Here is a 57671-nt window from a genome sequence, read left to right as displayed (position 1 = left end):
CCGATATAGAATGTGACTGCTTTCAGCCCAGAATCCGGGAGACCACGGCACATGACATTGAAGATCGTGCTCGCCGACGATCACCCGATCATCGTTGCCGCTGTCCGTCAGCTGCTCGAACGCTCGGGCCACGAGATCGTCGCGGTTGCCGGTTCCAGCGGTTCGCTGATGGAGATCCTCGCCCAGCATCCCTGCGACCTGGTGATTACCGATTTCAGCATGCCCAACGAGGACGAAGCCGACGGCTTGTCCCTGATCGGACTGCTGCAGCGCCGCCTGCCCGAGATGCCGCTGATCGTGCTGACCATGGTCACCAACCCGGCCGTCCTGCAATCGATCCTGGATATCGGCGTGCGTGGCCTGATCAACAAGACCGACGCGATGACCGAACTGGCCACGGCCGTGCAGACGGTCATGCGTGGGCAGATCTACGTCAGCAAGGCCAGCCAGCGCCTGCTGATCCAGGCCGGCAATGGCAAGTCCGCGCAAGCGGTTCCGCTTTCGCCGCGCGAGACCGAGGTCATCCGCCTGTTCGCATCGGGCAAGTCAGTGACCGAGATCGCCCGCCAGCTCAACCGGAGCGTCAAGACCATCAGCACGCAGAAGCAGGAGGCGATGGCCAAGCTGGGGTTGAAGAACGACTTCGACATCTACGCCTACGCGCGCGAGAAGGGCATGCTCTCCTGACGGACGACCGTGTCTCCGTACAAAAACGCTGTCTGAGAGATGAAGCACGCCCGCGGGCGTCGCGACATTAGGAATAATCCGATTCGAAGGCCAGGGCACCACTCCTAGGCTGACGCGCATCGCTTTTGCGCGTGCCTGTCATGTCCTTCCGTGTTTCCTCCCGCCTGCGTGCGTGCCTGTCCGGCATGCTGGCATTGGCGGGGTCCCTCTGCCTGTCACTGATCGTGGTCGCCCATGCGGCCGCGCATACGACGCTGGCGTTGGACGAGGAGGAAATCGCCTGGCGTCGCGCCCATCCGGTGTTGCGCGTGGGCGTATTCGCGGGCGATCACATGCCGCTGGAAGCCTGGATGGGAGGCCAGCCGGAAGGATTGGGCATCGACTACGTCCGCCTGCTTGCATCGCGCGCCGGCTTGCAGGTCGCTTTCCATCCATTCACCGACTGGGAGGCCGTCGCGTCGCGCTCCGCCAGGCGGGCACCGCCTTTCGATCTGCTGCTCGCGCTGCCCCATACCCGTGGCGACGAGGGCCACGTCCGCCTGCTGCGGACCTACCTGAGCGCCGCTCCCGTGCTGGTCACCCGTCGCAATGACACGCGCACGCGCGATCAACGGGATCTGGATCGGGCGCGGATTCTCATCGAGCGCCGCTTCCAGGACACCATCGTGCGCCTGCAGGGCGCCTATCCGCACGCGGTGCTGCAGTACTGCGATACCGGTCTGCAATGCCTGGACAGCCTGGCCCGTGGCGAAGCCGACGCCTATATCGGCGTCACCGCGGCCCGCACCCGGGCGCTGCTGGCCGGTCGCCGGGCCGATGATCTCAACCTGACCGGATCGGCGGGCCTGCCGGCCCTGGCGTTCTCGCCCGCGGTGCGGGTCGATGCGGCTCCCCTGGCCTCGTTGCTGGACAAGGCCGCCGCCAGCATCGACGAAGCGGAACTGGCCCGGCTGCGCGATCGCTGGGGCTTTGGCGATTCCGCCGAAGACGGCGCCGCGGCCAACGCCTCGCTGAGCGCCGGGGAACTGGAACGCCTGCGCGCGCTGCCGACGCTGCGGGTGGGATTCGAGGTGGATAGGTACCCGTACAGCTTCATGGACGGTGAAGGCCGCTTCGATGGATTGGCCGCTGACTATCTCGCCCATCTGGGCGAACAGCTGGGCCTGCGCCTGCAGCCGATTCCGGCACGCGACTGGGATCACCTGCAACAGATGATCAAGTCCGGCGAGATCGATCTGGTCGCGGCCGGCACGCCAGACGATTTCCATCATGACGATGTCGCATTCAGCCGGCCATACGAGTACTTCCCGGAAGTGATCGTGGCGTCCACGCATGGTCCGGCCATCGCCGGCGCACGCGACCTCGACGGGCGGGTGGTCGCGGTCCGCGACGAGGCCGGATTGATAGGCAGGCTGCAGAGCCAGTTGCAGCGAACCACGTTCCGTCCGGTTGCCAGCAACGAGGCGGGCCTGGCGATGGTGTCCGAGCGACAGGCCGATGCCTACATCGGCACCCTGCCGGCGATTGATTCGCTGATACGCGATCACTATGCCGCGGATCTGCGGGTGGTGGGACCGGCGGAACTCGACCAGGAGCTCGCATTCGGCGCACGCGGCGACCTGCAGGCGCTGCTGCCGCTGTTCGATCGCGTGCTGGCCAACATGGCACCCGCGCAGAAGCGCGCCATCCGCGCACGCTGGCTCAGCAGTTCCTATCACTACGGGGTGCCGTGGGGCTGGGTCGCGGGCGGCATCGCCATGGCCCTGGTCATTATCGGCGCGGTCATGCTGGCGTACGCCCGGCTGCACCGCCTGACCCGCGCCCGGGTGTGCGCGGAGCAAGCGTTGGAAGCACAACTGTCATTCCAGCGCGCATTGCTGGAAACCATTCCCTATCCCATCTTCGCCAGGGACGCGCATGGACGGTACCTGGCGGTCAACCAGGCCTACGAGGCGATGTTCCGATGCGGGCGGGATTCACTGCTGGGGCGCCGGCTCGACGACGCGCGGCCGGACCCGGGCGCGGATCTGGCCGGCATGCGGATCGCCGATCGCGCGCTGCCCGGACGCGAAGCCTCGGAACACGGCGAGCTGCGACTGCCGGAGACGGAGGCCGGCGCGGCGCCGCGCGACGTGATCCTGTGGTCGCACGCATTCCTCTACGACGCCGACGAACCCGCCGGGCGGCTGGCGACCCTCGTGGATGTCAGCGAGATCCGTGCCGCGCAGGCACGCGCGCGCTCTTCCGAGCAGCGCCTGTCCGACATCACCGATGCCATTCCGGCGACGGTCTTCCAGTTCCGGCTCTCGCCGCGGGGCGAGCGGCGTTTCATCTATGCGGCCGGCAATGTGCAGGACCTGCTGGGCCTCTCGGCGGAACAACTGGTCGCCGACGAACGCCAGCTCTACGACCGCCTGCATCCGGATGATCGCGAACACCTCAAGGCGGCCTTGCGGGAGACCGCGCGCACCCTGCGTGCCCTGCCCACGCTGGATCTCCGGCTGAGGTTCGGGGATCGCTGGCATTGGGTGCGGACCGAGGCGGGACAACCGCGCCGACTGCCCGACGGAACCCTGGAATGGAGCGGGTACTGGATTGACATCGACGCCGCGCATGCGCAGGAACAGGCGCTGCACGACGCCAAGGCGCGCGCCGAATCGGCCGCGGCGACCAAGGCGGCGTTCCTGGCCTCGATGAGCCATGAAATCCGCACGCCGATGGCAGGCGTGCTGGGCCTGATTGAACTGCTGGCACGCACGACGATGAACCGCGAGCAGGCGCACATGCTTCGCCTGGCCGACGACTCGGCCAAGGCGATGCTGCAGATCCTCGACGATATCCTCGACTATTCGCGGATCGAGGCCGGCCGGCTGGCGATCGCCCGCCAGCCTTTCGATCCGCGCGCGCTGGTCGACAGCGTCGCCGGCCTGTTCACCGCGCGCGCCAGGGAAAAGCACGTCCGCCTGCACGTGATCCAGGAAAACCGGGTGGCCGGCGCGCTGCTGGGCGATGCCACGCGGATCCGGCAGGTGCTCAGCAACCTGGTCAGCAACGCCATCAAGTTCACCGACGATGGCCATGTCGCGCTGAGGCTGTCGGTCGTCGGGGACACCGATGGATACCAGCGCATCCGCTTCACCATCACCGATACCGGCATCGGAATCGGGAAAGACGATCTCGCCCAGTTGTTCCATCCCTTCGTGCAGGCGGAAGGGTCGGAAGCACGCCGGTTCGGTGGCACCGGACTGGGCCTGGCGATCAGCCGCCGCATCGCCTCCCTGATGGACGGCGATTTGCGCCTGGCCAGCGAACCCGGCATCGGGACGGAAGCGGTGTTCGAACTGAGCCTGCCGGTCAGCGAGCCGCTCCGGCCGGTGGCGGCGTTCGCGGGCAAGCGCGCCTGGTTGCGCAGCCGCGACCCGTGGCGAAACGAAGGCCTGTTTCATTCGCTGTCGGCACTGGGTTTCGACGTGCTGAGCGGCGAAGGCGCCGACCTTCCGGCGTCCGTCGGTTTCGATCTGGCGGTCGTCGATGCCTGTGCCGTCGGTCCGGCCGGTTGCGCACCGGAAACGCCCTGCGTCCGCGTCGACCTGCAGGCGCCCCTCGCGGCAGGACCGGGTCGCGCCTGCATCGCGCTGCCGGGCGATCCGCTGCTGCATCACGCCGTGGCCGAGGCTTGCCGGGAAGCCCTCGGCGAACAGCCGGCCCGTGAACCGACGCCCGCGCTCCCGCCAGCACTTCCGGTGAACCGGCATGTCCTGGTCGCGGAGGATCATCCGGTCAACCGGGCGCTGATCGCGCGCCAGCTGGATCGCCTCGGCTACACGCATACCGTGGTGGAGGATGGCGAACGCGCGCTGGCGGTCCTCGCGGCAGGTGGCATCGATCTTCTGATCACCGATTGCCACATGCCGGGCCTGGACGGGCTGGCGCTGACGCGCAGGATCCGCGCCGCCGAGCCGTCCGGCCGCCACCTGCCCATCATCGCGCTTTCGGCCAGCGCACTGCCCGAGCAGGCCAGGCGTTGCCTGGAGGCCGGCGCGGACGATTTCCTCGCCAAGCCGGTGCGACTGGATCAATTGGCGGGCAAGCTGGCGCACCACCTACGCCCGTCGCCCGCCTCCCAGTCCGTGCTCGAACCACAGCCCGCACCGCAGGACTTGCTTCCGCACGGCGACGATGGCGATCTGATTCCCGACCTCGTCGCGGCGTGCCGCGAAGATCTTGCGCGGCTGGATCGCTTGCCGGCCTCGGCACTGGTCGCCAGGCGCGAGCTGCTGCACCGCATGGAAGGCGCGCTGGCGCTGGTGGCGCCACTTCCGGAGGGTGACGTCTTCGCGGCGGACGCCCGCGCGATCGGCCAACGCGAACAGGAGATACGCGAGCGGGTGGCGTTCCTCGAGGCATCGCTCCCGCAAGACCACCATCACGCCAGCGCCCTGCCCCATCCGCCCTGAAAAAACCCCGGTCCATCCAAAGATCGGAGCGCCAGACGTCGCATGCATCCGGTCCGGGCAATCGTTCCGGCCACGCACTTTTCACGGCTTCCTTCAGCGGCTGAGCCAAAGCACCCGTTCGCTTTGCATTTCTTGCGGTCCTGACGAGGGTCTCGGAGCTTTCCGATTCCAGCGCTCCGCCACGCCGGCCAATCTGCCGATCCGTCCGGAGTCCGCCGGACGCAATCACCGCGCCTTTCGGCGTGCCGGACCGGAGGCATGAACAAGATGGAAGCAACGATGCTGTGGGCCGATCGTGGCCGGACCCTGCGCTGCGGAGAAACCACCACTCCGCATGCACCGCCGCGCTGTCTCGCCGTTTCCCGCCAAGGCAATCTCGGCCTGCAGGCGCGCCGGTTCTCGTTGTGGGTACAGGTGCGGGGCGAAGCCTGGATAGAGTCCGCCGAAGGACGGTTCCGGCTGAGGCCGGGCCAGTGGATCGCCCTGGACCGGGAGTCGCGCCCCACCGTCCAGGCCAGTTCGACCGGGCTGTGCCTGGGCATGTCGTTCGAGGCGGGCGGATCGCCCTCGCGGCGGCCGGCGGATGATTCGCGGGTATATCCGGGTCGCGGACGGTTGAATCGCCGCGAACGCGTGGTCTTCCTGCGTTTGTGGCGGCGTGCCTGCCCACGTGCGCTGATGGGGACCGGCAGCCACGGCGATACCCGGCCACTGCTGGCGTTCATGGCCGAAGTACAGCGCGACCTCCAGCGCTTCGCGCAACGCTGCCCCGGCAGGACCCGCGGCCACCGCCACCAGGTGTTCGTGCGCTTGCAACGCGCCCGCCTGTACCTGAAGGGACATCACCACCGGCGCATCCCCATGCGCGAGCTCGCCCGCCTGGTCAATTTCTCGCACAGCTATTTTTCGCGCACCTACACCTTCGTCTACGAGGAGCAGCCGCAGGTAACGGCATCGCGGATCCGCCTCGCCCATGCCGCGGATCTTCTGATCAGCACGGGCGCGCCCATCGGCGAAATCGCCCAGGCGTCCGGATTCGAGAACAACTGCAGCTTCTCGCGCGCCTTCCGCGCGCACTTCGGCATCTCCGCCACCGACTATCGCCGTCATGGCGATCAGCAGGAAGGCAATTCGAGCAAAGCCACTGCGTAAAGCTAGCAACGTCTCCGCTCACATCCGCCGGTAACGTTAAGAAGGCGTTTTTTTAGCCTTATTTAGCGTTCCCAGGAGAGCATTCGAAATGAAGTACAAGAAGTCCACGTCGGCCCTGCGGCTCGGCGTTCTGCAGGCGTCCGTGCTGCTGGCCCTGTCCCCCGCCGCCTTCGCGCAATCGTCCGACCAGGTCTCGACACTCGACAAGGTCGAGGTGACCGGATCGCGTATCAAGCGGGCGGATATCGAGGGCGCCGCCCCGGTGACGGTGATCGATCGCGCAACGATTGACGCCAGCGGCCATGTCTCGGTCGCCGATTTGATGCGTGATTCCACATTCGGTTCGTTTGGCAACTTCCGGCCGCGATCGGGAAGTTCCGCACAGGCCGTGTCCACGATCGATCTGCGTGGTCTGGGCTCCGACCGCACCCTGGTTCTGATTGACGGCCGCCGCGCGCCAGCCGCCCCGTCGACCGGCGTGAGTGCCGATCTCAATACAATTCCACTGGCCGCGGTTGAGCGCATCGAAGTCCTGTCCGACGGAGCCTCCGCACTCTACGGATCCGATGCCATTGGCGGTGTTGTCAATGTCATCCTGCGCAAGGACTACGAAGGTGTCGAGGTCCGCTATGGAAAGGGCCTGACCAAGGTGAAGGGCGGTGACACCGAGGAGGCCTCCGTCCTGTTCGGAGTCAACTCCGATCGTGGCAACCTGCTGCTGGGCGCCTCGTACAACGAGCGCGGAATGGTCTATACCCGCGATCAGATCGGCGCCAGCGTCAAGGGTGCGTCCATCTACGGAAACAACTTCTTCTACGAGAACGGAAGCCTGGGCGGAGCACTTCCCGGCTACAACTGCGACGACCCGGGCTTCTACACACTGGGCAAGAACTGTGTTTACAACCACAAGGAAACCGCAGCCAACGAAGCTTCTGTCAAGAACAAGTCCCTGTTTGCGCGTGGGCAGTGGCAGATCGACGAAAACTGGTCGATCTATGCCAACGCCAGCTACAGCAACTCGGACAGTTTCGGACGCTATGCCCCCACTCCCGGCGCCGTCTATGTCACCGAGGGCTCCGCCAACGATCCGGTGCCTGGCGATGGTCAGGGCGCCTACGTCTATCACCGCTACGCGGGCGCCGGCAATCGCGATACCACCGTCGACAACTCGGTCACTGACCTGACCCTGGGTATGCAGTGGCAGGTTTCCGAGCGGCTGGCCATTGACTTCGGACTACGGCGTAGCAATGCCAAGTTCAAGGAAACCGGTCGCGGCTATATCGTTACCCCTCTGGCTGAATTGGCCATCGCCAACGGCCAATACGATCTGCGCAATCCCTACGCCAATCCGGATGTCGTCAAGGGCTTCACCGCCACCATCGGTCGGGACGGAAAGTACGAGATCGAGCAATTGTTCGCCGACGCCACCCTGGACCTTTTCGACATGAGTGGCGGAAGGTCGGTACTTGCCTTTGGTCTGGAGCATCGCAAGGAAAGCTACGCCGATCTCTACGACTCGCTGTCAGAGGCCGGTGTCATCGCGGGATCAGCGGGAAATTCCGCCGCAGGCGATCGCAACGTCTCTTCGGCCTATGCCGAATGGCTGTTCCCCATCACCGGCAGCTTCGACATCACCGCAGCGGCCCGCTACGACCGTTACAACGACTACGGAAATGACGTGTCCCCCAAGCTGTCGCTACGCTGGCAGCCGCTGGATCGCCTGACCTTCCGCGCATCGGCCGGCGAAGGCTTCCGGGCGCCGCCGCTGAACAATCTGTATGCCGCCCGCGCATTCTCAGCCGAGGCCGTCAAGGACTACCGTACCTGCCTGGGGATTGGCTTCACTTCGGCACAATGCGGTGGCGACGCCAACGGCGACAATCTTGCCGACGGTGCCGAGGACAAGGCAGTGGGTTCCTATCAGGTGGACAGCTACTCCAGTGGCAACACCAATCTCAAGTCGGAGAAATCCAAGCAGTACAGTGTTGGCATGGCATGGGACGCTACGGATTGGCTGAACCTGACGGTGGACTTCTACCGGATCAAGATCGACGATCGCATTCGCCTGATCTCCTATCAGGAACTTGTCGATTTCAACAACCGCGGCATTGCCCTTCCAGCCGGAACCTCGGTAACCCGGCGCCCCAACGGAGCTGTCAGCCAGATCAATACCGCATACGCCAACGAGGGTGACCTGGATACGCGCGGCGTCGATATCAGCTTGCGCACCCGCTTCGGTCTGGGCAACGCCGGCCAATTGAGCAACTGGCTGCAGGTCTCGCGCGTGATCGATTACACCGTCACCGACGGCCTGGTCAAGAAGGATCGCCTGGGCTGGGTTGGTCAACCGGATACCCGAGCCAGTCTGCGCAATACCTGGACCAACGGTGATTTCAGCGTCAACTGGAACATCAACTACATCGGCGATCAGCAAAACCCCGCCGTACGTCCGTCGTTTGGTTTCATCGGCGGCGATCCGAGCACGCGCGTTGGCGGCTACGCCACCAACGACTTGTCGTTCAGCGTGAACGTTCCCTGGAATGGAAGCGCGACCCTGGGAGTCAACAACATCGGCAATCGCTATCCGGAGCTGATCAGCGTCGATGGTCGTCCATGGAACTTCGATCTGTACGATGCCTACGGCCGTACAGTCTACTTCCGCTATTCGCAGAAGTTCTAAGGGCGGCAGGTCCGAGATGGAACGTTTATCGGACCAAGGAAAGACCCCCAGCAATGGGGGTCTTTTTGTTTTCCTGGAGGAGCAATTCACGATGACACTGACCACTAATCTTCCACATGGAAGAAAAGCCCGCCGGCAGGCCTGGGGAGACTATTGGAAAACCGGTGTCCTGCATTCCTGCCCCACAAGCTACTCAGGTAACTACGACGGCGTTGTCGGGGAATTCTGGTGCGCGACGGCACGACAACTTCCTGCCCACGGACACATTATCGACCTGGCCACAGGGAACGGCGCCATCCCTCGTCTCCTGCTCAGCCATGGCCGCACGGATCTGGACATCGACGCAATCGATGCCGCGGATATTCCCGGTCCTGAAACCTCCATTGGAGCCGGCGTCCGGCTTCATCCCCGAGTAAGAATGGAATCGCTGCCATTTGCTGCCGACTGCTTCGACGCCGCCTGCAGCCAGTTCGGGATCGAGTATGCGACCCATCCGGAAGCGCTGGGAGAAGTTCTGCGTGTGCTCAAGCCGGCGGGACAGATCCACTGGGTCTTGCACCATCGAGATTCAGTCTTTACCCGCGTCGCCGCACTCGAAAGTGAGCATCTGGCCTGGGCGACGAGTGAAGAAGGAATTCTGGACGCAGCCATCGGCATCGCACCCTGGATGCAACGCATCCGGGCCGGCTTGACCTTGGAGGATCCCCGCAAGGCCAATTCAGCCCGTGACACGTTTAATCAGGTCCAGATTGCGTTGGAGCAACGGATCCAGCTTGATGACACCGTGGGCGTGCTACAGGATGTCCGTGCCACCGTGCATGCCATCCTGATCCGGGACGCTGATCCAGCGTCCGCCCTCGTGCGCTACCGGCAGGATCTGGAACATGCCCGGGTCCGCTGCCAGGACTTGTGTGCCTGCGCCTGCGATCAGGCCAAGTTGCTGAGCCTGGTCGAATGGCTCGGCGGCAGGCGGCCCGCCATGCGGATGGAGATCACGACGTTGAGCCAGTCGGAGGGCCTGTTGGCCTGGGCATTGCGCGCCATGCCCTCCTGAAAGCGGCTGACGTATTGGAGATGCGTTTCGCTCAGGTTTCCGCACACGCCGCCGCACGCGCCAGCATCAGGTCGCGTTCGCGGGCGTTGCGGGTCAGGGCGGCGGCACGTTCGAAGGCTTCGCGTGCTTCGCCGCGGCGACCCAGTTGTTCGAGCAGGTCACCGCGGACCGCGGGCAGCTGCGGGTATTCGCGCAGCAGCGGTTCCTCGCCCAGTGCATCCACCAGCAGCAAGGCCGCGGCCGCGCCCTCGGCGCGGCTCAGGGCCACGGCGCGATTGAGTTCCACCACCGGCGACGGCATCACCGCCGCCAGCTGTGCGTAGAGGGCGGCAATGCGGGGCCAATCGGTCTGATCGGCGCGCACGGCGCGGGCGTGGCAGGCGGCGATCGAGGCCTGGAGGGTATAGGGCAGCTGCGCGCCACCCAGTTTCACCGAGCGCTCCAGCGCCTGCAGGCCGCGCTGGATCTGCAGGCGATCCCAGCGCGCGCGATCCTGTTCCAGCAATAGAATCGGCGTGCCGTCGGGCGCGGTGCGCGCGCGGGCCCGCGAGGCCTGCAGTTCCATCAGGGCGAGCAGGCCGTGCACTTCCGGTTCGTTCGGCACCAGTCCGGCCAGCACGCGACCCTGGCGCAGGGCCTCCTCGCACAGCGCCGGGCGCATCCAGTCATCGCCGGCGGTGGCGGAGTAGCCTTCGTTGAAGATCAGGTAGACGACTTCCAGCACCGAATCCAGGCGCTCGGCCAGTTCGCTCCGGCGCGGCACCTCGAACGGCACCTGCTTCTGCGCCAGGGTGCGCTTGGCGCGCACGATGCGCTGGGCGATGGTCGGCTCCGCCTGCAGGAATGCGCGCGCGATTTCATCGGTGGACAGGCCGCCCAGCAGGCGCAAGGTCAGTGCCGTCCGCGCCTCGGTGGAGAGCACCGGGTGACAGGCGATGAACACCAGGCGCAGCAGATCGTCGCCGATGTCGTCTTCCAGCCGGTCGCTGTCGTCAGGGCCCGGCATGTCCTGCCCATCCAGCTCGTAAGCCAGTTCGTCGTGCTTGCGCGCGTGCAGTTGGTGCTGGCGCAGGCGATCGATGGCGCGATGCTTGGCCGCGGTCATCAGCCAGGCGGCGGGATTGTCGGGCACGCCCGACGCCGGCCAGCGTTCCAGCGCGGACACCAACACGTCCTGTGCCATCTCCTCGGCCAGGCCGACGTCGCCCAGCATGCGGGTCAGGCGGGCGATCAGGCGCGGGGATTCCATTCGCCAGAGCGCGTCGAGGATGCGGTGCAGATCGTGGGGGGCCATGGCCGGCGATCTGACCACCGCCCGGCGCACCGTGCAAGCTGAATGGCGGACGCCTCATTGGCACACCCCTTTTTGTCCAGGTCCGCGGGCGGTTCGCCTTCCCTGGGCGCGGCCGTCCGGAAGCCGCCCTGTCGGCCGCGTCGGCCGTTTTTGCTAGCAGCCGTCCAGTTCGAAGTAATGCAGCGGCCGGATCTCGATGCCCCATCCCCAGGCCTCGCCCTCGTCCAGCCGCGTGGTGGGGTGCAGCATCGCGATGCGCACGGCATGGTCGATGTCGTCGGCCTCGATGAGGAACGCGCTGCCGACGCGTGCCTCGCCCGGCGCGAACGGTCCCTCGGCCACCCGCACCGCGTCCCCGACCCGGCGCAGGCTGTGGATTTCCCGACCCAGTCCGGCGTCCAGGATGACCTGCCCGCTGCCATACAGCTCCTCCAGATGCGGCTCGCATTGCCGCATCGCCTGTTCGACCTGTTCGCGCGGGCAGGCATCCATCCGTTCCGGATCGAAGTAGCCCAGGCACAGATACTTCATCGCGTCCGCCCTCCGCTCAGCGCACCGGACCGCGCGCGCCGTCCGGGCGTTCGAACTTCAGGTGCACGACCGTCGGCGTGGCCAGCGTGCGCACCAGCGCCAGGCCGTGCAGATCGTCGCCGATCCGTTCGAACAGGCGTTCGCCGCCGCCCAACAGCACCGGCACCAGATGCAGCTCCATTTCATCGACCAAGCCCGCCGACAGGTACTGGCGTGCCGCCTGCGCACCTCCGGCCAGGGCGACATCGCGGCCGTCGGCGGCGCGACGCGCCTGTTCAAGGGCGGCATGGATGCCCTCGGTGACGAAGTGGAAGCGCGTGTCGCCCAGCGCCAGCGGTGGCCGCGGATGGCGGGTCAGCACGAATACCGGATGGTGGAAGGGCGGGTCATCTCCCCACCAGCCATTCCAGGGCGTGCGCTCGTTCCATCCGCCCGGATGTCCGCCGAACATGTTGCGCCCCATGATCGTGGCGCCGATGCCGGCCATCGATTCCTCCATGACCGTGGTGCTGGCGTTGACGTCGCCACCTTCCATGCCGTGCGCCCGGCGCCATGACGCCAGCGCGGTTGCCCAGTGATGCAGGCGTTCGCCGCCGATGCCCAGCGGGTTCTGCACGCTCTGTCGCGGACCGGCGACATGGCCGTCCAGCGAGATCGAAATACGGAAACGCAGCCGCGACATGAGTTGCTCCTGGGATGTGCCGGTCCGGAATGTTCCTCGCTCAGTCCTCGCCGGCGGCAATCTTCCGCTGGCGCTCGAGCTCTTCCGCCGAGGGTTGCTCCAGGCCGAAGTAGCCATACTCCGGCCGGCCCTCCATGCGATAGCACTGGCGGATCACGCCGGTATCGAAGGCCTGGTGCGATTGCAGACGCAGCGATGCCGGCACCGCGCCGTCGGCGAACAGCCGCTTGCCCTCGCCCAGCACCACCGGGAACCACCACAGCTGCAGTTCGTCGATCAGATCCTCGCGCAGCAGCGTCTGCACCAGCCCACCGCTGCCATGCACCTGCAGTTCGGCGCCGCGCTGCCGCTTCAGCCGGCGGATATCCGCCGCCACGTCGGCTTCCAGCCGCTCGCTGCCCTGCCATGCCAACGTATCCAGCGTGCGCGTGGCGACGTATTTGGGGATGCGGTTGAAGCGCGCGGCCACCGGGTCCTCGTCGCCGACATGCGGCCAGTGGGCGGCGAATATCTCGTAAGTGCGCCGGCCCAGCAGCAGGGCATCGAGATTCGCCATGCCGCCGTTGATCAGGGTGAGCATCGCCTCGTCGAAATAGGGCGCGGCCCACCCACCATGCCGGAAGCCGCCGCTGCGGTCCTCGTCCGGACCGCCCGGCGCCTGCACCACGCCATCCAGGCTCAGGAAGGCGGTCACCACCAGTTTCATGACACCTGCTCCGTTTCCTGTTCCTGCTCCTGCATCGCGGCCATGTCCATGTAGACGACTTCCCACAGGTAGCCGTCCGGATCCTCGAAGCAGCGCTGGTACATGAAGCCATGATCCTGCGGCTCGCGCGGCTGGCGACCACCCGACGCGATGGCCGCGTCGGCCAGCTTGTCCACACCGGCGCGGTCGTCCGCGGACAGGCACAGGATGGCCTGGGCATGCGTGCCCGGATCGCTCAGGGCCTTGTCGGTGAAGCCCTGGAAGAATTCCCGGGTCAGCAGCATCACGTAGATGGTGTCGCTGATGACCAGGCAGGCGCCCTGCTCGTTGGTGAACTGCGGGTTGAAGTGGTAGCCGAGGCCCTCGTAGAACGCTTTCGAGCGGGCCATGTCGGATACGGCGATATTGACGAAGATTTGCGTGGGCATCGGAATTTTCCTGGTTGTATGGCGTATGGATTTCGGGAGGAAATTGCGGGGGCTCAGGTGCAGTTGATCATCCAGCGCACGCCATGCCGATCGGCGAGGCTGCCGTAGCGCCGCGCCCAGAACGTCTGCTGCAGCGGCATCTCGACCACCTGCGCGCCTTCGGACAGCGCGGCGTACAGCGATTCGGCCTTTTCCGGATCATCCAGATCGATCACGACGTAGGCACCGGTGACGCCCTGGTAGGGATGATCGGGCGTGGCGTCGGTACCCATCAGGCTGAAAGCGCCGACGTCGACGCGGCCATGCAGGATCCGCTCCTTGAGCGCGGCGGGAAGATCACCGCAACCGGGGGTTTCGCCGAAGCTCTGCATCGCGGCCACCTGGCCGCCCAGCAATCCGGCATACCAGGTCAGGGCCTGGCGGCAATCGCCATCGAAACTGAGATAGTGCTTGAGACGCATGGGAGGATTCCTTCTCTTGTCAGGGATGTTGCGGGAGGATGCGGATGGAGCGGATACGCGTTACTTCTCGCCGGCGATGCGCGCGGCCAGGCGTTCTTCCTGTTCGCGCAGTTCCGGCGTGAGCGCTTCGCCGAAGTCGTCGAGTTCGAAGATCGGACGGATTTCGACCTCGGCGCCGCCGTCGAAGGGCGCGCGCTTGAGCCACTCGATGGCTTCTTCCAGCGAACGCACCTGCCAGATCCAGAAGCCGGCAACCAATTCCTTGGTCTCGGCAAACGGACCGTCGATGACGGTGCGCTGCTTGCCATCGAAGCGCACGCGCGCGGCATGCGAGGTCGGGCGCAGTCCCTCGCCGGCCAGCATGACCCCGGCGTTGACGAGTTCCTCGTTGAAACGGCCCATTTCTTCCAGCTGTTGCTGGGTGGGCATCACGCCGGCTTCGGTATCGGCGTCGGCTTTCACGAACACAATCACTTTCATGTCGTACTCCTTCGGAGGGAATGGGAAGGGCGGCGTCCGGAGGCCGGAGCATCGCTGCTTACTGGGTACGACGGGCGTGAAGGGCGGGGATCGACAGCCCCCTGAAAAAAAGTTTTCCGCGGCGGGCGATTCCGGGCAGCGCCGGTCTCGGCCGCTGCGACGCCTGGGTCGGAGGATGCCCGCCCCGCCCGGATGCGGCATCATGCGCGCTCTGGCGGCGGCCCCGTCCCCTCACTGGAGCAAGACATGCAGTACCTGTTGCTGGTCTATACCGATGACGCCCTGCTGGAAACCCTGCCCCCGGGCGAATACGACCAACTGATGCGCGGCTGCCTGAGCCACGCCGACGAGCTGAAGCAGGCCGGCACGCTGATCGCCAGCCAGCAGCTGGAACCGGCACGGACCGCGCGCTCGCTGCGGGTCCGCAACGGCCAGCCGGCGATCACCGACGGTCCGTTCGCGGAGACCAAGGAAGTGCTGGCCGGCTTCAATCTGATCGAAGCCGACAACCTGGACGAGGCGGTGCGGATCGCCCATGAGTTTCCGTGGTCGCGCTTCGGCTGCATCGAAGTGCGGCCGGTGCACGACATGGGGCTGGAACGGCAGCGGGTCGGCCTGGGCTGAGTTCCGCCATCGCGCGGCTTACAGCTGCGCGCTGATCCGCGCCTTCACGCCGGGATGGTCGCGGTAATACGCCGCGTTGTCGGCCAGATCACGCCAGCGGCGATGGTCGGCCAGGGTCCGGCCGATCTGCTGGGCCACCCGCTGCAGCAGCGCCGGCTCGGGCGGGTGCTCGCCTTCCAGCGCGCCCTCCATCAGGTGGAGCATCAGCTGCGCCCGATCCAGGCAGGTTTCGGCCTCGCGGGAGGCATTGCCGTGCAGGGCCTCCAGCCGCGCCGGCGGGAAGCGGGTGATGCCGACGTCGGCCAGGACCGGTTCGTGCGCCCCCTGCAGCAGGTGCAGCAATTGCGACAGTGAGTTTTCGTTGGACGCGACGCTCTCCGCGGGTATCGCGTCCACGCTTTCCTGGTGAGCGGTTTCACTTCTTGAATACGGATGCACGGGCAACCTCCTTGTGCGTTCAGTCGATGTGATCCCGTGCCCGTCCAGCGGCTTTCCCGTTGACGAAAAACGAGATTCAAACACGGTAGATGAATGCTCTGTAGATTGTCAAACGGTAGCGGGTGAGTCTGAGACATGGCCAAGCCGTCGTCCCCGCCGCGCTCCGCGACTACCGCGCGCGAACGCATTTCCGTGAACCTGAAGAAACTGCGCAAGGCGCGCAATCTGAGCCAGGAAGAACTGGCTGAACTCGGCGAATTCCATCGCACCTACGTGTCACAGTTGGAGCGCTGCGTCACCAACATCTCCATCGACGGCCTGGAACGGCTGGCGAACGCGCTGTCGGTGGACATCCGGGAACTGCTCAAGCCGGTCGACTGATCCGCGCCGCCGGCCGCCCATCGGTTCGGCCAACGACGAGGCCCTACTCCGCCGCCATCCCGATCAGCCTGGCGACCGTGTTGAGGTTGCGCGCGGTACCGGCACGCGCGGCGGGAATGACCAGGCGGGAGTCGGCCATGCCGTCGCCGTAGTGCACGTAGATCTCGCGTTCACCCAATGCCACCTGTTCGTCGCGCCGATGCCGCAGCGTGGCCAGGGTATCCGCCGGCGGCGGTTCGTCCAGGAAAATCACCACCACCCGGTTGGGCGCCGCCGTGGTGAACGGCTGCGCCTCCAGCGCGCGCACGAGTTCCGCACGCTGGCGCAGCACCACGCCGACCGGCTTGCCGGCGTAGGCGGCCAGGCGTTCCTCCAGTGCGGCCTTCACCCCCGCGACCCGCTTGGCGCTGCGGAACACCACATTGCCGCTGGCGATGTAGGTGCGCACGTCGCGGAAACCGGCGTCCTCGCACATGGCGCGCAGTTCGGCCATCGGCAGTTTGCCGGTACCACCGACATTCACGGCGCGCAGCAGGGCGATATAGGTTTCCATCGCGCCAGCATACGCGCTCCCATCAAGCAGCGGCGCGGGCGGAGTTTCCCGCGTGCCTCACCGGGGAAGGCGTGGCCGGGGCTCGGCTCCGCTTCACATGGAGGACGGGGTGACGGTGGTCGCCATGACTTTTCCCACGGGTCGCGCCGGCGCGCATCCGCGAAGCTTGCGCCATCGTTCCACCCGGATACCGCCATGCGCCCGTTGCCGCTCATCCTGTCCGTCCTCGCGCTGCTGCCGCTGGCGGGCCACGCCGGGGAGCCGGTGCGGCCCAAGGTCGATTCCCGCCAATGCGGCATCAGCACGCCGTACAACGTGCTGGTCGATACCGGCGGCGTGTGGCTGTATCGCGACGAGGGTTCGCCGCGCGAGGTGTTCTTCCACGACGGCGAACTGAGCGTGGACCGCAAGGTGCGCACGATCAGCGATGCCGACGCGCAGCGCCTGCGCCAGCTGGAGTACCAGGCCTACCAGCTGATGCCGGAAGTGGCCGGGCTGGCCCGCGATTCGGTCGAGGTGACCTTCGATGCGCTGTCCGGCGTGGTCGAGGCGATGACCGGCAGTAAGCGCAAGGCGCGCAAGGTGGACGATTTCCGCAGCGAAGCGATCGCCCATGTCGATCGCACCCTGGGTCGCGGTCGCTGGGATCAGGAAGTCTTCGACGAGAAGTTCGAGGAGAACATCGAGAACGCGGCCGAATCGATGGCCTCGATGATCGGGCGCAGCGCATTGTGGAGCGTGTTCACCGGCCGCGCCGGGCAGTTGGAAGCGCGCGCGGACAAGATGGATCGGGAGCTGGAGCAGATGCTGGAAGTGCGCACGAAGGCCATCGAGGCGCGCGCGGACGGCCTGTGCGCGCAGGTCCGTGCCATCGATGCCGTGCAGGCGGGGCTTGAGTATCGCCACGACGGCCAGCCACTGCGCCTGCTGGAAATCTCGGGCGATGGCGGGGACAACCAGGCGACCGTGGCCGCGCGTCCCTGAGCGACGCGATGCGGCCAGCCGGCGCGCCCGCCGCCTGACGGACGGGAAAGGAATTCAGGCCGGTCCGGTTTCAGCCACCGGGTGCACCACGAAGCCGTGCTTGCTGAAGATGCGGGCGAACTTGTCCGCGTTGCGGCCGAAATAGAAGAACGCCTGCCCGCGTGTATTGCCGGAGATGTGCTTGCGGTCCGCGTTCCAGAAACTGATGCGGTGGTGGGTGAAGCAGATGCGGGTGCAGCGCGCGACCAGCACGTTGAACCAACGGGTGTCGGTGGCGTTGTTGACCAGCACCACGCCCTCGCCGAACTGGCCGGCTTCCAGCTGATCGACGAAACGATTGACCGCGCGCGCGCACAGGCCCGCCGAGTAGGGCGGGTTCATGAACACCCGTCCACGCCGGCCGACGTTCCAGTCCTCGTCGAACGCGGAACGCTCGGCGGTGAGAATCCGGCGCGCGCCGACGATCTCGTTGGCGGTTTCCGAGGTGAAGGGGTCCAGATCGATGCCACCCATCACCGCGCGCACCGAGTCCAGGTACTCCGGCGGGGTGAACCAGGAATCGGCGTCGCGGGCCTTGGCGGTCGGCACCCGGCCGATGTAGCCGAGCCGGTGGGCGCTGGCGGTGGACACCGGGAGCGCGACGATGTTGGTGCGGGGCGTCTTGGGCATGGTCGGGCATTCTATGCGCGCACGAGCCGGCTGTGCGCAGACATCGGTCTAGCGCAGCAGGATCCGCAGATCGCGGTTGGCGGCGGCGGCGTTGCCGCTGTAGTCCAACGCGGTGATCCGGATCAGGTACTCGCCGGCGGGCAGTTCCGTGGGTTGCCACGCTCCGGCTTCCACCACGCCATCGCGGATCCGGTTGGTCACCACGTACTGGAAGCGGGTGATGGCGCTGCCGTGCACGGTGATGCCGCTGTCCGGCGCGTAGGCGAGCATCACCGCGTCCGGATCCGGCGGCATGCGGTTGAACTCGATGTTCATTCGCGGCGCCTCGTGGCCGGGCAGGGGCCTGCCTTCGGCGTCCAGCAGCTGGTAGCCCAGCGCGTACAGCCCCAGCCGGCGGCGCGGCAGGTTGCGATCGACCTGATCCCAGGCTTCGGCCACGATCTGCACGCCGGACAGTTCGCGCGGCACGATCAGCCGGCCGCCTTCCTTCTCCTCCAGCGGCTGGCCCAGGGTATCGAGCAGGTGAATGCCGTCGATGCGCGGTGGCTGGTGATCGGCATAACCGGTGAAACCCAGTGCGATCGCGTTGCGCTCGTAACCGCTGGCGCCGACGCTCAGGTGCACGTGCGCCATCGGATTGATGGTGCCCAGCACGTCGCCGGCATGGAAGCGGGTGCCGCGCCGGACCCGGATGCGTTCGGGCTGGCCGGCTTCGTCCATCAGCAACTGGAAGCGCGGATCGGTCACCTCCCCGCGCGCGCTCCGGCCCACCCGCATGTGGATGTAGGCCAGCATGTCCAGCCCCATCCCCTCGCCCTGCCCGCCATATCCCCACGCGGCATAGGGGCTGCTGACCTTGCCGTCGGCGATCGCCAGCACCGGCTGGCCGATGTCGCCGCGGATGTCCAGCCCGCTGTGCAGGTGGTCGCGGTTTTCCTTGCGGAAATTGCCGCGCACTTCGCCCAGCGTGCCGACCACTTCGTGCCAGCCGTCCTGCGGATGCAGCGGCCAGCGTCCCTGCGTGTCCGGCAGCGGCGCGTGCGGAGCGGGACCGGCGACCGGGGGCGGCGGCGTGGCGGTACGCGGCGCGATGCGGTGCACACGGTAACCGGTGGCATCGGTGGCGTGCAGCACGCCGCGCCCATCCAGCGCCAGACCAGCCGGGCGCGAGAGACGCTCCTGCTGCGCCAGCCCGGTGATCACGCGGATATGGCCGTCGGTGGCGATCTGGAGGATGCGGCCGCCGCTCATTTCCGACACATACAACACGCCGTCGCGGGTGATCGCCAGCGCCAGCGGACGGCCGATGCCGGTGGATCCATCCGGCCACCAGGTCCTGGCGGTGCCGACCACGCCATCGGCGGTGACATGGCGGATTGCGTTGTTGCGCAGATCGGCCACCCACAACACCCCCTGCCGATCGATCGCCAGCGCGGTGGGCGTGTCGAAACGCGCCGCCGCTCCCACGCCGTCGACGAAGCCGGGATACCCGCCACCGGCCAGCGTGGTGACCTGGCCGTCAGGCGAGATCACCCGGATGCGGTCGTTGTAGGTGTCGGCGACGTACACCCGTCCCCGCGCATCCACCGCCACGCCGGTCGGTCCGTCGAACCTCGCCTGCGCGGCCGCGCCGTCGCGATGGCCGGCGGTGCCGTCGCCGGCCAGCGTGCTGACGATGCCCTGCGGCGTGATCCGGCGGATGGCGTGGTTGCCGGTGTCGGCGACATACAGATTGCCGGCGCGATCCAGCGCCAGTCCGGACGGCGTGTGGAACGCCGCCGCGGTGCCCGCGCCATCGCGGAATCCCTCCCCCGAACCGGCCAGGGTCGCCACCTGCCCGTCGCGGCCGATCCGGCGGATGCGGTTATTGTCGCCGCCATCGGCCACGTAGACGGTGCCGTCGCCCGCCATCGCGATTCCGTAGGGATCGGCGAAGCGCGCGGCGGCCGGCGGGCCGTCGCGATCCCCCCGGATGCCGTCACCGGCAATCAATTCGAGCTGCGCGGCCCAGCCCAGCGGCGTCGGTGCAGGTCCGACGCGCGGCTTCACCGCGGGTGCGAAGGGATCGAAGAAGAACGTGGCCGCCAGGGCCAGGGCAGTCAGGCCGATGACCAGACCCAACCAGGTTTTGCGCGTCATGCCGGTACGGGCTCCTGTCGAACAGCGCGGCAGCCATCGTGGCGCGGCGGTCGTGGCGATGGTCACATTCTTGCATGCGCCGACGCCCTCGTCCGCCGGGATCGCTAACATCACGGTCCATGTCTTCCGACCCCGTCCACGACGCCGCCCTCCCTGTCACCGCACCCACCTGGCCGCGCCGGCTCGCCACCGCGACACAGGTGGCGTGCCTCGTGTTCCTGGCGATGGCATCGCTGCTGCAATTCCTGCGTACGGATCTGGACTGGCAACGCACGCCGCTGAGTTTCTATCTGGTCGGTCCACACGGTCCGCTGCTGCAGGCCGCATACCTGTTGCTGGCATCGGGATTGATCGGACTGGGCGTGTCGGCGTATCGCAGCGGCGCGGCGCAGGCCCGCAGCGCGGCGCCGCTGCTGCTGTTCGTGGTGGCCGGCGTCGCGCTGGCGATCACGGCGTTGGCGCAAACGCCTTTTCCCGGACGTCCATTGACCTTGCAGGGCCTGGTGCACGGACTCGCGGCGCAGACCGCGTTCCTGTGCGTCACCGTGGCGATGCTGTTGCAGGCCTGGCGCTGGCGTGCCGATCCGGGCTTCCGGCACCGCTTCGCGCCCGCGTTCTGGCTGGCGGTGCTGTGTTTCCTCGCGCTGTGGACACATGTGCTGGTCCGCGATCTGCCGAGGGGCGCCAGCCAGAAGGCCGTCATCGCGCTGATCGGCCTGTGGCTGGTGCTGGCAGCCGGCTGGGTGGGCCGCGACCGGCGCGGATGACTCAGCGCGCGGTCTTGCCGCCCAGGTGGCGCGAGAGGAAGGCCAGCAGGCGCGTGTAGTACTCACGCCGGTGCTCTTCGGTATAGAAACCGTGGCCTTCGGTCTTGTAGTACAGGGTTTCCACCGGCACGCCGGCCTGCTTCAACGCTTTCTCCATGCGCTCGGAATGCGCGAGCGGCGCGCGCTCGTCGCGTCCGCCGGCGGCGAGGAACACCGGTGCCTTGATGCGCGCGGCCAGGGTGGTTGGCGAGCGCTCGGCCAGGCCTTCGGGCGGCCCCATCCACTCGCCCGCCCAGGTCTTGCCCGAACGGCTGCGGTTGGATTGGCGCCTGTGCATCAGGCGCAGGTCGTACACGCCGACGTAACCGGCCGCGCAGCGGTACAGGTCCGGTTCCCGGGCCGCGCCCATCAACGCCGCGTAGCCGCCATAGCTGCCGCCGTAGATGCAGATGCGCGCGGGATCGGCGATGCGCTGTTCGATGGCCCAACGGGTGGCGTCGGTGAGGTCGTCCTGCATCCGGCCACCCCACTCGCGCGCACCGGCCTGCACGTGCGCGCGTCCGTAGTTGCCGGAACCGCGATAGTTGACCCGAAGGACCGCGTAACCGGCCTCGGCGAGCATCTGTGCCTCGCTGTCGAATCCCCATTCGTCGAAGATGCCGAACGGGCCACCATGCGGAAGCAGCACCATCGGCGCCTGCGCCGCGGCGTTGCGCGGCAGGGTGAGGTAGCCATGCAACGGCAGGCCATCCCGCGCCTTCATCTGCACCAGGCGGGTGGGCAGGACGACCGCGGGATCAAACCATTCGCGGGTGGAGAACACCCGGTCCGCCTTCTTCTCGACGGTGTCGAACAGGAAGTAGTCGCCGTGGTTGCGGTCACTCCACACGAACAGCAGCGCCAGCCGGCCATCCGCGGTGATCGAGGTCATGTGGACGCCATGCCCCGGGAACGCGCGTTCCAGCGCGCGGTAGAACCGCGCCGTCTTGCCCTTTTCGTCGAAGAAGGCGTTGCGGACGCCCTCATGCACATAGGACACGCCAATCGGGGTTCGTCCATCGACGTCATAGAGCGTGCGGAAGGGGTCCACGACGCGGTCGCGCAACAGCTCGGTATATGTGCCGTCGGCCGGATTCCAGGCGACAACCGCGTCCGGGCCGTTCTTCTGCTCCACCTGCAGATAGGCGGTGCCGCCGTCGGCCGAGAATCCGAGCGGGAACTCGCGATGCCCGGTCTCGTTCTCGTCGTTGATCAGGCGCCATTCGGCCCGGTCCCCGTCGCGATAGTAGAGCCGGCTGGCGTTGTCCACGTCGGCGCCGTGCGCGAAGCGGACCACGCCCGCCCGGTCGGTGGTGAAATCCGCCCGCCGCACCGGCGCGGTCGCCACGGTGATTCGCCGTCGCGTGTAGATGTCGAGCCGGTCGATCGAGATGTAGGGATCGGTTGTCAGCGGCATCGCGGCAACCAGCACGTTGCGCTCGTCATCCGGCAGGGTGTCGGTGAGAAAGACCGCGCGCGGCGGGCCGGGCGTGTCCGTACGGCTGCCGATCTCGCCGGTACCGAACGGACTGGCCAGCAGGCGCGCGCCGCTGCCGTCGGCATTCACCGCATGCAGTTGGCCAAGCACCGACGGCTGGTCGCGCGAGCCCAGCCTTTCGGCCATCGATACGACCACGCGTTCGTTGTTGGCCCACCAGAAATCATCCACCACCGAATCGCGATCGCCACCAATCTTGGCGGTGACCGCGCGATCCGAGCGCCGGATGATCGCCAGCACGGTGCGATCCTCGAGCGGCACGGTGACCGCGTAGTAGTCCCCGCTGGGGGAGATCTTGATCCGTTCGAACTGATCCGGCCGCAGATACGGCGCCAGATCCACGTTGGTGCCCGCATCGCTCCCCTGCGCCCACGCCGCCATCGGCACCAGGCACAACAACAACCCACCCCAAGTCCGCTTGCGCATTCCGATTCCGAATCCCTGGCAGTCCCCCGCATGCCCCGTGCATGCGCCTCCCCGGGGCGCATCGTCGCAGTTGGCACGCTTTCCGTCCACGGTCGGGCCGGGTCAACAACTGACGTGACGCGGCGTCGGCGTCACCTCCGCTGCTGACCGCCGCTTGTCGCATGTCGTTGAAAAGGTGGAATTTCCTGCAATGGCACGAAGCCTGCGTATTTCCAGGCGTGGGGATGGAGAGGTGCGGGACGCAGGGAGGAGCAAGGGCTGGTGCGATCCCGTTGGGGAACGGGGCGTGATGTCCGGCGGAGGCTGGATGACAGGGGGCCAGCCTGATCGGAGCACGGCCGTACAGGGGCGGCCGTGGCTCCGCGCGAATTCCGGTCGAAGGCGTGCCTATTCGCCGTCCACGCCCGCCAGATCCATCACCCACTTGGGCACCTCGGGCTCGCCGGCGTAGAAGGTCTTCGGTTTCTTTTCGGCCATCGCCCAGCGGTGCAGCCAGCTCGGGCCGAAGCGTCCGTCATAGCCTTCCTCGCCGCGCCGGTAGGCGGGATCGCGCAGGGCTTGTTCCAGCGTCACGAAGGTGTAGCCGCGACGACGGGCGCCATCGATCAGTCCGGCGAACGCGACCGCGTTGAGTTCGTTGGCATGCATCAACCAGACCTGCGGCAATGCATAGCCCAGCAATGCCTGCGACTGCTGTTCGTAGTAGTCGAGCTTGTTGAGCATGTAGGGCACGTAGCCCTTGCGCAGACGGTCGAGCGTGGCGTCGCGATCGGTGCTGGCGGCTCGCGCCACCACGTTGGCGTAGGCAAAGGCCCAGACCCATTCGCCGTTATCGACCGTGACCGGGGCGATACGGTAGCCGTGCGTGGCCAGGAAATCCGTCAACGCGGCGCGATCGGCCGGCGTGCGGCCCGCGCGCAGGTAGGGATGGCGGAACCAGCGCGGCGCCTTGCCCTGTTCGGCCAGCAGCGGGCGCAGCACGCGTTCGCCCTTGAGGATGTTCTCCTCGAACGCGGGCAAACCGACTTCGTGCAGATCCACGTGATCGAAAGTGTGGTTGCCCAGTTCATGGCCGGCGTCGCGCCAGTCGCGCAGCATCCGCAGGCGTTCGGGCTGCACCACGCCGTCCACTTCCAGCTTGCCCTCGTTGACGAAGCCCACCACCGGCACGTCCGCCTTGCGCAGTTGCGCCATCAATCGCGCATGCCATTCCGGCAAATCCGCCACCGGCCTTTCGCCCAGGCGCTGCCAGGGCAGGTCATCGATGGTGACGGCGATGCGGCGATCCGGGGCGGTCGCCGTGGTGGACTCCCGCATGGCCGCCGGTTCGGCGGTGCGTGCCGTGCAGGACAACGCGCAGGACAACAGGACGAACATGGCACAGCACAGGTGGATCGCGCGCATCGGCACCGCCCGGAAAGAAGGATGGCGCCGAGCTTATCCCGTGCCGGGTCATCGCCGCCTGTGCCGGCGGCCGGTGTTCATGCCGTGGCCACCGCCGGCGCCAGCAGCCGTTCGATCTTCGAATGCAGATCGGGATGCGCGGGCACGCGCAGGCCGAACTCGCGATGCAGCACCTGGATCACCGCATCCGCATCGGCCAGTGCATGGCGCTCGCTGGCGGCGCCCATCCGGTGGATCGCGAAGCTGCCCCCCTTGAGGGTCTTGCGCCAGCCCGGGCCGGTGCGCGCCACCCGCAGTTGATCGCGGAACGTCGAATCCGGATGGGTGGACACGTACCAGTTGCCCACCACGAAATCGATGTCGGCCTGTCGCTGCAGGTCGAATGCGTACAGCGGCCGCCACTCCCCGGCCACCCGCGCGCGCAGGGTGTACTGGCCTTCGCCGGATTCCAGCCGATAGACCTCGTGCGGCGTGGACTGCGCCTCGGTGCTTTCCAGTTGCAGCGGCGCGGTGGGCACCATGCCGCCGAAGCCGACATCGGTGATCCACGACTCGCCATCGATTTCCACCAGCACCAGCATGTGGGTGCGCGCGGGAACGATGTCGGCCGCGCCGTCCATCAGCACCCGCCCGGTCAGTCCGCGCGCCTCGAAGCCGAGCCGTTGCAGCAGGGCCAGGAACAGGCGGTTGAGCTCGAAACAGTAGCCGCCGCGACCTTCGAACAGCAGTTTGCGTTCCAGTGCCGGCAGGTCCAGCGGCACCGGCAGGCGCAGCAGGGTCGAAAGCGTCTCGAAGGGAAACTCGGCGGTGTGCCGCTGCTGCAATTCGCGCAAGGTCTCCAGCGTGGGCGGCGGCGCGGCGGCATGACCGAGCCGTTGCAGGTAGGGATAGGCGTGCTGCAGGGTCGGGATCATGGGCATGGCGGGGATCGGGGGGAATGCCACTGTGCGCCCTCAAGCCCGCTTGAGGTCAAGGCCGCCCGGCGACCGCGCCATCCGCGGTCACCCGTCCGCCCGGTCGCCGCGCGAGCGGGCGTTTCAGGCTGCCGCACCCACGCTATCGCGCCTGTCGGAACCGCCAGCCGTAATTGTTGCCCGGCAGGACCGGCAGGGTGTTGCGATAGGCGCGCATGCGTTCCTCATTGGTCGGGGCCGTTGGAACCGCGTGGCGCGCGGGATGCTGCAGCGAAAGGAACGCCAGCGGCCCCAGGGTGGCCCGCATGGCGCGGATGAAGTCCGAATCGTTCATGGCGCACCTGCCTCTGTCGTGGCGATGGCGCACCTGGTGCGGACGGGGAAGGAACCGCCCGCAGGCCGGTGCTTCGATCGGAACAACGCGGCGGCCCGCGGGGAACGGCCAGCGGCGCCAGCGACCGGGCGATGCCGCACCGCAACTCGCATGTAAACGTTTACATCACTAGTATCCGGGCATCCGCGGGGTCCCGCGGCCTCCCCGCCACGCTCGAGGGCTCGCGATGTCCGGTTCCACCGTTGTCCGCCGCACCCGCCTCACCCTTCGCCACGGACTGGCCCTGACCGCCCTGCTCGGGCTTCCGCTGGCGCAGGCCCAGCAGCCCCTGCCGCCGCGCGCCGAATGGAAGGCCAGCAGCTCCTCCACGACCAATCCGGCCATGGCCCCGGCGATGGGCGTCGACGGCAATCCCAAGACCTACTGGGGCGGGCCGTTCTCGGCCGGCCACTGGTACCAGGTGGATCTGGGCCGCACCACGCCGGTGGGCGGCGTCCTCATCCGGTGGGAAGGCGGCTTCGCCACCCACTACCTGATCCGCTACTCCAACGATGGCCAGCAATGGCAGGACGCGGTGCGGGTGACCGGCGGCAAGGGCGGCATCGAGTACGTGATGTTCCCGGCGGTGCAGGCCCGCTACCTGCGGCTGGCCGCGCCGGATCGCACGGCCGACTGGGGCGTGTCGGTGGGCGAGTTCGAGCCGGTCGCGCACGCGCCACGCCTGCGGGGCGTCCTGGGCGATGGCGATACCGACGCGCTGTGGATCGGCGGCGCGGCGCGCGTGCTGGACAAGCGTCGGCCGCTGGAAATCGAACTGCCGCGCCCGCTGGCGCTGGCAGGCCTGGAAGTCACCTGGAAAACCCCGCCGGGCCGCGCGCGGCTGGAGGCGCGCGGCGCGGACGGGCGCTGGACGCGGTTGGCCGAGGATCCGAATGTCGAAGGCACTTCTTCCTTTCTCGCCGCACCGGAGGTCCACGAGGCCACCGCGCTGCGGCTGGTGACCGAAGGCGGCGACGGCGCGATCGTGGATCGCCTGCAGTTGCTCGGCCCCAAGCGGCTGATGACACCGATGCGGCGCTACGAGATCGCCGCCACGCGCCGTCATGGCGAGTTGTTCCCGTCGTCGCTGAAACAGCAGCAGGTGTACTGGACCACGGTCGGCATTCCGGCCGGCCTGCAGAAATCGGTGTTCGACGAGTACGGCAACCTGGAAGCGTTCAAGGGCGCGCCGCTGGTGCAGCCGGTCTGGCGCGATCGCAGCGGTCGCGCCGCGGCGGCGTTCAACGCGGATTTGCGCCACAGCCTGCGCGAGGGCTGGATGCCGATGCCGGCGGTGGAATGGTCGCCGCAGCCGGGGCTGTCGCTGCGCAGCGAGGCCATCGCGATCGAACAGGACGGCGCGCCGGTCACCCTGGTCCGGTATCGCCTGCGCAACACCGGTGATCAGCCGGTGGACGGGCAACTCTCGCTGCTGACGCGACCGATGCAGATCAGTCCGCCATGGCAGAACGGCGGCTTGTCTCCCTTGCATGCCATCGCGGTGGAAGACGATGCGGTGCGGGTGAACGGGCGACGGCTGTTCCAGTCGCTGACGCCGCCCTCGGGTGGGGGCGTATCCGCATTCGGCGCGCACGGTGAAGGCGAGATCACCCGCCACGCGGCGCAGGGCGATGTGCCCGCGCAGCGCAGCGTGGAGGACCCGGATGGCCTGGCCGCGGCGATCCTGCAATATCCGGTGAAGCTGCGGCCCGGCGAGCACCGCGACGTGGTCATCGCGTTCGCGCTGGGCAACACGCGCCTCGACACCCAGGCCCGGCAATGGCCCGACGCGCCCACGCTGGATCGGGCGGCGTTGACCGCCGGCGGCGATCCCGGCGTCGCCTTCGACACGCTGGCCGACACCCTCGCGCAGCAATGGCAATCGCGCCTGGGCCGGATCGGCCTGAGCCTGCCGGACGCCTCGCTGGTGGACATGCTGCGCGCGCAGGCCGCCTACATGCTGATCAACCAGAGCGGCCACGCGATGCAGCCGGGCCCGCGCAACTACAACCGTTCCTTCATCCGCGACGGCGCCGCCACCGCGGCGATCCTGCTGCGCATGGGCATGGGCAGGACCGCCCGCGACTACCTGCAGTGGTATGCGGGCCATGCGGTGCATCCGAACGGGCTGGTCTCGCCGATCCTCAACGACGACGGTTCGGTGAACACCGGCTTCGGCTCGGACCTGGAGCACGACAGCCAGGGCCAGTTCGTCTGGCTGGTCGCGGAAATCGCGCGGCTGGACGGCGGCGCGGCCAGCGTCCGCGACTACCAGGACGAAGTGAAGCGCGCGCTGCGCTTCCTGCAGGAACTGCGCGAACGCACGATGGTGCCCGGTTACCTGGCCGACCGCGAGGCGCCGGAACGTTTCCACGGCATCATCGCGCCCTCGATCAGCCACGAAGGCTACCCGGTGCCGACCCACAGCTACTGGGACGACTACTGGGCGCTGAAGGGCTGGCACGACGGGGCGTGGCTGGCCGAGCAATGGGGCGACCGGGAAACGGCGGTGTGGGCGCGCGAACAATACGCCGCGCTGCGCGATTCGATGTCGGCGTCGATGCGGGCGACGATGAAATGGAAAGGCATCGACTACATTCCGGCTTCCGCCGATCTGGGTGACAGCGATCCCACCAGCGTCTCGATCGGCCTGGATCCGACCGGCCAGCAGGACCTGATGCCGGCCGATGCGCTGGCGCGTACCTTCGCCCGCTACCTGGCCGACGTGCGCAAGCGCACGCCCGATGCGCTGTACGCCTACACGCCGTACGAAATGCGCAACGTGCTGACCTACGTCCACCTGGGACAACCGGCCGAAGCCAACGAACTGCTGCAGGATCTGGTGCGCCATCGCCGTCCCGCCGAGTGGCAGGTGATCGCGGAGGTCGTCTATTCGGATCTGCGCCACGCGATCTACCTGGGCGACATGCCGCATACCTGGATTGGTTCGGAATACGCGCGTTCGATTTTCGGCATGCTGATGTACGAGGCCGACGATCACCTGTCGCTGCTGCCGGGTACGCCTCCGGAGTGGGTCGCGGGCGAAGGCCTGTCGGTCGATGGCCTGCCCACGGCCCATGGCACGCTGAAGATGCGCGCGCGCCGCGAAGGCGGACAGTTGCGTGTTTCGCTGGGCGAGGGACTGCGCGCCGACATGCCCGTCATGGTCAACTGGCCCGGCCGCTCCGCGCCGAAGCAGGTCACCGTCGATGGTCGCCGCGTTCGCGATTTCGACGCCAACGGCGTGCGCCTCGCGCGTCCCTTCAAGGAATTGATCGCGCAATGGTAGAGCCGGGCTTGCCCGGCTGCTGTTGCGCGCCAGACCGGACGCCCCGGGTAGCGGAGCGAGCTCCGCTCTACGAGGTGCAGAGCCGGGCTTGCCCGGCTGCTGTTTCGTGCCGGACCGGAGGCTCCGGATAGCGGAGCGAGCTCCGCTCTACGGGGTGGCGAGGCGTTCCTCGATGGCCGAGAACGCCGAACGTCCACCGGCGCGCGCTTCGGGAACGCCGGTGACGAAGTAGGCCACGCCCGTGCCGGTCACCGGATCGACCCAGAGGCCGGACAGCAGGCCATAGGCCGAGCCGGAATGGCCGAAGCGTTCGATGCCATCGCCGAACGGGTCGTCGTGGCATCCCTCGCGCGGCGTCGCCAAGGTCTGCACCGCCAATCCGTAGCGACAGAAGAAGCCGCGTCCGCCCTGCCCGCTTTCATCCTCTTCCGACGTCAGGCCGGTACCGGGTGAATAACGCCACTGCGGTTCCACCAGGGTACGCACCGATTCCGGACGCAGCAGGCGGACCCCGTCCACCTCGCCTTCGGACAGCAGCAGGCGGCCGATTTTCGCCAGCCCGTTCGCCGAGATCCGCAGGCCTCCCTGCGGCGAGAACAAGGCGCCGTTGTCGCCGGCCCGCCATCGCGCCAGATCGCAGCTGCCATCAGCGGCAGGGACCACCGGGCATTCCGGCCGTTGCCCGCGATTGTCGTCACGTACCGGCTGGCGGCCCTCGTCATACAGCACCACGGCGCGTGCGGCGGTCGCGTCACTGCAACTGGCCCAGTTGAAGCATCCATCGATATCCAGCGGCCGCAGCACCAGGCGCTGCATCAGTCTGTCGAAACGCTCGCCCGTGGCCTTTTCCATCACCGACGCGACCAACGGAAAATCCAGGTTGGCGTAGCGGAAAAACGTGCCCGGCGCGTGTACCGGATCCCAGGCGCGCGGATCGGCCAATACATCCTGCAACAAGCCGCCCAACGGCACCTGGTAGTAGCCCGCCGCGTCGGTCAGGCCGGCGCGGTGCGAGAGCAGCAGGCGCAGGGTGATCGGTGTATCGGGGAAAGCCGGGTTGCGCAGCCGCCATCCCAGCCAGCGCGACACGTCGGCATCCAGATCCAGTTGCCCCGCCTCGACCAACCGCATCACTCCGATGGCGGTGACCAGCTTGGATATCGAGGCGATGCGCACCGGATCCGCTGCCGTCACCGCGCGGTTCGCGGCGATGTCGGCCAGCCCGCGCGCATCGGTGGCGGTGATGCCTTCGCGATCGAAGGCCACGCGGACGGTGGCGATGGGCTCGTTGGCATGCAACGGCATCGCGGCAAGCAACACCCCAAGCAGAAACCCGGTACGCACCATCATGTTCTCCTGTGAAATCGGGCGGCCCACGCGAGCGGGCCATGCAACGCCTGCCGTGCCATGGGTCGAAGCCTACTGCATCGCCTTCCGGCAGACGACCGCCACGGCGGTGAACCGGAACACCGCGCGGTGGATGGCGCGCCGTTGACGCGGCGCGTCATCGCCAGCGCTCGATGCCGTGCGGCGAGTCGCGAACGAAGGCGACGGGCGTCGTGTTCTAATCCACACCATGCCCCCCTCGCCCACCCTCGACGATCTGCGCCGCCATGCGGTGGCGCGCACGCTGTTCACGCCGACCACGCTGCTGACCGCCATCCGCCGCCTGGGCTTCGTGCAGGCCGATCCGATCCGCGCCCCCGCGCGGGCGCAGGACCTGACCCTGCGCCATCGGGTGAAGGACTACCGCGCGGGCGATCTCGAGCGCCGCTACACGCGACTGCCGGTCGAGGAGGATTGCCTGGTCAACTACGGATTCCTGCCGCGCGAGCATCTGGCGCTGATGCATCCCCGGGTGTCGTCACGTCCCTGGGACGCGCAGACGCGCCGCAAGGCGGCCGATGTGCTGGCGTTCGTGCGCGAACGCGGCGCCGTGCATCCACGCGAGGTCGAACAGGCGTTCGCGCATGGCCGGGTGACCAACTACTGGGGCGGCACCAGCAACGCCAGCACCCACCTGCTCGATGGCATGCATTACCGCGGCATGCTGCGCGTGCAGCGTCGCGACAGCGGCACCCGCATCTACACCGCCGCCGAGCATCCGGTCGCCGACGACAGCGAGGCGGCGCGCGTCCAGCGCGCCGCCGCCTTGCTCGATCTGGTCGTGCGCAAGTACGCGCCCTTGCCTTCGGCCAGCCTGACCTACCTGGCACGGCTGCTGGGCTATGGCGCTCCGCATCTGGCCGCGCAGATCCAGATCGCGCTGCGGCAGGCGCGCGCGCAACTGGCCAGCGGCACCATCGACGGCACCACCTGGTACTGGCCGGCCGATGAGAATCCGCGCTCGCGGCGTTTCCAGGCGGACGAGCGGGTGCGCCTGCTGGCCCCGTTCGATCCGGTTGCCTGGGATCGCCGCCGCTTCGAATTGTTGTGGGACTGGACCTACAAGTTCGAAGCCTATACGCCGGCGGCCAAGCGTCGTTTCGGTTACTACGCGCTGCCGCTGCTGTGGCGCGATCAGATGGTCGGTTGGGCCAACATCACCGCGAAGGATGGCCGCTTGCAGCCAAGCTTCGGCTATGCCGATCGTTCTCCGGCGAAAGACCCGGCTTTCCGTCGCGCCCTCGAGGATGAACTGGACGACATGACCCGGTTTCTTGCCGGGCATGCCTCCGCCTGATCGCCAGGGGATGTGCCAGCGCCGGGAACGGTGGCGCGGAGCGCCGATGCCAGCCTGACCGCGCAGGCGCCACGATTGCCCGCAACGCCGGGGCGCCGAACTACTTCAGGCACGCACCCAACTGGTTCTCCGCGTACCACAGCGCGCGCCGCGCCTGGTCGTAGGCCGCGTCGCCACGGCGCGGCAGCATCTGCCGGGCCATGATCGGGTCCGCACCATGGGCCAGTGCGTACTCGACCTGTTCCAGTTCGGTCAGGTGGGTACGGGCGGTAGCCAGCAGTTTCTGCACCTTCGCCGCCTCGCACGAAGCGGCGCGTTTCTGCAACGCTTCCAATGCGGTGCGGATGCGACGGCTGGCTTCGCCCGACAGGCCCGGCACCTTCTCGTGCGCGATGGGCGCCGCCTTGTAGGCATTGCCGGTTTCCGCGCGTCCCAGGTCCGAGGCCTGCTCGTAGGCCTGCGGTTTGAAACCCACCTCCGGCGGCGGCCGCGCCCGTACCGTCTGCCGCTCTTCGCCGAAGATCTTCTTGCCGATCGCCGCCAGGCCATCGCCGAGTTTGCGCGCGGCCTGCTGGCCGAGGGTGCCGTCGCTGGCCCAGGTACCACCGAACGGACTGTCGGGATCGGTTTCGATGGGATTGGGCGGATACAGCAGATCCCGCGCGCGCTTGAGTTCGCGTTCGTTGGGCAGGCCCGGCGGATTGGCCGGAGGCTCGTTCTTCGCCATCGGATCGATGCGTGCCTGTGGCGGCAGCCTGGCCCGGCCCGTGTCGCGGTCGTACAGGCGATCGACGACCCGGTTTTCCTTGGGAACGGGTGGCGCGGTACGCCTAGCTTCCGGCCGCACCACGCTCGCCGGCTCAGGCGTGCGGGGCGACGCGATCGTGTCCGCTGATGGCGTCGTGGCGACGTCCGGCGATCGGCGAACATCGGCCGGAGGAGGCGTGACGGGCGACCAGCGCGGCCGTTCCAGATAGACCACCCGCAGCGAATCATCGTCGCGCGCGGTGGGCAACATGGGCCCTCGCAGCAGCAGCTTGCCAATCAGCAGCAGAATGGCGGCAGCGGTGGCCGCGGCGATGACGCGTGAGGCGGATTCATCGGGATAAGTGAATCTCACGCGATCTGCTGCCTTCGGAGCGATGGTGGTCATCCGCTTCAACGCGCGGACAGGATGCCGGTTGACCGATGTTGCCTGTGCAAGTTCCCACCATTTGAAGTCCCATGCGGAACCGGCGCGTCGGCGTTTTACTGATGTTCATGCGTTCACGTCGGCACGATGTTTGTTTTTCGTTTTGCACCCGGCGCATGCCGTACGGCCTGGACGGCATGCGGGAACGATGAAGCCGCCATGCGAAAGCGCGGCGCTGCATCCTGTCAATGAAAGCGCACGAGGGATTCATGGATGGCGTGAAAAAGAAAAAAGGCGACCCGTGGGCCGCCTTTTTCATGAAGCCGCTCCGCCGGTTCAGACGCCGATCGGGTTGGCCTTCTCCACATCGATCTTGTACTGCTTGATCGCGCGGGCGACGTCCTTGCCGGTCATCTTGCCTTCCTTCGCCAGCGCCGCGATCGCGGCATGGGCGATGTAGTAGCGGTCGACCTCGAAGAAGCGGCGCAGGTTGGCGCGGGTGTCGCTGCGGCCGAAGCCGTCGGTGCCCAGCACGGTGTACTGCGTCGGCACGAAGGCGCGGATCTGGTCGGCATAGCCGCGCACGTAGTCGGTGGCGGCGATGGCCGGGCCCTGGCGACCTTCCAGTTGCTCGGTCACGTAGGCCTTGCGCGGCGCCTTCGCTTCCGGATTCAGGCGATTCCAGCGCTCGACGTCGAAACCGTCGCGACGCAGCTCGTTGAAGCTCGGGCAGGACCAGATGTCGGCGGTGACACCGAAATCCTTGTCCAGCAGTTCCGCCGCCGCGATCGCCTCGCGCAGGATGGTGCCGCTGCCGAGCAGTTGCACGCGCAGCTCGCCCTTCTTCGGCTTGCCCGCGTCCTTCAACAGGTACATGCCCTTGATGATGCCGTCGGCCGCACCTTCCGGCATGTCCGGATGGGCGTAGTTCTCGTTCATCAGGGTGATGTAGTAGTACTCGTCGACCTGCTCCTGCATCATCCGCTGCACGCCGTGCTGCAGGATCACCGCGACTTCGTAGCCGAAGGTCGGGTCGTAGCTGCGGCAGTTCGGAATCGCGCCGGCCAGCAGGTGGCTGTGGCCGTCCTCGTGCTGCAGGCCCTCGCCGTTCAGGGTGGTGCGGCCGGCGGTGCCGCCGAGCAGGAAGCCGCGGGTGCGCATGTCCGCCGCCTGCCAGGCGAGATCGCCCACGCGCTGGAAGCCGAACATCGAGTAGTAGATGTAGAACGGCAGCATCGGCACGTTGCTGACCGAGTAGCTGGTGCCGGCCGCCATCCACGACGCGATCGCGCCCGGCTCGCTGATGCCCTGTTGCAGCACCTGGCCGCTCTGGTCCTCGCGGTAGTACATCAGCTGGTCGGCGTCGACCGGCTTGTACTTCTGGCCGAACGGCGCGTAGATGCCGATCTGGCGGAACATGCCCTCCATGCCGAAGGTACGCGCCTCGTCGGCCACGATCGGCACGATGCGCGGGCCGATCTGCTTGTCGCGCAGGGTGATGTTCAGCGCCTGCACGAACGCCATGGTGGTGGAAATCTCGCGCTCGCCGGTGGATTTGAGCAGGCGCTCGTAGGTCTCCAGCTTGGGTGCCTCGAACGACTCGGCGGCCTTGCGGCGGCGCTGCGGCAGGTACCCGCCCAGCGCGGCGCGGCGTTCCTTGAGGTACTGCACTTCCGGCGAATCCTCGCCCGGATGGTAGAACGGGATCTGCGAGGCTTCCTCAAGCTGCTTGTCGGTGATCGGAATGTTGAAGCGATCCCGGAAGGTGCGGATGGCGTCGTCGTCCAGCTTCTTGGTCTGGTGGGTCGGGTTGAGCGATTCGCCGGCCGAACCCATGCCGTAACCCTTGACCGTCTTGGCCAGGATCACGGTCGGCATGCCCTGGGTGTTCACCGCCTCGTGGAACGCGGCGTAGACCTTGTGCGGATCATGGCCGCCGCGGTTCAGGCGCCAGATGTCGTCGTCGGAGAGATTGGCGACCATCGCCGCGGTCTCCGGATACTTGCCGAAGAAATTCGCGCGGGTATAGGCGCCGCCGAAGGCCTTGCAGTTCTGGTACTCGCCGTCGACGGTTTCCATCATCAGCTTCTTCAGCACGCCGTCGGTGTCGCGCGCCAGGAGCGGATCCCAGTAGCTGCCCCACAGCAGCTTGATCACGTTCCAGCCGCCGCCGCGGAACACGCCTTCCAGCTCCTGGATGATCTTGCCGTTGCCGCGCACCGGACCGTCCAGGCGCTGCAGGTTGCAGTTGACCACGAAGATCAGGTTGTCCAGGCCCTCGCGGCCGGCCAGCGCGATCGCGCCCAGGGTTTCCGGCTCGTCCGACTCGCCGTCGCCGATGAAGCACCACACCTTGCGATCGGACTTCTCGATCAGGCCGCGGTGCTCCAGGTACTTCATGAACTGCGCCTGGTAGATCGCCGCCAGCGGTCCCAGGCCCATCGACACGGTCGGGGTCTGCCAGAAGTCCGGCATCAGCCACGGATGCGGATACGAGGAAATGCCCTGGCCGTCGACTTCCATGCGGAAGTTGTCCAGCTGCGCCTCGTTGATGCGGCCTTCCAGGAAGGCGCGCGCGTAGATGCCCGGCGAGCTGTGGCCCTGGATGAACAGCAGATCGCCCGGATGGTTTTCGCTGGGCGCGCGCCAGAAGTGATTGAAGCCCACGTCATAGAGGGTGGCGCCGGAAGCGAAGCTGGCGATGTGGCCGCCGAGGTCGCCGGGCTTGCGGTTGGCGCGCACCACGGTGGCCATCGCGTTCCACCGGATGATCGAGCGGATGCGCCATTCCAGCGCGGCGTCGCCGGGCGACTTGGCCTCGTTCTGCGGCGCGATGGTGTTGACGTACTCGGTGGTGGGCGAGAACGGCAGGTAGGCGCCCGCGCGGCGCGTGACTTCGACCATGCCTTCCAGCAGCTGATGTGCACGCAGGGCGCCGTTCTTCTCGATCACCGCCTGCATCGAATCGATCCATTCGCGGGTTTCCAACGGATCCGGATCGCTCTGCAGCATCTCGTTCAACCAGTTCATTACCACTCCCAATCTGTCGCGCGGGACCGCGCGGACGTTGTCGTTTTCAGGACTTTGAAGTGTAGCGCACCGCCCCTGTCCCGATCTGGCTACGCGGGCGTATGGATTCGTGATTTTTTCGTTGTCCTGGCCGGTTTGACCACACCAAAATGAGACCTCTGGCGCTGCGCGCCGGGTGCCCGGGCGACGTATCATCCGTGCGGGGGGACACATCGCAGGGATTCGGGGTGCCGCATGAAGGGAAGTCGGCAGGACGGGGCTTTGTCGCCGGAGCGAACCGGCGTGGTGCATTGGCGCCGGAGCCTGCGCACCCGCATCGCGCTGTGGTCGGGCGTGATCAACGTCGCCGTGCTCCTGCTGCTGGCGGTCGGCATCGCCTGGTTCGCGCGCCGGCTGATCATCGAGGACGCCCGCCGCGACACCATCGCCAGCACCCAGGAGGCCGCGGACCGGCTGGACACCGCCCTGCGCGCCGTGGTCATCACCACCAGCGGATTGTCCGATTTGCTGGCCAATTCCAACCTGGATCCGGCCGAGCTCACCACCACCCTGCGGGCGATGGTGCGCGCCACGCCCGGCAGCGTCGGCGGCCTGCTGGTGGTCGAACCGGAACAGCCCGGCCAGGCCGGATTCGCGCGTTACATCAGCGCCAACGGCCGGGATCGCGATTTCATCGCCGACGGCTACGACTACCGCGCACAGGGCTGGTACCGGCGCACCGTGTCCGCGCCCGGCGGCTGGTGGTCCGAACCCTACCTCAACCGCACCGCGGGCGACGTCTGGATGGTCACCTACAACCGTCCGCTGCGTCCGCAGGGCCGCGGCGTGACGACCCGTGGCATGGTCAGCCTGGACGTCCCGCTGTCCGAACTCACCGGCAGCTTCGAGAGCCTGGCCAACCTGCCCGGCTGGCGGGTCTCGCTGGTCGCGCCGGCCGGCACGCTGGCCGCGAATCCCGATGTCGGGGTGGAAGACAACCTCACCCTGGAACAGCACATCCGTCGCGCCGGACGCCCGGACCTGCAACCGGCCGCCGACGCCGTGCGCCTGCACCAGCCACTGCAGTTGATGCATACCGACGCCCGGACCGGCGAGAAACGCTTCACCGTGGTCGAGCCGATCGGCCAGAGCGGATGGAGCCTGCTGGTGGCGCAGTCCTACGCGCTGATCATGGCGCGCCTGGATCAGGCGCTGGGCTGGCTGCTGGCCGGCGGAGCGGTGCTGGCACTGCTTTGCATGCTGCTGGTGCGGCGGCTGGCCGGCCGCATCAGCCAGCCGGTCGAACAGCTGACCGCCTCGGCCGCGTACCTGGCCGAGGGCCACTACGACACCCCGGTGCCCTATACCCGCCGCCTGGACGAGGTCGGCCTGATGGCGCGCACGCTGGAACACGCGCGCACCTCCATCCAGCGGCAGCTGGCGGAAATCGAGGAGATGGGCGCGGCCCGGCAGAAGCTGGAGAGCGAACTGGCGATCGCGCGCGACATCCAGTTGGCGATGCTGCCGCCCGGACGCGTCATCGATCGCGATGATCGCCATCTGGAAGTCTTCGCGCTGCTGGAGCCAGCCAAGGCGGTCGGCGGCGATTTCTACAGTTTCATCGAGGGCGGCGACGGTCGGCTGTGGTTCGCGATTGGCGATGTCTCCGACAAGGGCGTGCCGGCGGCGCTGTTCATGGCGCGCACGGTCACCGTGCTGGAAGTCGCCGCGCGCGCCGGAGACTCGCCTTCGGCGGTGCTGGCGGAAGCCTCGCACCGGCTGGTCGAAGGCAACGACACCTGCATGTTCGCCACCGTGCTGTTCGGCTGCGTGGATCCGCGCAGCGGGCAGTGCGTGCTGGCCAGCGCCGGCCACGACGCCCCGCTGCTGCTGCATGCCGACGGCGCCTGCGAAACGCTGCCGGTCGCCTCCGGCCCGCCGCTGGGTTTCGAGGTCAGCCAGGAATTTCCGCTGTGGCGGGGCCGGTTGCCGGCCGGCGCCACCCTGCTGGCCTACACCGATGGGGTGACCGAGGCGTTCGATCCCGCGCAGCGGGCGTTCGGCCTGGAGCGCCTGATCGACGGGCTGCGCCCGGACGAGAGCGCGCGGATGCAATGCGAGGACGTGATCGCGCGGGTGCATGGCTTCGCCCATCCGGCGCCGCAGTCGGACGACATCACGGTGCTGGCGATGCGCCTGCGCCAGGATCACCGGATTCAACCACGCGTGGAGGAGGCAGCCATATGCTGATACGCCTGATCGTGCCGGGCGAGTACGCCCGGGTGGAAGATCTCAACGCCTCGCTGGAGGCCGTGCTCAACCGCCACGGCATGGCCCGGGCCATCCGTGACGACGTAAGGCTGATCGTCGAGGAACTGGCCAGCAATGCCATCGACTACGGCGGCGAACCGGCCGCCGGCACCGCGCAGCACGAACTGTCGGTGGACATCAGCATCGAGGACGGGTTGCTGCACCTGGAATTCCGCGACACCGGCGCGCCGTTCGATCCGCTCAGCGCGCCGGAACCCGACATCGACGCCGACATCCGTGATCGCGCCATCGGCGGCCTCGGCGTCTACCTGATCCGGCAACTGGCGCACCGGATCGCCTACCAGCGCATCGACGCCTGCAATGTCCTGCGCGTCAGCCTGCGCATTCCCCAACCGGAGAGCGAACCATGAGCCTCGAAATCACCCTGCTGCCGCCTGGACAGGGCAGCCAGCGCGTCGTGGTGGCCGGCCGCCTGGACACCCATACCTATGAAGATCTGGACGAAGCGCTGGCGCCGTTGATGATGGCGCAACTGCATTCGCTGGTGCTGGATCTGTCGCAACTGGAGTACATCAGCAGCGCCGGCATCCGTTCGATTTTCAAGGCCCGCAAGACCCTTGCCGCCCATGGCGGCAAGGTGCTGGTGGTCAATCCGCAGCCGCAAATCCAGAAGGTGTTCGATGTGGTCAAGGCGGTGCCGCTCAACGACATCTTCGGCTCCACCGCCGAGGCCGACGCCTATCTGGACGCGATGCAGCGCAAGGTCCTGCAGGGCGATGACAGCGACTGACGCCGCCTGTCACACTGTCCGGCCTACCGGGGGCGCTCAGGGACACCGCGCATGAGTCTGGACATCGACATCTATCCACCCGTCAACGGCAACCAGTACATCGTGCTGACGGGCCGGCTGGATTCGCATACCCATGAAGCGCTGGATGACCAGCTGGAGGCACTGCTCGCCGGCAGGCCGCAGGCGCTGGTGCTGGATCTGGCGCATCTGGAATACATCAGCAGCGCCGGCGTGCGTTCAATCCTGAAGGCACGCAAGGCGCTGGCGCCGCATGAAGGCAAGCTGCTGCTGGTGCATCCGCAGGAGCAGATCCGCAAGGTCATCGAGATCGTGCAGGCGGTGCCGATGGACAGCATCTTCGCCAGCACCGAGGAAGCCGATGCGTATCTGGATGCCTTGCAGCGGGACATCCTGGGCGGGTCGTGAGCCGCCAGAAGCAAGCGCTCCTCAACCACCGAATGGCAAGTCAATCCCCCTTGGTCCCCCTTTTTCAAAGGGGGAAGTGAAAGCGGGTTTCCAGGCAATCTTACGGCTGGGATAGCCCCCTTTTTAAAAGGGGGCGGGCACCTGCGAAGCAGGTGACGGGGATTTGCTCTTGGCGCCGAAAGCAAATCCCCCTCAATCCCCCTTTTGCAAAGGGGGAGGTAAAAGCGGTTTCCAGGCAATCTTGCGGCTGGGGATAGCCCCCTTTTTAAAAGGGGGCGGGCGCCTGCGGAGCAGGCGACGGGGGATTTGCTTTCGGCGCCGAAAGCAAATCCCCCTCAATCCCCCTTTCAAAGGGGGAGGTAAAAGCGGTTTCCAGGCAATCTTGCGGCTGGGGATAGCCCCCTTTTTAGAAGGGGGCGGGCGCCTGCGGAGCAGGTGACGGGGGATTTGCTTTTGGCGCCGAAAGCAAATCCCCCTCAATCCCCCTTTTTCAAAGGGGGAGGCAGAAGCGGGGGTCCAGGCAATCTTGCGGCTGAGAATAGCCCCCTTTGAAAAAGGGGGCGGGCGCCTGCGGAGCAGGCGACGGGGGATTTGCTTTCGGCGCCAAAAGCGAATCCCCCTCATTCCCCCTTTTCAAAGGGGGAGGAACAAGCAGCGCTGACATACTCTCTTTGCAGCGGGCCAGTGGCAGCAACGGCGAAGCATTCCCGCACACCGGCCATCCCGCCTCGCGGGATGGCCATGCGCCATCTCAACCCAGGCTGGCCTTTTCCGCTTCCAGTTGCGCGCGGATCTGCGCGTCCACCGCGGCGATGGCGGTCATGTTGACCACCCGGCGCGGCGTGGCGCTGGTGGTCAGGATGTGGACCGGCTTGGAGATGCCCATCAGGATCGGGCCGATGGCCACGCCATCGGTGACCACGCGCACCATGTTGTAGGTGATGTTGGCCGCGTCCAGGTTGGGCAGCACGAACAAGTTGGCGCGCCCGCTCAGGGTGCTGCCCGGCATGATGCGCTGGCGCAGCGCCTCGTCCCAGGCGGTGTCGCCTTGCATTTCGCCGTCGACGTTGAGGTCGGGCTTGCGCTTGAGCAGCAGCTCGCGCACCTGCCGCATCTTGGTCGAACCGCGGGTTTCATGGCTGCCGAAGTTGGAGTGCGACAACAGCGCGATGCGCGGTTCGATGCCGAACAGCTTCAAGCGGTAGGCCGCCTGCAGGGTCGCCTCGGCGATCTGCTCGGCGGTCGGATCTTCCTGCACGTGGGTATCCAGGAAGAAGTACGCACCCTGGTTGTTGATGACGCCGGTCATCGCCGAGGTCGACTGCACGCCCGGGTCCAGCGGAATCACGCTGCGCACGTAGCCCAGCTTCTTGTGGAAGCGGCCGACGATGCCGCTGACCATCGCGTCGGCCTCGCCGCGCGCGACCATCACCGCGGCGATCAGGGTCGGGCGCGAACGCATCAGGTTCTTGGCCGCGGCCGGGGTCACGCCGCGACGCGCGGTCAGCGCGTGGTAGTACTGCCAGTAGTCGTTGAAGCGCGGATCGTCGTTGATGTTGGTCAACTCGAAATCCACGCCGGCGCGCATGCGCAGGCCCAGGCGTTCGATGCGCGCGTCGATGACGTCCGGGCGGCCGATCAGGATCGGGAAGGCCAGGCCTTCGTCGATGACCGTCTGCACCGCGCGCAGCACCGTCTCCTCCTCGCCCTCGGCGTAGGCCACGCGCTTGCGGTCTGCGCGCGCGCGGTCGTAGACCGGCTTCATCATCAGGCTGGTGCGGTAGACGAACTGGCCCAGCTTCTCGCGGTAGGCCTGCAGGTCGGCCATCGGCCGCAGCGCCACGCCCGAATCCATCGCCGCCTTGGCCACCGCCGGCGCCAGTTCCACCAGCAGGCGCGGATCGAACGGACGCGGGATCAGGTATTCGGGACCGAAGCACGGAATGTCGTCGCCGTAGGCGGTGCCGAGGTCCGAGGCTTCGCGCCGGGCCAGATCGGCGATCGCGTGCACGCACGCCAGCTTCATCGCCTCGTTGATGCCGGTGGCGCCCACGTCCAGCGCGCCGCGGAAGATGTAGGGGAAGCAGACCGCGTTGTTGACCTGGTTCGGATAGTCAGAGCGGCCGGTGGCGATGATGCAGTCCGGGCGGACCTGCCGGGCCAGCTCGGGCAGGATTTCCGGATTGGGGTTGGCCAGCGCCAGGATGATCGGCTTGTCGGCCATGGTCGCGACCATTTCCGGCTTCAGCACGTTGGCAGCGGACAGGCCCAGGAAGAGATCGGCGCCATCGACGATTTCGGCCAGGGTGCGCTTGTCGGTGTCGCGGGCGTAGCGCGCCTTGTCCGGGTCCAAGTGCGGGCGGCCGGTGTAGAGCACGCCGTCGCGATCCACCGCCAGGATGTTCTCCGGCTTCAGGCCCAGCGCCACCAGCATGTCCAGGCAAGCGATGCCGGCCGCGCCGGCGCCGCTGGTGGCCAGCTTGACGTCCTCGATCTTCTTGCCGACCACTTCCAGCGCGTTGACCACCGCCGCGCCGACGATGATCGCGGTGCCGTGCTGGTCGTCGTGGAAGACCGGAATCTTCATCCGCTCGCGCAGCTTGCGCTCGACGATGAAGCATTCCGGCGCCTTGATGTCTTCCAGGTTGATGCCGCCGAAGGTCGGCTCCAGGCTGGCGATGATGTCGACCAGCTTGTCCGGATCGGTCTCGTCGATTTCGATGTCGAACACGTCGATGCCGGCGAACTTCTGGAACAGCACGCCCTTGCCTTCCATCACTGGCTTGCCGGCCAGTGCGCCGATGTTGCCCAGGCCCAGCACCGCGGTGCCGTTGGAAACCACCGCGACCAGGTTGCCGCGCGCGGTCATTTCGCTGGCGGCGTTGGGATCCTCGACGATGGCCTCGCAGGCATAGGCCACGCCCGGCGAATACGCCAGCGCCAGATCGCGCTGGGTCAGCATCGGCTTGGTCGGCGAGACCTTGATCTTGCCGGGGGGCGAAAGGCGGTGGTATTCGAGGGCGGCCTGCTTGAAATCGTCGTTGGACATTACGGGCGGTCTGGGCAATAGCACGAAAGAGGCCCGATTCTACCCCCTGCGGCCGGGGTCTGCCGGCTTTCCGGTGCCATGGATCGGATGGGAAACGGCAAGGGTGAGTGGTCTCAGTCCGCGTGGGCGGGCAACGGGGATTCCAGCAGGATGTCCTCGCCCGTCGCGCCGCCGCTCAGCGCCTGATCGAGCTTCTGCCGGTCCAGCGCGCCTTCCCAGCGCGAAACCACCACGGTCGCAACGGCATTTCCGATGAAGTTGGTCAGCGAGCGGCACTCGCTCATGAACCGATCCACGCCCAGGATCAGCGCCATGCCGGCCACCGGCACGGTCGGCACCACCGACAGCGTCGCCGCCAGGGTGATGAAGCCGGCGCCGGTCACGCCCGCCGCACCCTTGGAGCTGAGCATGGCCACCAGCAGCAGCGTGATCTGCTGGCCCAGGGTCAGATCGGTGTTGGTGGCCTGGGCGATGAACAGCGCGGCCAGGGTCATGTAGATGTTGGTGCCGTCCAGGTTGAACGAATAGCCGGTGGGCACCACCAGGCCGACCACCGATTTTTCGCAGCCGGCCTTCTCCATCTTCTCCATCAGCGAAGGCAGTGCCGATTCGGACGAGGACGTGCCCAGCACCAGCAGCAGTTCGGCCTTCAGGTAGCGCGCCAGCCGCAGCACCGAGAAGCCGCACAGGCGCGCCACCGTGCCCAGCACCACCAGCACGAACAGCAGCGAGCTGACGTAGAAGGTGCCGACCAGCCAGGCCAGGTTCGTCAGCGATTCGATGCCGTACTTGCCGATGGTGAAGGCGATGGCGCCGAACGCGCCGATCGGCGCGGCCTTCATCAGCAGGTGCACCAGCTTGAACACCGGCACGGTCAAGGCTTCCAGCAGGTCCAGCACCGGACGGCCGCGCTCGCCGGTCATCGCCAGCGCGATGCCGAACAGCGCCGCGATCAGCAGCACCTGCAGGATGTTGCCGGAGACGAACGCGCCGACCAGCGTTCCGGGAATGATGTCGAGCAGGAATCCGGTCAGGGTCAGCTCGTGCGCCTTCTCGGCGTAGTCGTGCACCGCCTTGGCGTCGAGCTGGGCCGGGTCGATGTTCATGCCCGCGCCGGGCTGGACCACGTGCGCGACCACCATGCCCACCACCAGCGCCAGGGTGGAAAAGAACAGGAAATAGACCATCGCCTTGCCGAACACGCGTCCCACCTTGCTCAGGTGGGTCATGCCGGCCACGCCGGTGACGATGGTCAGGAAGATCACCGGCGCGATGATCATCTTCACCAGCTTGATGAAGGCATCGCCCAACGGCTTGAGCTGTTCGGCGAAGGCCGGCTCGAAGTGACCCAACAGCGCGCCCAGCGCTATCGCCACCAGCACCTGCACGTACAACTGGCGGTGGAGCGGCAGGCGGGGGCCGGCGCCGGCCGGAGCGGATTCGGTGGAAACGTGCATGGGACACCTCGACGAAGGTTTTCGCTTCGGTGGCTGTTGTACGTCCGCGAACGCGCGGTGCCGATAACGCATTGGTACTAGCTAATCCAATGGTATTAGGCGTCGCCGCGCCGCCGGCCATGCAATCGTGGCGCCAGCCGCCACCGGCACGCGGATTCGCCGGGATTTTCCGTCCCGCGCGCAGGCGATTGGGCGGGCGCCGCGGGGTCGGGGAAAGGTTGAACAGGGTCTGGTGCATCGGACCGGTCTGCGTGACCATCCCGCCATGCCTTTCTTCCGCACGCCCCGCCGTCGCACCGGCCTGTTCCTGCTGCTGGCCGTCGTGGCGATCGCCATCGCCACGCTGAGCCTGGTCGCGATGCGCCAGCTGGAGCGCCGCAGCCTGCTCGGCGATGCGGCGCAGGCGCGCGAGCAGTTGCGCCTGCACGGCGACGCGCTGCAATCGCTGATCGAACGCCACCGGGTGCTGCCGGCGGTGCTGGCGCTGGATCCGGACATCCGCGCGGCACTGGCGCACGGCAACGTCGATGCGGCCGATTCGGAGCGACTCAGCCGCAAGCTAGAGCGCGTCAACGGCGCCGCGGCCACGTCCACTCTCACCCTGCTGGATCGGGATGGACTGGCGCTGGCGGCCAGCAACTGGCGCATGGCCGACGCCAGCAACGTCGGCAACCGCTACCACTTCCGCCCCTACTTCCAGCAGGCCATGCGCGAAGGCAGCGGCACGTTCTATGCCGAGGGCGTCACCACCGCCGTGCCCGGCTACTTCCTGTCCGAAGCGGTGCGCGACGAAGCCGGACGACCGATCGGCGTGGTGGTGGTGAAGGTGGTGCTGCGGCCGCTGGAACGAACCTGGGCCGAAGCCCCCGAGATCGTGTTCGTCACCGACGCCAATGGCGTGATCTTCCTTTCCAGCCGCACCGGCTGGCGCTACCGCGTACTGCACGCCCTGACCCCGGCCGCCCGGGAACGGCTCGCCCGCACGCGCCAGTACGGGCAGATTCCGCGCCTGCCGCTGGAATACCGGATCACGGCGGATCTCGGCCAGCAGGTGCATCGCGTGCGCCTGCCCGACGCGGGTGACGTGATCTGGGTGTCGCAGCCACTGCCGCGGCAGGGCTGGACACTGAACCTGCTGCGCTCCACCCACGACAGCGTCGCCGCCGCGCGCACGATGGCCGCGGCGGTGGCGGCCGGCCTGCTGGTGCTGGCGCTGCTGGGCTTCGTGCTGTGGCAGCGGCGCCGGCTGGCGCAACTGCGCGAGCGCAGCCGGGTGGAGCTGGAACGCCTGGTCGAGCACCACGCGCAGGAACTGCGCAGCGCCCAGGATGGGCTGGTGCAGGCCGCGCACGCCGCCGACTATGGCGAAAGCCCCAGCCTGCAGCATCTGCCTCAAGGCGTCTGCGTGGTCGACGCCCAGCTCAACCTGGTGGCCTGGAACCGGCGCTACATCGAGCTATTCCGGTTTCCGCCGGGCTTCATCCAGGTCGGCCGTCCGATCGCCGACGTGTTCCGCTACAACGCCAATCGCGGCCTGCTCGGCCCCGGCCCCATCGACGAAGCCATCGAGCGCAGGCTCAACCACCTGCGCTCGGGCAAGCCGCACATGCACGAACGCGAGCGCGGCGATGGCAGCGTCATCGAGATCCGCGGCAATCCGCTTCCCGATGGCGGTTTCGTCACCAGCTACGCCGACATCACCGCCTACAAGAACGCCGCCCGCGACCTGCGCTCGCTGGCCGATACGCTCAGCCGCCGCATCGACGAGCGCACCCGCGACCTGGCCGACGCCAAGCGCGAGGCCGAGGACGCCAACCGCTCCAAGACCCGCTTCGTCGCCGCGGCGGTGCACGACCTGTTGCAGCCGCTGAACGCGGCGCGCATGTTCCTGTCGGCGCTGCGCGGGCGCCTGCCGGATGCCGGCGCGCGGGACATCGCCGAGAACATCGACAACGCGCTGGCCGCGCAGGACGGCATCCTCAACAGCCTGCTGGACATCTCACGACTGGAATCCGGCGCGCTGGAAACGCACGTGCGGGACTTCGCCCTGGATCCGCTGCTGGCGACGCTGGCGCGCGAATTCGGCATCCTCGCCGCGGCACGCGGCCTGCGCCTGGAGCGGGTCGCCACTTCGGCGGTGGTGCGCAGCGACGAAGCGCTGCTGCGCAGGATCCTGCAGAACTTCCTGTCCAACGCCATCCGCTACACGCCGCGCGGGCGGATCGTGCTGGGCTGCCGTCGCCAGGGCGATCAGGTGCGCATCGAGGTCCACGACACCGGCCCCGGCATTCCGGAGGCGCGGCAGCAGGAGATCTTCGAGGAATTCCGCCGCCTGGATGGTGATGGCGAGGAGCGCGGCGCCGGCCTGGGCTTGGCGATCGTGGATCGGATCGCGCGCCTGCTCGGCCATTGCATCGGCCTGCGTTCGCGACTGGGACACGGCAGCGTGTTCTCGATCCGCGTGCCGCGCGGCGTATCGGCCGCCGCCCCGGCAACGGAAGACGGGCCCGGCGCGGAAGACGCATCGACGGCGACCGAAGAAGCAGCCACCGATTCGCTGCTGGCCGGTTGCCGAGTCTGGTGCATCGACGACGACGCGCGGGTGATTCGCGCGACCCGCCTGCTGCTGGAACGCTGGGGATGCCGGGTGGAACTGGCCGGCGGCGTGGAGCAGGCCCTGGCGGCGGCACGCGCCGACGGCGTGCCGGATCTGCTGTTGCTGGACGTGCGGCTGGGCGACGACGTCACCGGCCCGGAATTGTTCGGGCAACTGGCGCGTCGCTGGCAACGCGAGCCGGCCGTGCTGCTGTTCACCGCCGAGCAGGACGAAGCACTGCGGGCGCTGGCGCGGGAACGGAATTGGGGCTTCCTGTCCAAGCAGGCGCGCACGTCCGCGCTGCGTTCGCTGATGACCCATCTCTACCAGCGCTCGCGTTGACATCCTTTGCTCGATCGGTTTCCCGTCATCCCCGGCTTGCTTTCATTGCAGGTCAATGCGCGATTCCCGCCCCGCCGATGCGCTGACATGCCTCCGCATGTTTCCTGCGAGGGCTTTCGATGCATCACTTCATCCCGGGATGCCCGCGGGCATCCGTTCCGCTGTTCGCGCTGTCGGCCATCCTGCTGGTCGTCCCTGGGGCATGCGCCTCCGATGAGGCGATCCGGCCCACCGGCCGCATTTACTACGACTTCGCGCGCTTCGACAACGGCGATCGCGGTGTTTCCTCGCGCGGCCGGGATGGCCTGCGCCTGGCCTGGCTCGGCGTGACCGGAAAGTGGCAGGGGTTCGGCTATCGCGCCGAGGTGGATGTCGCGCCCACGCACTGGGCCCTGCGCAATGTGTGGCTCAGCCGCGAGCTCGGTTCGCCCGCCCGCGGCGTGATCAGCGTGGGCCAGATGGGCCAATACTTCGCGCTCGACGAGCGGGTCAGCTTCAACCATCGGCCCGCGGTGGAATCCAGTTACCTGACCCAGACGCTGGCTTCGCCGCACCGCGTCGGTATCGGCTGGGAAGGGCATCACGCCGGCTGGTTCTGGGGCGTCGGCGCCGGCAGGCTGGGCCGCTTCGACGTTCCGGAAATCAAGGGCCGTGGCTTCAGCGGACGCGCGGGCCGGGTGTTTCCACGCGATGACGGCGACCTGCTGCACCTGGCCGGCTCGGTGATGCGCGAGCACCACGATCATCCCGGCATCGGCGGTTCCGCGCCGCTGCGGGTGCCACTCAGGACCGCGGGCCATTTCTCCCGCCGGCCGGCGCTGGTCCTGGCCGACTACCGCGACGGACGCGACGTGCGGGTGGACAAGCGCGGGCTGGAAGCGGCCGGCGTGCATGGCGCATGGTCCTGGCAGACCGAATATGCACGCGGCCGCTACCACGACGATCTGCGGCGTGATCGCATCGCCGCCCATTACGTGATGGCGACCTGGATGCTCACCGGCGAGCGCCGGCCCTACGACGTCGGCGGCGGCCATTTCGGCCAGGTGCAACCGCAGGGCTCGGGTGGCGCATGGGAACTGATGGCGCGCTACGACCGCATCACCGCCAGCGGCAACGGCGAAGGCCGGCGGCAGCGGCTGGCGGCCGACGCCTGGACGGTCGGCGTCAACTGGTATCCGCGGCGCAACGTGCGGCTGATGCTGGACTGGATCGACAGCCGCCGCCAGGACCGCACGCGGGATCAGCTGCTGGACCATACCGGCACCCTGGCCGGCCGCGTGCAATGGGATTTCTGATTTCGCCGGGCGCTAGGATGCGCCGCCGGAAGTGTCCGATGCCGGATCCGGATCGCCTTCCGGCTCCAGCGCCTTCACCAGCAATGCCGCCTGCGTGCGGCTGTTGCACTCGAGTTTCTTCAGGATCGCGGTGACGTGCACCTTCACCGTGTTCTCGGCCAGGCCAAGCTCGTAGGCAATCTGCTTGTTGAGCAGGCCGTCGGCCACGCACAGCAGGACCCGGAACTGCTGCGGGGTCAGGCGTGCCAGGCGCGCGGCCAGTTGGGCGTCGCGTTCGGAACGTTCAGCGGCCAGTGGCGGGAAGCAGGTATCGCCGCCCATCACCGCGGTGACGGCGGTGCGGATCGCCTCGGCCGGCGCGGACTTGGGAATGAAACCGGCGGCTCCGAACTGCTGCGCGCGACGAATCACGCGCGGGTGATCGTTGGAGGAAATCACGATGACCGGAATATCCGGACGCTCGCCGCGCAGCCAGACCAGCGACGAGAATCCGCGCGCGCCCGGCATGGTCAGATCCAGCAGCACCAGATCCACGTCCGGATGCACGGCCAGCGCCTCGGTCAGCGCCGAGACGCTGGCCACTTCCAGGGTCTGGCCGACTTCGATTTCCTCGCGCAGCGCATGCAGCACCGCTGCGCGGAACAGCGGATGATCATCGGCGACAAGGACCCGGGCCAGGCTCATGGCCGCCAGTGTGGCACGCGCCGCGCGCCGGTGCCCTAGTACCAATGCGTTATTGGAGCCGGTGGTCGGGCTGTTATCTTCGCCCCCTTCCAAACCGGTTCCGAGGGAGAGCGGATGCCATTTTCCAATCGACGCGTGCCGCTGGCGGTTCCGTTCATGCTGGCCCCGCTCATGCTGGCGACCGTGCCCGCCGCCCAAGCCGAGGACGCACTGACCCTCAAGCCGACCGGCCGGCTGCATTACGACTTCGCGCGCTTCGACAACGACGCACGCGGCACCGCCGAGCGCGACGGTGACGATCTGCGTGCGGCATGGCTGGCGATTTCCGGCCGGTTCTACGTGGTCGACTACAAGCTGGAAGCGGATTTCGCCGGTCACCGGCCGGTCGCGCGCGACGCCTATCTGGCCCGCAGCTTCGGCAACACCACCGTGACCCTCGGCCAGTTCAAGCAGTTCTACACGCTGGATGACCGCGGCAGTTCCAACCACATCCTGGCGGTCGAACGCAGCTGGTTGGCGCAGACCCTGGCGCCGTCCTACCGGTTGGGCCTGGGCGTCAACGGCCATCGCGATGGCGTGTTCTGGAGCGGCAGCGTCTACAGCCTGGAGAGCATCGACGTCTGGCAGGCCAAGGGCCGCGCGGCGGGCGCGCGTGCCGGCTACGCGCCGTGGCGCGAGGCCGGGCGGGTGCTGCATTTCGGCGGCGCGCTGGCACACGAGCGCTACGACCATCCCGGCGCCGATGGCGCGCCCGCGCTGCGCGTGCAGCCGCGCGTGGCGGGCTACTTCGGCGACAACAGCCGGCTGTCGCTGGTGGATTTCCGCAGTGGCCGCGACGTCTCGGTGGACAAGTACGGCCTGGAAGCGGCGGGCGTGCACGGCGCCTGGTCCTGGCAGGCCGAATACGGCGGCGCCCGTTACGACGACGGTCGGCAGCGCGGGCGGGTCGAGGCCGGTTATCTGCAAGCCAGTTGGCTGCTCACCGGCGAGTCCCGCCCCTACGACGCCAAGGCGGGACGGTTCGTCCAGCTCAAGCCGCAGCGACGCGGCGGCGCCTGGGAACTGGTGGCGCGCTACGACCACATCGAGGGCAGGCAATGGCCGCTCAACCGCCGCGACCTGTCGGCGGACGCATGGACGGTGGGCGTGAACTGGTATGCGCCGAAGCACTTCCGGGTGATGCTGGACTGGACCGACAGCCGGCGCCGTGATGAAGTGAGCGGAAGAACATTGGATCGCACCGGCGTACTGGCCGGCCGCGTCCAGTTCGATTTCTGACGCACCCGCCGGCCCTGCGCCCGGTTACGGGTCACGGAACCGCGAGAAAATAATTTTCATCCAACCCTTCCTGTGCTACACAATAGACGGCCACGATGTCACGTGGCCGTGCACAGGGGAGGCGGTTCGTGCGAGAAAATTACTTTCATTCCGACGCGCCGCTGACCGGAAAAGGCTTGCCGGCCGGTGATGCCTGGACGCCTTCCGGGCTGGCGGCGCGGCCCCTGTCGATCCTGGAGGAACAGGTCAGCCTGCCGGTGGCGGTACTGAGCGAATCCGCCCTGCGCCACAACCTGGCCTGGATGCGCGAGTTCACCGAGGCCTATGGCTGCCGGCTCGCACCGCACGGCAAGACCACGATGAGTCCGGCGCTGTTCCGGATGCAGCTGGATGCCGGCGCGTGGGGCATCACCCTGGCGACCGCGCCGCAGACCGCGGCGGCCCACGCGCACGGCGTGCGGCGGGTCCTGCTCGCCAACCAGCTCGTCGGCAAGGGCAACTTCGATGTGATCGCCGATCTCCAGGCAAGCGATCCGGACTTCTGGTTCGCCTGCGTGGTGGATTCGGCCGACAACGTCGCCGCGCTGGGTCGTCATTTCGGCGCACGCGGACAACGCATCCGGGTATTGCTGGAAGTCGGCGCGGAAGGCGGACGCACCGGCGTGCGCGACGAGGCGCAGGCGCGCGCGGTGCTGGACGAGATCGCGCGCTGGCCGGACGCGGTGGCGCTGGTCGGCGTGGAAGTCTACGAGGGCGTGGTCAAGGACGAGGCCGGCGTGCGCGCGCTGCTGCGGCGTACGCTGGCGCAATGGCAGGCAATCCGCGCCGCCGGCGGATTCGGCGAGTCGCCCGCGCTGCTTTCCGGCGCCGGTTCGGCCTGGTTCGACGTGGTCGCGGAAGAATTCGCGGCGCTTGTGTCGGATCCGCAGGCGCAAGTGGTGTTGCGTCCGGGCTGCTACCTGACCCACGACGTGGGCATCTATCGCGACGCCGCCAGCCGCATCCACGCCTCCAATCCGGTCGCGCAGCGCATGGGGCGCGGCCTGTTGCCGGCACTGCGACTGTGGGCCTGCGTGCAGTCGCGTCCGGAACCGGACCGCGCGATCATCGGCCTGGGCAAGCGCGACGCTGCGTTCGATGCCGGCTTCCCGCAACCGGTGCTGCATCATCGCCCCGGCCATGCCACGCCCGCCGACGCGCCTTCCCACTGGCGTATCGGCGCGATGATGGATCAGCACGCGTTCCTGCAGCTCAATGCCGACGACGACCTCAAGGTCGGCGATCTGCTGTGCTTCGATATCTCCCATCCCTGCCTGACCTTCGACAAATGGCGCCACCTGCTGGTGGTGGACGACGCGCATCGCGTCGTCGGCGCCGTCGAAACCTTCTTCTGATCGGCGGGAACAGCACGCATGACGCCAGGAAACCTGTTGCTGCTGTACGCCACGCTGTCGATCGTCGCCCTGGTGGTGTTGATCGCGCGCTACCGCCTCAACCCCTTCATTTCGATCACCGTGGTCTCGCTCGGGCTGGCGTTGCTGGCCGGCATGCCGGCACCGGACATCGTGCCGGCCTACGAACAGGGCGTGGGCAAGACCCTGGGCCACATCGCGCTGATCGTCGCCCTCGGCACCATGCTGGGCAAGCTGATGGCCGAATCCGGCGGCGCCGAGCGCATCGCGCGCACGCTGATCCGGCGCTTCGGTACCCGCCACGTGCACTGGGCGATGATGCTGATCGCGTTCTGCATCGGCCTGCCGATCTTCTTCGAGGTCGGGTTCGTGCTGCTGATTCCGATCGTGCTGAACGTCGCCCGCCGCACCGGCGTGCCGCTGCTGCTGGTCGGCCTGCCGATGGTCGCCGGCCTGTCGGTGGTGCACGGCCTGGTGCCGCCGCACCCGGCCGCGATGCTGGCGGTGCACGAATACCAGGCCGACGTCGGGCGCACGCTGTTCTATGCGTTGATTGTCGGATTGCCCACCGCCGCGCTGGCCGGACCGATCTTCGCCCGGCTGGTATCGCGCCATGTCACCCTGCCGGCACACAACCCGATGGAAGCCGCGCTGCTCAACCGGGGCCAACGGGAGATCCCCGACGCCGAACTGCCCGGCTTCGGCATCACCCTGGCGACCCTGCTGCTGCCGGTCGGCCTGATGCTGCTGGGCGGCTGGGCGGACGAACTGGCCGCACCCGGCAGCGCCGCCAACCACGTGCTGCGTTTCATCGGCCATTCGGTGGTGGCGCTGCTGCTGGCGACCCTGCTCAGCTTCGTCACCCTGGGCCTGATGCGCGGCTTCAACCGCGAGCAGATCCTGAAGTTCTCGCAGGAATGCCTGGCGCCCACCGCCGCCATCACCCTGCTGGTCGGCGCCGGCGGCGGTCTCAACGGCATCCTGGTCAAGACCGGCGTGGCCCAGGAAATCACCCGCCTGTCGCACGAGTTCCAGCTCTCGCCGCTGCTGATGGGCTGGACCGTGGCCGCGCTGATGCGGGTGGCGACCGGTTCGGCCACGGTGGCGATGAGTACCGCCGCCGGCATCGTCGCGCCGGTCGCGCTGGCCGCCGGCTACCCGCATCCGGAGCTGCTGGTACTGGCCACCGGGGCAGGCTCGCTGGTGCTGTCGCACGTCAATGACGGCGGCTTCTGGCTGGTCAAGGAATACTTCAACATGAGCGTGGCCCAGACCTTCAAGACCTGGACCGTGCTGGAAACCCTCATTTCGGTGACCGCACTGCTGCTGGTGCTGGGCATCGCCGCACTGCACTGACGACCGGCCGGAGACCGCCATGTACGACATCGTCTACCACCTCAAGCAGCGCCTGCACGAGCTGAGTCCGGTCGAGCGACGGATCGCCGACACCATCCTGGCCGACATCGACGGCGCCGCGCAGTCCGGCATCGCCGAACTGGCCGAACAGGCGGGCGTCAGCGTGGCCGCGATCTCGCGCTTCGCCAAGGCGCTGGACTGCGACAACGTGCGTGAACTGCGCGCCCGCCTGGCCGAGGCCAGCGCGGTCGGCAAGCGCTTCCTGGACGACCAGGACACCCCGCCCAGCTCGGCGCTGTACGCGCAGATCTGCGCCGACATCGAGAGCTGCCTGCGCCGCAACGTCGGCGGATTGCAGGAACAGGTGGTGCAGTCGCTGGCCGAGGCGCTGGCCTCGGCGCGGATGATCTACGTGTTCGGCATGGGTGGCTGCTCGACCGTGTTCGGTCTGGAGCTGCAGAACCGGCTGGTCCGCTTCGGCCGCCCGATCGCCGCCTACAGCGATGCGATCTCGCTGAAGGTGGTCGCCGCGACCCTGACCCCGGAGGACATGGTGGTGGCGCTGTCGGTCAGCGGCATCACCCCGGAAATCCTGTCGGCGGTGGACATCGCGCGCGGCTACGGTGCGAAGGTCGGTGCGATCACCCGCGCCGACACCGCGCTGGCCGAGCGCGCCGACTGGCTGCTGCCGATCGTCATCGACGAAACCGACTTCGTGTTCAAGCCATCCGCCTCGCGTTACGCGATGATGCTGGCGGTGGACGTGCTGGCCACCACCCTGGCGCTGCATATCGCCGACGACAGCCGCGAGCGGCTGCGCCGGATCAAGTTCGCGCTGGACAACTACCGCGGCGGCGAGAATCGCCTGCCGCTGGGGGATTGATGCGTTACGACCTGTTGATCCGCGATGCCCTGCTGCTGGATGGCAGCGGTGCCGCCGGCACGCGCGGCGACATCGGCGTCAGCGCCGGCCGCATCGCCGCGATGGGCCGCCTGGACGGCGACGCGGCGAGCGTCGTCGACGCCTGCGGGCGGGCGGTCAGCCCAGGCTTCATCGACGTGCATACCCACGACGATCTGGAAGTCATCCGCGATCCCGCCATGACCAGCAAGCTGTCGCAGGGCGTCACCACGATCGTGGTCGGCAACTGCGGCATCAGTGCCAGTCCGGTGAACACCGCCGACGCGGTACCCGACCCGATGAACCTGCTCGGCGAGCCGGGCGAGTTCCGCTATCCGCGCTTCGCCGACTACCGGCGTGCGGTGGAGGACGCACGTCCGGCACTGAACGTCGCCGCGCTGGTCGGGCACACCTCGCTGCGCCAGAACCACATGGATCGGCTGGATCGCGCCGCCAGCGACGAGGAGATCGCGGCGATGCGGTCGCAATTGCGCGCGGCGATCGCCGAGGGCGCGCTTGGCCTGAGCACCGGGCTGGCCTACGCCTCCGCGTTCGCCGCGCCCGCGCGCGAGGTGCTGGAACTGACCCGCGACCTGCCCGCCGATCGCCTCTACGCCACCCATCTGCGCGACGAGTTCGCCGGCATCCTGCCCGCACTGGACGAAGCGCGCGCGGTCGGCCACCACAGCGGCGCCCCGGTGCGGGTGTCGCACCTGAAATGCGCCGGCATCGACAACTGGGGCCGCAGCCGCGAGGTGCTGGCGTGGCTGGATGACGCCGCCGGCGAGCATGACGTGGCCTGCGACTGCTATCCGTACGCGGCCAGCGCTTCCACCCTGGACCTGAAACAGGTCACCGACGCCTACGACATCCTGATCACCTGGTCCGAACCGCATCCGGATCAGGGCGGACGGATGCTGGCCGCGATCGCCGCCGACTGGCGGGTGTCGCTGCATGAAGCCGCCAACCGCCTGCAACCGGCCGGCGCGGTGTACTTCTGCATGGACGAGGAAGACGTGCGCCGGTTCCTGCGCCATCCGCTGACCATGATCGGATCCGACGGCCTGCCGCGGGATCCGCGCCCGCACCCGCGCCTGTGGGGCACCTTCCCGCGCGTGCTCGGCCATTACGCGCGCGACGAGGGCCTGTTCCCGCTGCACGAAGCCGTTCACAAGATGACCGGCCTGCCCGGCAGCCGCTTCGCCCTGCCCGGGCGCGGCCTGCTGCGCGAGGGCTGGCACGCGGACCTGGTGCTGTTCGATCCGGCACGCGTGCGCGATACCGCCGACTATCACGATCCGATGCGCGCCGCCGAAGGCATCGACGCGGTGTGGGTGAACGGCGAACTGGCCTACGACGGCAACGCGGTCACCCGAGCGCGCAGCGGCCGTTTCCTGGCACCGGCCTGAAGAATCTTCCCGAAATCCGAGAGGTATCCACATGAGCGACATCAAGCGCTATGGCGCCGAAGGCGGCGTCGGCCAGGGCCGGCAGCACATGCCGTTCTCGCGCGCGGTCGAGGCCGATGGCTGGCTGTACGTGTCCGGCCAGGTGCCGATGCGCGACGGCGAGCTGATCGGCGGCACCGTCACCGAGCAATCGCACGTGGCCATCGGCAACGTGCTGGCAATCCTGGCCGAGGCCGGCTATGGCCCCGAACACGTGGTCCGCTGCGGCGTCTGGCTGGACGACGCGCGCGACTTCGCCGCCTTCAACCAGGTGTTCCGGCACTACTTCGGCGAGCATCCGCCCGCGCGCGCCTGCGTTGAGAACCGGATGGTGGTGGACTGCAAGGTCGAGGTCGACTGCGTGGCCTACAAGCGCCCCGCGCGCTGACCGTCACACCGGTACTTCGGTCAACTGGTCCATGCGGATGCGGTTGGCGAACAGCGAGAACGCCAGCGTGCCGGCCAGGCCGTTGGCGCGGCTGACCCAGGTCGGCAGCCAGCGTGGCGGCGCCAGCACGCCGCCGTCGAACAATGGCTCGAACAGGGCCACGTCCCCCAGCGTCATCTTGCCGGCGAACAGGCGCCGGCACAGTTGCAGGCGGTCCCGCTGCAGGGAATGGCGGAAGAAGGTGTGCACGGCAATCAGGCCGCGCAGGTAGACCGTGTCCTTGGTGAACGCCGCGCCGCCACTGGTGGGCACGCCGCGGAACACGCGTTGCGCCGAAGCGAAGCTCTCGGCCGGATTCTGGCCCGCCTTGCAGAAGTAGCGGTACACCTCGATGAAATCCGCACCCGCCAGGGTCATCGCGATCGCCTCGATGCGCAGGCTGATCCGTTTCATCCGTTCGATGTCGATGCTGCCGGTGATCTGCTCGGCGAAGGTCGCCAGCCCTTCCTGGGTCTCGGTGATGCGCGGCGACGACAATGCCAGGCTCGGGAACAAGGGCTGCTCGCGGCCGTTGAGCGCGGTCAGCGAATGCACCAGCGCCTCGTGTTGCAGGAGCTGCCGACGGTCGTAGTCGCTGAAGGCGGCGCCATGGCGCAGGCGGATGCGGGTGGCGCCGGCCGCCGCCTTGGCGATCAGATCCGGATCCAGCTCCACCGTGATCACCCGCGCATCGAAGAAATCATCCAGGTCGCCCTGCAACTGGAGTTGCAACGCGGTCGCCGACACCGGGATCTGTTCTTCCGGCGCCAGCAACTCGCGATCCATGTCCTCTGCGATGGCGATGAAGTGGCGGGCGGCGTCGCGGGTGGTCGGTCCGTTGCCGGGCAAGGGCGCTTCGGGCGTGCCGAACAGGGTAATCGAATGCGCGGTCACGGCGGGCGTGCCCAGGCATTCCAGCAACTGCGCGGCGACCGACCAGCTGTCCACCGATTCGCGCAGATAGCGACCCAGCGGATGCGCCGGATCGGCGGCATGCGCGATCGCTTCCAGTTCGCGGCGGGCCTCGCTGAAATCCAGCTTGGGGTATTCGACTTTCGGCAATCGCGGATTGCCACGCTCCATTCCTTCCAGGAACGGCGCCTGCAACGCGGCCGGCCAACTCGCCAGGCTCAGCAGCTTGATGCCGCGCACCGCCTTGACCAGGCGCGCGTCCAGCGCGGCATGATGGGCGATGTCGGCAGACAGGTTCATCGTGTCCATGCCGATGCCCCGTATCCGCCCCACCCTGTAGGAGCGACGCGAGTCGCGAGCTTTTGACGGAAATCCAGAAGGCTTCCAACCGGGTCGCCGTCGCGACTCACGTCGCTCCCACAAGGGAAGAGATGGCGCGTCGGTCGCATCCTGGCGTCCTGCGTGGGCGCTTCGCGGTCAAGCTGTCCGGCATACCGGCTGCAACCTGTAGGAGCGACGTGAGTCGCGAGCTCTTGGCGGAAACTCCAAGGGCTTCCAACCGGGTCGCCGTCGCGACTCACGTCGCTCCCACAAGGGAGGAGATGGCGCGTCGGTCGTATCCTGGCGTCCTGCGTGGGCACTTCGCGGCCATGCTGTCCGGCATACCGGCTGCAACCTGTAGGAGCGACGTGAGTCGCGAGCTCTTGGCGGAAACTCCAAGGGCTTCCCACTGCGTCGCCGTCGCGACTCACGTCGCTCCCACAAGGGAGGAGATGGCGCGTCGGTCGTATCCTGGCGTCCTGCGTGGGCGCTTCGCGGTCAAGCTGTCCGGCATACCGGCTGCAACCTGTAGGAGCGACGTGAGTCGCGAGCTTTTGATCGAAATCCAGAAGGCTTCCAACCGAGTCGCCGTCGCGACTCACGTCGCTCCTACAAGGGAGGTGACGGCGCATCAGTGGCGTCCGTACTTGTCGTCCAGGCGCTTGTTGAGCGCCTTGACCTGCACGCGGGCTTCGGCCTTCTGCGCCAGCCGGGTGGCCAGCTTGCCGGCCGCGCTGGCGACTTCGTCGCGCAGTTTCAGGTAATTGAGGAA

The 57671-nt window shown here is 67.6% G+C and carries 46 protein-coding genes (1 of these 46 only partly in view); 23 read left to right on the top strand and 23 right to left on the bottom strand.

Annotation, left to right across the window (positions count from 1 at the left end; all coding sequences use genetic code 11):
- Window positions 1-51 precede the first annotated feature (51 nt).
- The 5 genes from FHW78_RS12130 (at window position 52) to FHW78_RS12110 (ending at window position 10030) form a co-directional block, all read left to right on the top strand.
- Entirely contained in the window at window positions 52-687 is a 636-nt protein-coding gene (locus tag FHW78_RS12130; RefSeq protein ID WP_183640658.1) for a response regulator transcription factor, read from the top strand.
- 140 nt (window positions 688-827) lie between these two features.
- Window positions 828-5144 (top strand): transporter substrate-binding domain-containing protein, encoded by a 4317-nt coding sequence (locus tag FHW78_RS12125; protein WP_183640656.1) that lies wholly within the window; start codon window positions 828-830, stop codon window positions 5142-5144.
- Between the two features lie 258 nt (window positions 5145-5402).
- Window positions 5403-6296, top strand: a complete 894-nt coding sequence (locus FHW78_RS12120) for an AraC family transcriptional regulator (protein ID WP_183640653.1) — start codon at window positions 5403-5405, stop codon at window positions 6294-6296.
- Window positions 6297-6384: 88 nt separating this feature from the next.
- A complete protein-coding gene (locus FHW78_RS12115) occupies window positions 6385-8976 on the top strand; it encodes a TonB-dependent receptor (protein ID WP_183640651.1) in 2592 nt (863 codons plus the stop codon).
- A gap of 16 nt (window positions 8977-8992) precedes the next feature.
- Window positions 8993-10030, top strand: a complete 1038-nt coding sequence (locus FHW78_RS12110; protein WP_183640648.1) for a class I SAM-dependent methyltransferase — start codon at window positions 8993-8995, stop codon at window positions 10028-10030.
- A 31-nt stretch (window positions 10031-10061) separates the two neighbouring features.
- On the opposite strand, the gene FHW78_RS12105 is transcribed toward FHW78_RS12110, so the two are convergent.
- From FHW78_RS12105 to FHW78_RS12075, 7 genes are all read right to left on the bottom strand, one after another.
- On the bottom strand, window positions 10062-11324 hold the full coding sequence (locus FHW78_RS12105) for an RNA polymerase sigma factor (RefSeq protein WP_183640646.1): 1263 nt from the start codon (window positions 11322-11324) through the stop codon (window positions 10062-10064).
- A gap of 153 nt (window positions 11325-11477) precedes the next feature.
- A complete protein-coding gene (locus FHW78_RS12100) occupies window positions 11478-11855 on the bottom strand; it encodes a YciI family protein (protein WP_183640644.1) in 378 nt (125 codons plus the stop codon).
- A 16-nt stretch (window positions 11856-11871) separates the two neighbouring features.
- Entirely contained in the window at window positions 11872-12537 is a 666-nt protein-coding gene (locus tag FHW78_RS12095; RefSeq protein WP_183640641.1) for a dihydrofolate reductase family protein, read from the bottom strand.
- A 40-nt stretch (window positions 12538-12577) separates the two neighbouring features.
- Window positions 12578-13243, bottom strand: coding sequence for a dihydrofolate reductase family protein (locus tag FHW78_RS12090; RefSeq protein ID WP_183640638.1), 666 nt, complete (start codon window positions 13241-13243; stop codon window positions 12578-12580).
- Window positions 13240-13671 (bottom strand): VOC family protein, encoded by a 432-nt coding sequence (locus tag FHW78_RS12085; RefSeq protein WP_183640635.1) that lies wholly within the window; start codon window positions 13669-13671, stop codon window positions 13240-13242. Before FHW78_RS12085 ends, FHW78_RS12090 begins: the two co-directional genes overlap by 4 nt.
- Before the next feature lie 53 nt (window positions 13672-13724).
- Window positions 13725-14132 carry a VOC family protein gene (locus tag FHW78_RS12080; protein ID WP_183640632.1) on the bottom strand — a complete coding sequence of 136 codons (408 nt, stop codon included), beginning with the start codon at window positions 14130-14132 and terminating at the stop codon, window positions 13725-13727.
- Between the two features lie 60 nt (window positions 14133-14192).
- Entirely contained in the window at window positions 14193-14612 is a 420-nt protein-coding gene (locus FHW78_RS12075; RefSeq protein WP_183640629.1) for a YciI family protein, read from the bottom strand.
- 246 nt (window positions 14613-14858) lie between these two features.
- Here FHW78_RS12075 and FHW78_RS12070 point away from each other — a divergent pair, with 246 nt between their 5' ends.
- A complete protein-coding gene (locus FHW78_RS12070; protein WP_183640627.1) occupies window positions 14859-15236 on the top strand; it encodes a YciI family protein in 378 nt (125 codons plus the stop codon).
- Window positions 15237-15254: 18 nt separating this feature from the next.
- On the opposite strand, the gene FHW78_RS12065 is transcribed toward FHW78_RS12070, so the two are convergent.
- Entirely contained in the window at window positions 15255-15632 is a 378-nt protein-coding gene (locus FHW78_RS12065) for a hypothetical protein (protein WP_183640625.1), read from the bottom strand.
- A gap of 177 nt (window positions 15633-15809) precedes the next feature.
- Between FHW78_RS12065 and FHW78_RS12060 the strand changes: the two genes are divergently transcribed.
- Window positions 15810-16055, top strand: a complete 246-nt coding sequence (locus tag FHW78_RS12060; protein ID WP_183640622.1) for a helix-turn-helix transcriptional regulator — start codon at window positions 15810-15812, stop codon at window positions 16053-16055.
- A gap of 43 nt (window positions 16056-16098) precedes the next feature.
- On the opposite strand, the gene FHW78_RS12055 is transcribed toward FHW78_RS12060, so the two are convergent.
- Window positions 16099-16608, bottom strand: coding sequence for a DUF1697 domain-containing protein (locus FHW78_RS12055; protein ID WP_183640619.1), 510 nt, complete (start codon window positions 16606-16608; stop codon window positions 16099-16101).
- 195 nt (window positions 16609-16803) lie between these two features.
- Between FHW78_RS12055 and FHW78_RS12050 the strand changes: the two genes are divergently transcribed.
- A complete protein-coding gene (locus FHW78_RS12050) occupies window positions 16804-17592 on the top strand; it encodes a DUF2884 family protein (RefSeq protein ID WP_183640616.1) in 789 nt (262 codons plus the stop codon).
- A 54-nt stretch (window positions 17593-17646) separates the two neighbouring features.
- Here the strand turns inward: FHW78_RS12050 and FHW78_RS12045 are convergent, their stop codons facing one another.
- Together FHW78_RS12045 and FHW78_RS12040 are read right to left on the bottom strand one after the other, a co-directional pair.
- Window positions 17647-18261, bottom strand: coding sequence for a DNA N-6-adenine-methyltransferase (locus FHW78_RS12045; protein WP_183640613.1), 615 nt, complete (start codon window positions 18259-18261; stop codon window positions 17647-17649).
- Between the two features lie 48 nt (window positions 18262-18309).
- The gene (locus FHW78_RS12040) at window positions 18310-20400 is read right to left on the bottom strand and encodes a gluconolaconase (RefSeq protein WP_183640611.1); all 2091 of its coding nucleotides are present in this window, start codon (window positions 20398-20400) and stop codon (window positions 18310-18312) included.
- A gap of 119 nt (window positions 20401-20519) precedes the next feature.
- On the opposite strand from FHW78_RS12040, the gene FHW78_RS12035 reads away from it, so the two are divergent.
- Entirely contained in the window at window positions 20520-21167 is a 648-nt protein-coding gene (locus FHW78_RS12035) for a DUF998 domain-containing protein (RefSeq protein ID WP_183640608.1), read from the top strand.
- A 1-nt stretch (window position 21168) separates the two neighbouring features.
- Here FHW78_RS12035 and FHW78_RS12030 read toward each other — a convergent pair whose 3' ends face one another.
- The 4 genes from FHW78_RS12030 to FHW78_RS12015 form a co-directional block, all read right to left on the bottom strand.
- Window positions 21169-23085 (bottom strand): S9 family peptidase, encoded by a 1917-nt coding sequence (locus FHW78_RS12030; RefSeq protein ID WP_183641391.1) that lies wholly within the window; start codon window positions 23083-23085, stop codon window positions 21169-21171.
- A gap of 432 nt (window positions 23086-23517) precedes the next feature.
- Entirely contained in the window at window positions 23518-24447 is a 930-nt protein-coding gene (locus tag FHW78_RS12025; RefSeq protein ID WP_183641389.1) for a polysaccharide deacetylase family protein, read from the bottom strand.
- Window positions 24448-24611: 164 nt separating this feature from the next.
- Complete coding sequence (locus FHW78_RS12020; RefSeq protein WP_218533364.1) at window positions 24612-25454, bottom strand: arylamine N-acetyltransferase; 843 nt, start codon at window positions 25452-25454, stop codon at window positions 24612-24614.
- A gap of 136 nt (window positions 25455-25590) precedes the next feature.
- Window positions 25591-25782 carry a hypothetical protein gene (locus FHW78_RS12015; RefSeq protein ID WP_183640605.1) on the bottom strand — a complete coding sequence of 64 codons (192 nt, stop codon included), beginning with the start codon at window positions 25780-25782 and terminating at the stop codon, window positions 25591-25593.
- A 226-nt stretch (window positions 25783-26008) separates the two neighbouring features.
- Here FHW78_RS12015 and FHW78_RS12010 point away from each other — a divergent pair, with 226 nt between their 5' ends.
- A complete protein-coding gene (locus FHW78_RS12010) occupies window positions 26009-29110 on the top strand; it encodes a discoidin domain-containing protein (protein ID WP_183640603.1) in 3102 nt (1033 codons plus the stop codon).
- Window positions 29111-29257: 147 nt separating this feature from the next.
- Here the strand turns inward: FHW78_RS12010 and FHW78_RS12005 are convergent, their stop codons facing one another.
- Window positions 29258-30454 (bottom strand): serine hydrolase domain-containing protein, encoded by a 1197-nt coding sequence (locus FHW78_RS12005; protein ID WP_343205559.1) that lies wholly within the window; start codon window positions 30452-30454, stop codon window positions 29258-29260.
- A 232-nt stretch (window positions 30455-30686) separates the two neighbouring features.
- On the opposite strand from FHW78_RS12005, the gene FHW78_RS12000 reads away from it, so the two are divergent.
- On the top strand, window positions 30687-31793 hold the full coding sequence (locus FHW78_RS12000) for a crosslink repair DNA glycosylase YcaQ family protein (RefSeq protein WP_183640601.1): 1107 nt from the start codon (window positions 30687-30689) through the stop codon (window positions 31791-31793).
- 100 nt (window positions 31794-31893) lie between these two features.
- Here the strand turns inward: FHW78_RS12000 and FHW78_RS11995 are convergent, their stop codons facing one another.
- Both FHW78_RS11995 and aceE read right to left on the bottom strand, forming a co-directional pair.
- A complete protein-coding gene (locus FHW78_RS11995) occupies window positions 31894-32913 on the bottom strand; it encodes a hypothetical protein (RefSeq protein ID WP_183640599.1) in 1020 nt (339 codons plus the stop codon).
- A 348-nt stretch (window positions 32914-33261) separates the two neighbouring features.
- On the bottom strand, window positions 33262-35955 hold the full coding sequence (gene aceE / locus FHW78_RS11990) for a pyruvate dehydrogenase (acetyl-transferring), homodimeric type (RefSeq protein ID WP_183640597.1): 2694 nt from the start codon (window positions 35953-35955) through the stop codon (window positions 33262-33264).
- A 234-nt stretch (window positions 35956-36189) separates the two neighbouring features.
- Between aceE and FHW78_RS11985 the strand changes: the two genes are divergently transcribed.
- Genes FHW78_RS11985 through FHW78_RS11970 form a run of 4 tightly spaced genes read left to right on the top strand, consistent with a single transcriptional unit; the run spans window position 36190 to window position 39421 of the window.
- Window positions 36190-38184, top strand: coding sequence for a SpoIIE family protein phosphatase (locus FHW78_RS11985; RefSeq protein ID WP_183640595.1), 1995 nt, complete (start codon window positions 36190-36192; stop codon window positions 38182-38184).
- Window positions 38178-38615, top strand: a complete 438-nt coding sequence (locus FHW78_RS11980) for an ATP-binding protein (protein ID WP_183640593.1) — start codon at window positions 38178-38180, stop codon at window positions 38613-38615. Before FHW78_RS11985 ends, FHW78_RS11980 begins: the two co-directional genes overlap by 7 nt.
- Window positions 38612-38995, top strand: coding sequence for an STAS domain-containing protein (locus FHW78_RS11975; RefSeq protein ID WP_183640591.1), 384 nt, complete (start codon window positions 38612-38614; stop codon window positions 38993-38995). The genes FHW78_RS11980 and FHW78_RS11975 overlap by 4 nt, the downstream gene beginning before the upstream one ends.
- A 51-nt stretch (window positions 38996-39046) precedes the next feature.
- Entirely contained in the window at window positions 39047-39421 is a 375-nt protein-coding gene (locus tag FHW78_RS11970; RefSeq protein ID WP_183640589.1) for an STAS domain-containing protein, read from the top strand.
- 751 nt (window positions 39422-40172) lie between these two features.
- Here FHW78_RS11970 and FHW78_RS11965 read toward each other — a convergent pair.
- Window positions 40173-42470 (bottom strand): NADP-dependent malic enzyme, encoded by a 2298-nt coding sequence (locus tag FHW78_RS11965; RefSeq protein WP_183640587.1) that lies wholly within the window; start codon window positions 42468-42470, stop codon window positions 40173-40175.
- A 113-nt stretch (window positions 42471-42583) separates the two neighbouring features.
- Window positions 42584-43927 (bottom strand): dicarboxylate/amino acid:cation symporter, encoded by a 1344-nt coding sequence (locus FHW78_RS11960; RefSeq protein WP_183640584.1) that lies wholly within the window; start codon window positions 43925-43927, stop codon window positions 42584-42586.
- A gap of 265 nt (window positions 43928-44192) precedes the next feature.
- Here FHW78_RS11960 and FHW78_RS11955 point away from each other — a divergent pair, with 265 nt between their 5' ends.
- Window positions 44193-46865: a PAS-domain containing protein gene (locus tag FHW78_RS11955; protein ID WP_183640582.1), complete on the top strand. Its 2673-nt coding sequence runs from the start codon at window positions 44193-44195 to the stop codon at window positions 46863-46865.
- A gap of 119 nt (window positions 46866-46984) precedes the next feature.
- The gene (locus FHW78_RS11950) at window positions 46985-48160 is read left to right on the top strand and encodes a porin (protein ID WP_183640580.1); all 1176 of its coding nucleotides are present in this window, start codon (window positions 46985-46987) and stop codon (window positions 48158-48160) included.
- A 12-nt stretch (window positions 48161-48172) separates the two neighbouring features.
- Here FHW78_RS11950 and FHW78_RS11945 read toward each other — a convergent pair whose 3' ends face one another.
- Window positions 48173-48844, bottom strand: coding sequence for a response regulator transcription factor (locus FHW78_RS11945; RefSeq protein ID WP_183640577.1), 672 nt, complete (start codon window positions 48842-48844; stop codon window positions 48173-48175).
- Between the two features lie 114 nt (window positions 48845-48958).
- On the opposite strand from FHW78_RS11945, the gene FHW78_RS11940 reads away from it, so the two are divergent.
- From FHW78_RS11940 to FHW78_RS11915, 6 genes are all read left to right on the top strand, one after another.
- Entirely contained in the window at window positions 48959-50122 is a 1164-nt protein-coding gene (locus FHW78_RS11940) for a porin (RefSeq protein WP_183640574.1), read from the top strand.
- Window positions 50123-50250: 128 nt separating this feature from the next.
- On the top strand, window positions 50251-51516 hold the full coding sequence (locus FHW78_RS11935; RefSeq protein WP_218533369.1) for an amino acid deaminase: 1266 nt from the start codon (window positions 50251-50253) through the stop codon (window positions 51514-51516).
- Window positions 51517-51534: 18 nt separating this feature from the next.
- The gene (locus tag FHW78_RS11930) at window positions 51535-52890 is read left to right on the top strand and encodes a gluconate:H+ symporter (RefSeq protein WP_183640569.1); all 1356 of its coding nucleotides are present in this window, start codon (window positions 51535-51537) and stop codon (window positions 52888-52890) included.
- A gap of 19 nt (window positions 52891-52909) precedes the next feature.
- Window positions 52910-53773 carry a MurR/RpiR family transcriptional regulator gene (locus FHW78_RS11925; protein ID WP_183640567.1) on the top strand — a complete coding sequence of 288 codons (864 nt, stop codon included), beginning with the start codon at window positions 52910-52912 and terminating at the stop codon, window positions 53771-53773.
- Window positions 53773-55200, top strand: a complete 1428-nt coding sequence (locus tag FHW78_RS11920) for a D-aminoacylase (protein WP_183640565.1) — start codon at window positions 53773-53775, stop codon at window positions 55198-55200. The genes FHW78_RS11925 and FHW78_RS11920 overlap by 1 nt, the downstream gene beginning before the upstream one ends.
- 31 nt (window positions 55201-55231) lie before the next feature.
- On the top strand, window positions 55232-55627 hold the full coding sequence (locus FHW78_RS11915; RefSeq protein ID WP_183640562.1) for a RidA family protein: 396 nt from the start codon (window positions 55232-55234) through the stop codon (window positions 55625-55627).
- A gap of 3 nt (window positions 55628-55630) precedes the next feature.
- Here the strand turns inward: FHW78_RS11915 and FHW78_RS11910 are convergent, their stop codons facing one another.
- Both FHW78_RS11910 and rsgA read right to left on the bottom strand, forming a co-directional pair.
- The gene (locus FHW78_RS11910) at window positions 55631-56887 is read right to left on the bottom strand and encodes a flavohemoglobin expression-modulating QEGLA motif protein (RefSeq protein WP_183640559.1); all 1257 of its coding nucleotides are present in this window, start codon (window positions 56885-56887) and stop codon (window positions 55631-55633) included.
- Window positions 56888-57530: 643 nt separating this feature from the next.
- A protein-coding gene (rsgA, locus tag FHW78_RS11905; RefSeq protein ID WP_183640557.1) for a ribosome small subunit-dependent GTPase A crosses the window boundary here: on the bottom strand, window positions 57531-57671 show its end. 987 nt of this gene lie beyond the right edge of the window; 141 of the gene's 1128 nt are visible here — the last part of the coding sequence; its start codon lies off the right edge, out of view; the stop codon is at window positions 57531-57533.

The sequence above is a fragment of the Pseudoxanthomonas sp. OG2 genome (assembly GCF_014192765.1).
GTDB lineage: Bacteria > Pseudomonadota > Gammaproteobacteria > Xanthomonadales > Xanthomonadaceae > Pseudoxanthomonas_A > Pseudoxanthomonas_A beigongshangi.
Note: the sequence above shows the minus strand (reverse complement) of the source record. Positions and strands in the feature narration are given on the sequence as shown.

What these genes read in the sequence shown, in the direction of transcription:
- FHW78_RS12130 (WP_183640658.1), top strand. Translation starts at nt 52, where the DNA reads ATGACATTGAAGATCGTGCTCGCCGACGATCACCCGATCATCGTTGCC.
- FHW78_RS12125 (WP_183640656.1), top strand. Translation starts at nt 828, where the DNA reads ATGTCCTTCCGTGTTTCCTCCCGCCTGCGTGCGTGCCTGTCCGGCATG.
- FHW78_RS12120 (WP_183640653.1), top strand. Translation starts at nt 5,403, where the DNA reads ATGAACAAGATGGAAGCAACGATGCTGTGGGCCGATCGTGGCCGGACC.
- FHW78_RS12115 (WP_183640651.1), top strand. Translation starts at nt 6,385, where the DNA reads ATGAAGTACAAGAAGTCCACGTCGGCCCTGCGGCTCGGCGTTCTGCAG.
- FHW78_RS12110 (WP_183640648.1), top strand. Translation starts at nt 8,993, where the DNA reads ATGGAACGTTTATCGGACCAAGGAAAGACCCCCAGCAATGGGGGTCTT.
- FHW78_RS12105 (WP_183640646.1), bottom strand. Translation starts at nt 11,324, where the DNA reads ATGGCCCCCCACGATCTGCACCGCATCCTCGACGCGCTCTGGCGAATG.
- FHW78_RS12100 (WP_183640644.1), bottom strand. Translation starts at nt 11,855, where the DNA reads ATGAAGTATCTGTGCCTGGGCTACTTCGATCCGGAACGGATGGATGCC.
- FHW78_RS12095 (WP_183640641.1), bottom strand. Translation starts at nt 12,537, where the DNA reads ATGTCGCGGCTGCGTTTCCGTATTTCGATCTCGCTGGACGGCCATGTC.
- FHW78_RS12090 (WP_183640638.1), bottom strand. Translation starts at nt 13,243, where the DNA reads ATGAAACTGGTGGTGACCGCCTTCCTGAGCCTGGATGGCGTGGTGCAG.
- FHW78_RS12085 (WP_183640635.1), bottom strand. Translation starts at nt 13,671, where the DNA reads ATGCCCACGCAAATCTTCGTCAATATCGCCGTATCCGACATGGCCCGC.
- FHW78_RS12080 (WP_183640632.1), bottom strand. Translation starts at nt 14,132, where the DNA reads ATGCGTCTCAAGCACTATCTCAGTTTCGATGGCGATTGCCGCCAGGCC.
- FHW78_RS12075 (WP_183640629.1), bottom strand. Translation starts at nt 14,612, where the DNA reads ATGAAAGTGATTGTGTTCGTGAAAGCCGACGCCGATACCGAAGCCGGC.
- FHW78_RS12070 (WP_183640627.1), top strand. Translation starts at nt 14,859, where the DNA reads ATGCAGTACCTGTTGCTGGTCTATACCGATGACGCCCTGCTGGAAACC.
- FHW78_RS12060 (WP_183640622.1), top strand. Translation starts at nt 15,810, where the DNA reads ATGGCCAAGCCGTCGTCCCCGCCGCGCTCCGCGACTACCGCGCGCGAA.
- FHW78_RS12055 (WP_183640619.1), bottom strand. Translation starts at nt 16,608, where the DNA reads ATGGAAACCTATATCGCCCTGCTGCGCGCCGTGAATGTCGGTGGTACC.
- FHW78_RS12050 (WP_183640616.1), top strand. Translation starts at nt 16,804, where the DNA reads ATGCGCCCGTTGCCGCTCATCCTGTCCGTCCTCGCGCTGCTGCCGCTG.
- FHW78_RS12045 (WP_183640613.1), bottom strand. Translation starts at nt 18,261, where the DNA reads ATGCCCAAGACGCCCCGCACCAACATCGTCGCGCTCCCGGTGTCCACC.
- FHW78_RS12040 (WP_183640611.1), bottom strand. Translation starts at nt 20,400, where the DNA reads ATGACGCGCAAAACCTGGTTGGGTCTGGTCATCGGCCTGACTGCCCTG.
- FHW78_RS12035 (WP_183640608.1), top strand. Translation starts at nt 20,520, where the DNA reads ATGTCTTCCGACCCCGTCCACGACGCCGCCCTCCCTGTCACCGCACCC.
- FHW78_RS12030 (WP_183641391.1), bottom strand. Translation starts at nt 23,085, where the DNA reads ATGGCGGCGTGGGCGCAGGGGAGCGATGCGGGCACCAACGTGGATCTG.
- FHW78_RS12025 (WP_183641389.1), bottom strand. Translation starts at nt 24,447, where the DNA reads ATGCGGGAGTCCACCACGGCGACCGCCCCGGATCGCCGCATCGCCGTC.
- FHW78_RS12020 (WP_218533364.1), bottom strand. Translation starts at nt 25,454, where the DNA reads ATGCCCATGATCCCGACCCTGCAGCACGCCTATCCCTACCTGCAACGG.
- FHW78_RS12015 (WP_183640605.1), bottom strand. Translation starts at nt 25,782, where the DNA reads ATGAACGATTCGGACTTCATCCGCGCCATGCGGGCCACCCTGGGGCCG.
- FHW78_RS12010 (WP_183640603.1), top strand. Translation starts at nt 26,009, where the DNA reads ATGTCCGGTTCCACCGTTGTCCGCCGCACCCGCCTCACCCTTCGCCAC.
- FHW78_RS12000 (WP_183640601.1), top strand. Translation starts at nt 30,687, where the DNA reads ATGCCCCCCTCGCCCACCCTCGACGATCTGCGCCGCCATGCGGTGGCG.
- aceE (WP_183640597.1), bottom strand. Translation starts at nt 35,955, where the DNA reads ATGAACTGGTTGAACGAGATGCTGCAGAGCGATCCGGATCCGTTGGAA.
- FHW78_RS11985 (WP_183640595.1), top strand. Translation starts at nt 36,190, where the DNA reads ATGAAGGGAAGTCGGCAGGACGGGGCTTTGTCGCCGGAGCGAACCGGC.
- FHW78_RS11980 (WP_183640593.1), top strand. Translation starts at nt 38,178, where the DNA reads ATGCTGATACGCCTGATCGTGCCGGGCGAGTACGCCCGGGTGGAAGAT.
- FHW78_RS11975 (WP_183640591.1), top strand. Translation starts at nt 38,612, where the DNA reads ATGAGCCTCGAAATCACCCTGCTGCCGCCTGGACAGGGCAGCCAGCGC.
- FHW78_RS11970 (WP_183640589.1), top strand. Translation starts at nt 39,047, where the DNA reads ATGAGTCTGGACATCGACATCTATCCACCCGTCAACGGCAACCAGTAC.
- FHW78_RS11965 (WP_183640587.1), bottom strand. Translation starts at nt 42,470, where the DNA reads ATGTCCAACGACGATTTCAAGCAGGCCGCCCTCGAATACCACCGCCTT.
- FHW78_RS11960 (WP_183640584.1), bottom strand. Translation starts at nt 43,927, where the DNA reads ATGCACGTTTCCACCGAATCCGCTCCGGCCGGCGCCGGCCCCCGCCTG.
- FHW78_RS11955 (WP_183640582.1), top strand. Translation starts at nt 44,193, where the DNA reads ATGCCTTTCTTCCGCACGCCCCGCCGTCGCACCGGCCTGTTCCTGCTG.
- FHW78_RS11950 (WP_183640580.1), top strand. Translation starts at nt 46,985, where the DNA reads ATGCATCACTTCATCCCGGGATGCCCGCGGGCATCCGTTCCGCTGTTC.
- FHW78_RS11945 (WP_183640577.1), bottom strand. Translation starts at nt 48,844, where the DNA reads ATGAGCCTGGCCCGGGTCCTTGTCGCCGATGATCATCCGCTGTTCCGC.
- FHW78_RS11940 (WP_183640574.1), top strand. Translation starts at nt 48,959, where the DNA reads ATGCCATTTTCCAATCGACGCGTGCCGCTGGCGGTTCCGTTCATGCTG.
- FHW78_RS11930 (WP_183640569.1), top strand. Translation starts at nt 51,535, where the DNA reads ATGACGCCAGGAAACCTGTTGCTGCTGTACGCCACGCTGTCGATCGTC.
- FHW78_RS11925 (WP_183640567.1), top strand. Translation starts at nt 52,910, where the DNA reads ATGTACGACATCGTCTACCACCTCAAGCAGCGCCTGCACGAGCTGAGT.
- FHW78_RS11920 (WP_183640565.1), top strand. Translation starts at nt 53,773, where the DNA reads ATGCGTTACGACCTGTTGATCCGCGATGCCCTGCTGCTGGATGGCAGC.
- FHW78_RS11915 (WP_183640562.1), top strand. Translation starts at nt 55,232, where the DNA reads ATGAGCGACATCAAGCGCTATGGCGCCGAAGGCGGCGTCGGCCAGGGC.
- FHW78_RS11910 (WP_183640559.1), bottom strand. Translation starts at nt 56,887, where the DNA reads ATGGACACGATGAACCTGTCTGCCGACATCGCCCATCATGCCGCGCTG.